This is a genomic window from Actinocorallia aurantiaca (assembly GCF_039533685.1).
In the GTDB taxonomy this organism is placed as follows: domain Bacteria; phylum Actinomycetota; class Actinomycetes; order Streptosporangiales; family Streptosporangiaceae; genus Actinocorallia; species Actinocorallia aurantiaca.
This window is the reverse complement of the sequence record NZ_BAAATZ010000006.1, coordinates 77,348-125,296: the sequence shown is the minus strand read 5'-3', so window position 1 is coordinate 125,296 and position 47,949 is coordinate 77,348. Positions and strand designations below refer to the sequence as shown.

Sequence of the window (47,949 nt, the reverse complement as noted above, 5' to 3'; positions counted from 1 at the left end):
GGTCAGCCGCTGGGGAACAGGCGCGAGAGCATCGCCTCCTGCTCGGCCTGGTGCGTCTTCGCCGAGCCCACCGCCGGGGAGGAGGAGGCGGGGCGGGAGACCAGGTTCAGCTTCCGGCCGTCCAGGTAGTTCCACAGGACCAGGGCGAAGAAGGGCCAGGCGCCCATGTTCTTCGGCTCGTCCTGCACGTACGTGATCTCCACGTCCTGCGGGTACTTGGCCAGCTCGGCCTTGATCTCGTCGATCGGGGACGGGTAGAGCCGCTCGATCCGGATCACCGCGGTGTCGTCGGCGCCCGCCTTCTTACGGGCGGCGACGACGTCGTAGTAGATCTTGCCGGTGGTGAACAGCACCCGCCGGACCTTCGCCGGGTCCGCCGCGGTGTCGGGGATGACCGGCTGGAACGCCCCGCTGGTGAACTCCTCCACGGACGAGGTCGCGGCCTTGGAGCGCAGCAGCGACTTGGGCGTGAAGACGACCAGCGGCTTGTGCCGCCCCGAGAGGGACTGCCAGCGCAGCAGGTGGAAGTAGTTCGCCGGCGTGGTCGGGTAGACGACCGTCATGTTGTCCTGGGCGCACATCTGCAGGTACCGCTCGATGCGGGCGGAGCTGTGGTCGGGACCCTGGCCCTCGTACCCGTGCGGCAGCAGCAGCGTGACCGAGGAGCGCTGACCCCACTTCTGCTCACCGGAGGAGATGAACTCGTCCACGATCGACTGGGCGCCGTTGGCGAAGTCGCCGAACTGCGCCTCCCACAGCACCAGGGCGTCGGGGCGCTGCAGCGAGTAGCCGTACTCGAAGCCCATCGCCGCGAACTCGCTGAGCAGCGAGTCATGGACGTAGAACTTCGTGGTGCCCTGGAAGAACCTGCTGAGCGGGGTGTGGGTCTCACCGGTCTTGCGGTCGACCAGCACGGCGTGGCGCTGGCCGAAGGTGCCGCGCTGGACGTCCTGGCCCACCAGGCGGACCGGGTGGCCGTCCATCAGCAGGGAGCCGAAGGCGAGCAGCTCGCCGGTGGCCCAGTCGATGGCGTCGTCGTCGATCATCTTGACCCGCCGGTCGAGGACCGGCTGCAGCCGCGGGTGCACCGTGAAGCCCTCGGGCAGGTCCACCTGGGTGTTGATGATCTCCTTGACGGACTCCAGCGGGATCGCCGAGCCCGCCGCGCCGTGGTCGATCGGGATGCGGTCCTCGTCCGGCGGGCGGATCACCGCGCCCGGAGCCGCGGGCTGCCCCGCGGCCTCCCGCACCTCGGTGAAGGCCCGCTCCAGCTGCTGCTGGTAGTCCTGCAGCGCCTGCTCGGCCTCCTCGACGGTGATGTCGCCGCGGCCGATGAGGGCCTCGGTGTAGAGCTTGCGCACCGAGCGCTTGGCGTCGATCAGGTCGTACATCAGCGGCTGGGTGAACGAGGGGTTGTCCGCCTCGTTGTGGCCCCGGCGCCGGTAGCAGACCATGTCGATGACGACGTCCTTCTTGAACGCCTGCCGGTACTCGAACGCCAGCCGCGCGACCCGGGCGCAGGCCTCGGGGTCGTCGCCGTTGACGTGGAAGATCGGCGCCTGGATCATCCGGGCCACGTCCGTGGAGTACACCGACGAGCGGGAGTACTCCGGCGCGGTGGTGAAGCCGACCTGGTTGTTCACCACGATGTGGATGCTGCCGCCGGTGCGGTAGCCGCGCAGCTGGGACAGGTTGAGGGTCTCGGCGACCACGCCCTGCCCGGCGAACGCCGCGTCGCCGTGGATGAGGATCGGCAGGACCGAGAAGCCCGCCTCACCGGTGTCGATGACGTCCTGCTTGGCGCGGACGACGCCCTCCAGCACCGGGTTGACCGCCTCCAGGTGGGAGGGGTTGGCCACCAGCGAGGTGCGGATGGTGTGCCCGTCCCAGGACTGGAACTCGCCCCCGGCGCCCAGGTGGTACTTCACGTCGCCGGAGCCCTGCGCGGAGCGCGGGTCCAGGTTGCCCTCGAACTCGCCGAAGATCTGCGAGTAGGACTTGCCGACGATGTTGGCCAGGACGTTCAGCCGGCCGCGGTGGGCCATGCCGATGACGGCCTCCTCCAGCCGCTCCTTGGCCGCGGCGGAGATCACCGCGTCCAGCAGCGGGACCAGGGACTCGCCGCCCTCCAGCGAGAAGCGCTTCTGGCCGACGAACTTGGTCTGCAGGAAGGTCTCGAACGCCTCGGCGGAGTTGAGCCGCCGCAGGATGTGCAGCTGCTCCTCGCGGCTCGGCTGCTCCAGGGGCACCTCGACGCGCTCCTGGATCCAGTCGCGCTCCTCGGGGTCCTGGATGTGCATGTACTCGATGCCGATGGTGCGGCAGTAGGAGCTGCGCAGCACGCCCAGGACGTCGCGCAGCTTCATGGTCGGCTTGCCGCCGAAGCCGCCGGTGGCGAACTCGCGCTCCAGGTCCCACAGCGTCAGCCCGTGCTGGAGGATGTCCAGGTCGGGGTGGCGGCGCTGGCGGTACTCCAGCGGGTCGGTGTCGGCCATGAGGTGGCCGCGGACCCGGTAGGCGTGGATCAGCTCGTGGACCCGGGCGACCTTCGCGATGTCGTTCTCGTGGCTCGCGGAGATGTCCTGGACCCAGCGGACCGGCTCGTAGGGAATCCGCAGCGACTCGAAGATGTCGTCGTAGAAGCGGTCCTCGCCCAGCAGGAGCTGGTGGATCCGGCGCAGGAAGTCGCCCGACTGCGCACCCTGGATGATGCGGTGGTCGTAGGTCGACGTGATCGTCATGGTCTTGCTGATCGCGGCCCGCGCGAGGTTCTCCTCGGAGGAGCCGGCGAACTCCGCCGGGTACTCCATCGCGCCGATGCCGATGATCGTGCCCTGCCCCGGCATGAGGCGCGGCACCGAGTGCACGGTGCCGATGGTGCCGGGGTTGGTCAGGCTGATCGTGGTGCCCTGGTAGTCCTCAAGGGTGAGCTTGTTGGCCCGCGCCTTGCGGACGATCTCCTCGTAGGCCGCCCAGAACTGGCGGAAGTCCAGGCTGTCGGCCGCCTTGATGGACGGCACGACCAGCTGGCGCTGCCCGTCGGACTTCTTGAGGTCGATCGCCAGGCCGAAGTTCACGTGCTCCGGCTTCACCATGGTGGGCTTGCCGTCCACCTCGGTGTAGTAGGCGTTCATCTCGGGCAGCGACCGGAGCGCCCGGACGACCGCGTAACCGATCAAATGGGTGAAGGAGATCTTGCCGCCGCGACCGCGCTTCAGGTGATTGTTGATCACGATGCGGTTGTCGATCAGCAGCTTGGCGGGGACGGCCCGCACGCTCGTGGCGGTGGGGACGGCCAGGCTGCTCTCCATGTTGGTGACGGTCCGCGCCGCCACGCCCCGCAGTTTCACCTCCTCGGCGCCCGTCGCCACCGGGGTGGGCGGCTGCGCGGCCTTCGGCGCCGCCGCCGGAGCGGGGGCCTTGACGGCGGGCTTGGGCGCCGCCGGGGCCTTGGCCGCGGCCGCGGGTGCGGCGGGGGCCTGAGGTGCCGGAGCCGCCGTGGAGGCGTCTCCGTTCAGGGGGATAGGGGGCTTGGCGCCCGGCTGATAGTCCGCGAAAAAGCTCCACCAGGCCTTGTCGACCTTCTCAGGGTCTTCCAAGTACTTCTGGTAGAGCTCATCGACCAACCACTCGTTTGCGCCGAAATCACTTAGATCGGCAGGGGTGTGCGACTCGCTCGACACGGCGGAGATCGCCCTCTTCCGCAGCTCGCAGGTGGGTTCTAAACGTTCATAAGGCTACTCGCCTCGGAGGGCATCTGCGGCGTCGTCACCGCCGCGCGGGGGTTCCCCGCGCGCAACGAGGCGATCTCTGAAGGATAAAAAAGGTTTTCGAGTGCTCGTGACGGGAGTTCTCACGGGGGGAGGGGGGCGGACGGCGGACACCTTCGATCTTCGGGTTCCTCGGGAATCCGCCGCGCTCTTCCGGCAGGTCAGGGCCTTGTGAACCGGCCCGGGACCAGGGGGAGGTCCAGCAGCGTCCGGATGCCGGGCGGCGCCGCGCACACCGCGGCGACCGAGTTCAGGGCGTGCCCGGCGGCGGCCGTGACGCCGTTGGTGAGCCAGTCCTCGTCCAGGGCGAGGGCCATGGAGGGAGAACCCTGGATGCGCAGCGCGTACCCCGGCTCGTACCAGGCGTCGATCCTGCGGGCGTCGGCCTTGTGCGCGATCTCGATGGTGATCGTCGGCACTCCGCCCACCCGTCCTGTGAGGGTCCAGCGGTCGGCCGCGACGGTGCCCCGGGCGATGGTCCCGGACGCGATGTCGAAGTCCTCCGGGGCGTGCAGGTGCTCGTGGTCGAGGTCGATGTCGTCGAGGTCGACGCGGAGGCCCGCGGCGAGCAGGTGCATGCTCTCGGTGTAGAGCTCGCGCATCATGCCCCTGGCCCAGGGGAGCATCTCCAGGTACTCCTCCTCCGCCATGCCGAAGCCCGCCAGGCCGCGGACGAAGCGCCTGGAGGGGTGGCCGGCGAAGTCGAAGCAGTCCCGGACGTAGAGGTGGTCGATCCGGCGGGCCAGCCCGGACAGGACGAGGGGGAGCTTCTCTCCGGTGAAACCGGGGCTGACGCCCGTCCCGTGCACGGACGTGCCCCCGGCGGCGCAGGCGTCTTCCAGCGCCTCCACGAACTCCGGGCCTCGGGCGTGGGGGTAGACGAACCCGGTCAGGGAGACGACGTTCTTGCCCGAGGCGAGCAGCCGGCAGACGGTGGCGAGATCGTCGCCGCCGTACCGGGAGCCGGGCAGCGGCGCGTAGACGACGCAGTCGGCGTCCAACCCGAGGATCTCCTCGGGGTCCCGGGTGGCGAGGACCCCGACGGGGTCGCGCCCGATGATCGTCCCCGCGTCCAGGCGCTGTTTGGCGGGATCGTAGACCCGCACTCCCGCGAGTTCGAACTCGGGGCGGTCGAGCAGGCCGCGCAGGACACCGCGGCCTACGGCTCCGGTGCCCCACTGGACGACCCGCAGCGGCGGTGTGTCCAAGGTCCTCTCCAGGGGTGGAAGATCTTCAGGACCTTATCTGAGATTTTCACGATCGTCTCGCCATCCGAGACGGAAAGGACCTTGGACCCCAATCGGGCGTCTTTCCATCGGGGCCGCATTAGAGCAGGATTCGGTTTGCTGCTACCAATGGGTATTCCCGGGTGGTCAGCTGGACGGCGAGTCCACCAAGAGGTTGATCGGCCCAACGGCTCGAGATCAGGAGCGCACTCATGAGTGAACTGCGGTACGACGGCAAGGTCGCCATCATCACGGGCGCCGGGCAAGGCCTGGGCCGCCAGCATGCGCTGGAGCTGGCGGCGCGCGGCGCCAAGATCGTCGTGAACGACCTCGGCGGCGACCTCCACGGCGACGGCTCCTCCACGGGCCCCGCCCAGGACGTCGTGAACGAGATCGTCAAGAACGGCGGCGAGGCGGTCGCCAACGGCGGCAACGTCGCCACCGAGGAGGGTGCGGCCTCCATCGTCCAGGCCGCGATCGACGCCTTCGGCCGGGTCGACATCCTCATCAACAACGCGGGCATCCTGCGCGACAAGTCCTTCAAGAACATGACCGTCGCCGAGTGGGACGCGGTCATCGCCGTCCACCTGCGCGGCGCGTTCCTGGTCACCAAGGCCGCCTGGCCGCACCTGGTCGAGTCCGGCGCGGGCCGGGTCGTCAACACCTCCTCCCCGGCCGGCCTGTTCGGCAACTTCGGCCAGGCCAACTACTCCACCGCCAAGATGGGCCTGGTCGGCTTTACCAAGACCCTGGCCGCCGAGGGCGCCAAGAAGGGCGTCAAGGCCAACGCGATCGCCCCGGTGGCCTACACCCGGATGACCGCCGACCTGTTCCCGCCGGAGTTCGCCGACAAGCTGGGCGTCGACCTGGTCACCCCGCTGGTCGCCTACCTGGCGCACGAGAGCGTGCCGGAGAGCGGCCAGACCTTCACCGTCGGCGGCGGCCGGATCGCGAAGATCTTCGTGGGCGAGGGCCCCGGCTTCACCAAGAAGGACGGCCTCTCCGTCGAGGACATCCGCGACAGCTGGCAGGAGATCGCCGCGCAGGACCCGCTGGTCGTGCACGCCGACATCAACGCGCAGACCATGGCCACCTTCCAGGCCCTGCAGTAGCGGTGGTCGAGTTCGTCAAACGGGACGGGGTGGCCGTGATCACCCTGTCCCGGCCCGAACGCCTCAACGCGATCTCCTACGAGGACACCGTGGACCTGCTGGCGATCCTCGGCGGGCTCAAGGAGGACCTCGAGACCAAGGTCGTCATCCTGACCGGGGCGGGCCGGGCGTTCTGCGCGGGAATGGACATCCAGCAGGACGACGCGGGCCAGGCGGGCGCGGCCGCCGAAGGGGCGGTCCAGCGGATCTACCGCAACATGGTCCGGGCCGGGGAGCTGGTGCTGGGCCTGCGGGAGATCCCGCAGCCGGTCGTCGCGGCCCTGCACGGGCCGGTGGTCGGCATGGCCTTCTCGCTGGCGCTCGCGTGCGACCTGCGGGTGGCGTCGCCGACGACGAAGTTCATCTCGCCGTTCCTGAAGCTGGGCTTCTCGGCCGGCGACCTGGGCCTGTCCTGGATGCTGCCCCGGCTGATCGGCACGGCCAGGGCCGGGGAGATCTTCTACCGGGCCCAGACGGTCGGCGCCGAGCGCGCGCTGGAGCTCGGCCTGGTCACCGAGATCGCCGAGGACGACCTGGCCGGCGCCGAGGCGCTGGCGGCGGAGCTGATGACGCGCTCGCCGTTCGGGCTGCGGCACACCAAGGAGCTGCTCAACCTGGCGATGGACGCGCCGGGGCTGCGCGCCCACCTGGCCGTGGAGAACCGCACCCAGACCATGGCCTTCCTCACCGAGGACCTCAAGGAGGGCATGGCGGCGACCATGGAGAAACGGGAGCCGAAGTTCCACAACCGCTGATCCGCCGCCGGGCGACCCGGCAACGCCGAAGGGGCGCCACCGAGGAGGTGGCGCCCCTTTCGCGGAGTCGGTTCATTCGGTGACGGACAGGGCGGCCTTGGGGCAGGAGCGCACGGCGTGCCGGACCTTGTCCTGCTGGTCGGCGGGGACGTCGGGCAGCAGGACGTGGAGGTTGTCCTCGTCGTCCAGGTCGAAGACGTCGGGGGCGAGCCCCACGCAGACGCCGTTGGCCTCGCAGACCAGGTAGTCGACGATCACCTTCATGTGGGTTCCTCTCGGATCAGGGTTTGACCACCTCAAGGCCGTCACGGCCAGTTAGCCGAATCATATTCGGTTCGCTCGGGGCCGTGGCGGCTCGGCCCCCGGGCCGTCGCGGCCCTCCTCCGGCACCCAAAGTAGAACACGTTCTAGCGGCCTGCAAGGGAGGCCCCCCGCGGGCTCCTCCGCGCCGGGCGCATAGGGGGACGTAGGGGGCGTTCACGGCTTCCCGGTACAGTTCCCGGCGGAGGTTGATCGAGATGACCGGAACGCTGCCCGCCATGCCCCCCGAACTGGTCCGCGCCGCCGAGTCGGCCAAGGGCTTCATGCCCCCCGCCGAAGGCCGTGCCCTGTACGAGACGGCGCTGGTCTACGGCCGGGTCGGCCCGCTGCTGGAGGTGGGCACCTACTGCGGCAAGTCCGCCGTCTACTTCGGCGCCGCCGCCCGCGAGGCCGGCACCGTCCTGGTCACCGTGGACCACCACCACGGCTCGGAGGAGAACCAGGCGGGCTGGGAGCACCACGACCCGACCCTGGTCGACCCGACGACGGGCCGCATGGACACCCTGCCGACCTTCCGCAGGAACATCGAGCGCGCGGGCCTGGAGGACGTCGTCATCGCCGTCATCGGCACCTCCGAGACCGTCGCGAGGCTCTGGAACACCGAACTCGGCCTCCTGTTCATCGACGGCGGCCACAGCGAGCACTTCGCCGGCACCGACTACGAGAACTGGTCCTCCAAGATCAAGGTCGGCGGCGCCCTCGCCATCCACGACGTCTTCCCCGACCCCGCCGACGGCGGCCAGGCCCCCTTCCACGTCTACGAACGCGCCCTCGCCTCCGGCGCCTTCGAGGAACGCCGCGTGGAAGGCTCCCTCCGCATCCTCGAGAGGGTTTCGGACATCGACCCCCTCACCTCCTGACCTTCCGCACCCAGATCCTGTGAGAGATCCCCGCCGGACTTTCCGGCGGGGATCTTTCGGCTTTTGGCCTGCGTTTTCTTCGGTCGGCTCCCGAGGGGCATCCAAAAAGGATCTTGCTCAGGGTATGATGATTCGAATTTTGTGGCTTATTTACTTTATGTCCTTATTTGGGTGGTTTTGATGAGGAGCGATGGTGGGTGAACCTGGAGGCGCTGGTACTTCGGCTGTTCCTGAATGCTCTTCCGCCTCGTCAGCTGATCCGGATCGTGGCTGAAACAGGTAGTCAGGGTCGGCGGAACCGTTCACTTCCGGGATGGCTGACCGCTTACTGTGTGCTGACTGCATCCCTGTTGCCCCACTTGCCCTATAGGCAAGTAGCCGGATTGCTCTGGGAAGAGTTCAGGGAGCGTCCGATTCGGGGGGCAGAGTGGAATCCAGGACCTGTACCGACGGCCTCTGCCATCGTTCGCGCCCGGTTGCGACTGGGAACGGACCCGTTGGCGTCCCTCCTTCAGGAGCTGTCCCACGCTCGATCGAACGGCGAGTTGACTTTGCTGACATCTGGAGAGGGGGATGGGCCGGTCCGAACGGAAAATTCGGTTGAGGAGAAGGTCTTCCTCATAGGTCATGTCGTTGGTCCGGAGGCCGGGACGAGCGTTGATTCGTACGGTTCGGGTCTGCTCTGCTTTCGCTCACGTAATCCGTTGCTGGTTGAGCAGGAAATTTATGCCTACCGGTGTATACGGGTCTTGGTGTCATCGGGTCACAGTGCGTTGTGAGATGGTTTTCCTCTAAGTCAACCAGTGATTTTTTGGCCGTTTGTCAAAGAGTGATTCCAGGTGATTCTCTTCCTAGGTCACAGTGAGGACCATCGGAAAGAGGTTGTGGTTTGCGGAGTCTCCTCAAGGCGGTGACGAAGCTGGTCGGCTGTACTGTCGCCGGGTTCGTCGGTGTCACTATGCTTGCGTCGGCTGCGCATGCTGACGGCATCGCGTCATACCGAAACCAGGGAAGTTCTTACTACAACAGTGCGGGAACGCTGGTATATCGCTACACGTCCCCGGCCGGTGAAAGCGTTTCCAACGGAAGTCGTTTGGCACTGAGGAAGGGCGTGCACGCTTCACACTTCTTCTTCATTTTCACAAGTACGGGAACGCCGTCGGAGTACCGGTTCCAGAACTACGTCACGGACTGGGCTACCTCCAACGCGGACAAGGCGATGCTCGATGTCTCCGGTAGCGGCACCGCCGACGGGACTTGGGCTGACCACTGGCAGTACAACGGTGGAGCGAACCAGCGCTGGAAATACATCGATGCCGGCAGCGGTTGGTACACCCTCCGGCCACAGCACACCAGTAACCGGTGTCTCGACCGTGAGAATGCAAATGAGGGGGCTCAGCTCTACATCTGGACCTGCAATTCGACCAATCCTCAGAAATGGCAGCACTACTACTGGTAGAGAGCACAGTGCAGATCGAGGTGCGACCGCGTCGGTGCGGTCGCACCTCGATCTGTGGTTTCGGTCCAAGAACTGAGTGTGGAGGTCTGGTGAACAAGAGATTTGCTGCGGTCCTGGTGGCCTGCGTGTCCCTCGGGCTGAGTGGCTGCGGTGGAGGCTCCGACGTTTCGGGCTCAGTAGAGGACGACGGGTCGGAACCCGCAGTGGAGGCCGCTCCGGTCGTTCGGAGCGAGGCTGAGGTGCTCCTGCCGCTCGACGCCTATATGACGCCTGACGTCGAGATGCCGGTGCTCTATCGGGCTCTCAACAAGTTGGAGCGGCAGTGTCTTGCCGGACTTGGCATCACTGACCCCGGAGCGGTGACGAAGATCAGCCCGCCGTCGGGTCATCACGACCTCATCTATCTCGATGAGGCGGTCGTCAAAAGATACGGTTATCGGCAGCCCTACGATTTCGTGCCCTACGAGGACGCCGCCTACCGAAAGGCGAAGAAACCGGCGGCCGAGGGAGAACTGGAGGCTCTCGACGGAAGTGTCGCGAGCGTCAACGGAAAATCTGTGCCCAAGGGAGGCTGCCGGTCCTGGGCCAGTGATCAGATCATCTCTCCACCGCTGGAATTCGATGCCACGGACCTGGCCGTGTCGGTTTCCGAACGGGTGAACGTGGACAGCCGGGTGAAGAAGGCTACCGGCTCCTGGATCGCCTGCATGAACGGAGCCGGATACAGCTACAAGAACCCCATGGATCCAGCGAACTTCGAGCGGTGGGGGCAGTCTGGACCAGGGGACAAGCGGGACTATCCACTGACCAAGAAGGAGATCGAGACGGGGCTTCACGATGTCGCGTGCCGAAAGGAGAGCGGGCTCTACACGGTCTGGCTTCAGGTGCGCATCGCCTACGAGAAGCGTTTGGTGGCGGCGAACGAGGAGCGTCTGGTCGAATCGAAGCGCGTGCTCGACGGCTGGATGCAGAAGGCCAAAGCAGTCGCGGGCTGATCGATGGCGAACGATGACACGAGAGTGATGGCGGCGCAGCGGAGGCGGCGCCGCCTGCTCACCGGTGTGGTGGCGGTGGCCCTTCTCAGCAGCGGAGTCGGGTTCGCCGCGGCCCGTTGGATCAAATCTCCGGCGCAGCAGGCAGCCGACGCGGGAGAACCGCCGACGACCCTGCTCACGGCCAAGGTCGAGCGGCGGGTACTGACCACGACCATCGTGCTGCGAGGACAGGTCGCGCCCAGTCGGACGCTCGATGTCTCGTTGGGCGCTCTCTCGGAGGGAGCCGCGGTGATCACCCGACTGCCGGTCAAGATCGGCCGATCGGTGAAACGTGGGACGGTGGTGGCGGAGGTCTCCGGACGTCCGATCATCGTGCTGCCAGGGAAGATCGTGGCCTACCGGGATCTGAGGTTCGGTGCGCGGGGGCCCGATGTGGTGCAGCTTCAGGCGGCGTTGAGGTCCATCGGCTACTCGGTCGCCGACCCGCGGGGCGAATTGGGCCCCGGTACCTCGACGGCGATCGGGAGGCTCTATGTCGACCGGGGATATACCGCGGTCTTCACTGAGGAAACCCGGAAGTGCGCGAAGCCCAAAACCGTCTGCAAGCCGAAAACCGTCAAACGCCCCTACCTGCCTGTAGGGGAGGTCTCCTATACGTCAGCCTTCCCGGTGCGGGTGAGCGCGATCAGAGGGAAGTTCGGGCAGCGTGCCGAAGGCGTCATCCTGCAGTTGGCCACGAGTGACCTGCGCGTCCGCAGCTCACTGAGCCCGGCCGACCGGGACCTGGTCCGGGTGGGAAGACCCGTCGAGATCTTCTCGGAATCCGCAGGACGCGGGGTGAAGGGAAAGATCTCGGCGATAGGTGAGCTTCCGTCCGCGGCCGCCTCTCTGGATGAACAGGCGGGAGAGACAGGTCCCAGCGGCCATCCGATCACCGTGTCCGGGAACATCCCGCAGAGCCTCGCGGGACAGGACGTCCGGCTCACCATCATCGCCGGACGCACGGACAGCCCGGTCCTCGTGGTCCCCGCATCCGCCCTGTACGGCACGACCGCGGGCACCAGTCAGGTGATCAAGGTCGGAGAAGGCGGCGGACGGGAGCGGATCGACGTGACGATCGGCGCGTCCAGCGGTGGCTTCATGGAGGTCAGGCCGAGCGGCGACGTACTCCGCGAGGGTGATTCGGTCGTGATCGGGAAATGACGCCCGTCATCGAGTTCGCCGGAGTGGCCAGGACCTACCCCGGTCCGCCCGCGGTGCACGCCTTCAAATCCTGTGACCTGGTGGTGAACCGGGGCGAGTACGTGACGGTGATCGGCCCGTCCGGGTCCGGCAAGTCGACGTTCCTCAACCTCGTCGGCCTGCTCGACCGGCCCTCGGACGGGGTCTTCCGTCTCGACGGAATCGACACCGGCTCTCTGACCGAGCGCAGGCGCACCGCGCTGCGCGGGCATCGGATCGGATTCGTCTTCCAGTCGTTCCACCTGCTCCAGCACCGCTCCGCGGTGGAGAACGCGGCGTTGGCCCTTCTCTATACGGGAACGTCACGCCGTCGGCGTCGTGCTCTGGCGGTGGAGACGCTGCAGCGGGTCGGCTTGGGGCATCGGCTGCACAGTCCCGCCGGTCTGCTCTCCGGCGGCGAGCGCCAGCGCGTCGCCATCGCCCGAGCGCTGCTGGGCGAACCGAGCCTGCTTCTGTGCGACGAGCCGACCGGGAACCTCGACAGCACGACGGCGGAGAACATCCTCGGACTGCTCGATGAGCTCCACCAAGACGGGATGACCCTCCTGGTGGTCACGCATGACGCACAGGTGGCGGCGAGAGCCGAGCGGACCCTCGTCATCAAGGACGGCGTCCTGAACGAGCAGAGGCCGAACGGGGTACTTCGGTGAGTTTCCGGAAGGTCCCGGAGCCCGAGCACCTGCCGTCCATTCGGCTGCGTTTCGTCGACCTCTTCGGGGAGGCGCTCAGCGCGATCCTCGCCAGGCCCGGACGGGCGGGGCTGACCGTTCTGGGGACCGTACTGGGCATCGCGGCCTTCGTGGCGGTCCTCGGCCTCACCGCGACGGCCAGTGGCCAGATCGACAAACATTTCTCGGCCTTGACAGCGACAGAGATCACCATTGAGGACGCCCCTGTCGATCCCGCGGTCGCGGGACAGGGCTTTCCGGAGGACGCGGAGGCGAAGGCCAAGAGCATCATCGGAGTACGAGAGGCCGGTCTGTACTTTTCGACCGATGTGGGGAGAGTGAGCGGGCAGCCGTACCACCTAGCGAGGGACGTGCGGCTCGACGCGGCAGTCTTGGGTGCTTCGCCCGGCTACCTTCATGCCGCGCATGCCCGGGTGAGCACAGGCCGCCTGTTCGACTCCCTGCTCCGGTCACGGGGTGAACGGGTGGCGGTCATCGGCCGCGGGCTGGCCGCCGAGCTGGGGATCGGCAGGCTGGACGCCCAGCAGGCGATCTTCCTGGACGGTACGCCGTTCACGGTGATCGGTGTCGTCGCCGAGGTCGACCGGGATCCGGCGATCCTCAAATCGGTGATCGTGCCCGATGTCACCGCACGGAAGGAGTGGGGCACGTCCGTCACCAACACCCAAGGCGTGCGGATGCTGGTCGACACCGACCTGGGGGCCGCGCAGGCGGTCGGGCGGCAGCTCCCGGTCGCGCTCCGTCCGGACCAGCCCGAGCGGTTCAGGGTCAAGGTCCCACCGGATCCGAGGTTCCTGAAAGGCGAGGTCTCCGGCGAGCTCAACGGTCTGTTCCTGGCGCTGGCCGGGCTGTGCCTGATCGTCGGCGCGGCCGGCATCGCGAACACGATTTTCGTCTCCGTCCTGGAGCGGATCGGGGAGATCGGCCTGAGGCGCGCGCTCGGCGCCGGCCGCCGTCAGATCGCGGCGCAGTTCCTGGCGGAGTCGGCGGCGCTCGGATTCCTGGGTGGACTGATCGGCATGAGCGTCGGCGTCTGCACCGTGGTGGGCGTCGCCTACTTCCAGCAGTGGACCCCCGTTCTCGAACCGCTGACGGTCCTGCCCAGCCCGCTGGCCGGCGCGCTGGTGGGCCTGATTGCGGGCTTGGTCCCCTCCTGGCGAGCGGGGCTCATCGAACCCGTCGAGGCCCTGCGGCGCTGAGTACCGCGTAGAAGCCCCGGAGAGCGTTCTCCGAGGCTTCTACGGCGTCTTCGGACCAGCCACGGGCCGCGATCCCGCGTCAGGTGCGGGCGGGGACGTGGGCGCAGCCGCAGGCGGTGGGGTCGGACGGGGCCGAGGGGCCCAGGGGGCGGTCCGCTATCTCCTTGAAGATGCGGGAGGCGGGGGTGGTGCCGGCAAGGGCGTCGGCGGCCAGGATGACGGCGGCGGCCGTGTAGGTGGAGCGGTCCCCGGGGAAGTGGCGCTGGTCGCGGAACTGCCAGCCGGTCCAGTAGGAGCCGTCCTCGTGACGCAGGAACTGGATCTCGCGGAACACGGTCAGGGCCCGGGGGTCGCCGACGGCGTCCAGGGCCATGACGAGCTCGCAGGTCTCGGCGCCGGTCACCCACGGCTGGTCCGAGACGCAGCGGCAGCCCATCCCGGGCACCACGAAGGTGTCCCACTGCGCGTCCAGGAGGGCGGCGGCCTGACCGCCTCGGACCGCTCCACCCAGGATCGGGTAGTACCAGTCCATGGACCAGCGGGACTTGTCGGCGAACGCCTCCGGGTGGTGGGCGATCACGTGGCCGAGCTGGTCGGCGGACAGCTCCCAGTCCGGCTGGGGGTCGCCGAAGCGCTCGGCCAGCGCCACCGCGCAGCGCAGGCCCTGGTAGATCGAGGAGCAGCCGGTGAGGAGCGACTCCTCGCCGACCGTGCCGTCCTCGTACCTGATCCACTTGATGTCGCCGCGGTCGGTCTGCAGGCCCAGCACGTAGTCGATCGCCCGGCGGACGGTCGGCCACATGCCCCGCACGTACTCCTCGTCGCCGGTGATGAGGAGCTCGTGCCACATGCCGACCGCGATGTAGGCGGCGTGGTTGGACTCGCCGCCGGTCTCGGTGACCTTCTCGGACTCCCACTTGGCGGGCCAGGAGCCGTCGGGGCGCTGCTGGTCGCGCAGCCACGCGTAGGCCCGGCGCGCGGGCTCGGTGAGCCCGGCGACGGTCAGGGCCATGGCGGCCTCGATGTGGTTCCAGGCGTCGACGTGCCCCGCCGGGTAGCCGTCGAACTCGGCGTACCAGGGGATGGCCCCGGAGGGGTACTGCTGGCGGGCGATGGACAGGGCCGTCGCCCGGACCTGCTCGGGCGTGAGGATCGGATCAGCCTGCATAGGAGGGTTTGGTGAGGTAGACGACGACGCTCTTTCCGACGAACGGGTTGAGCAGCTGCTCGGCCAGCCGGGTGGCCAGGGGCCGCTTCATGATGTCCCACACCAGGATCTGGTGGTAGGCCTTCACCAGCGGGTGGTCGTTCTCCTCGAGCCCCACGGCGCACTTGATCCACCAGTAGGCGGAGTGCAGGCCGTGCGCGTGGTGGTGGCCGTCGATCCGGAAGCCGATCGCCTTGAGCTTGGCCTCCAGCTCGGCGCGCGTGTAGATGCGCACGTGGCCGCCGGGCGCGGTGTGGTAGGCCTCGGAGAGCAGCCAGCAGATGCGCTCGGGCAGCCAGGAGGGGACGGTCACCGCGACCTGCCCGCCGGGCTTGAGCACCCGGAACAGCTCCTTCATGGCCTGCATGTCGTTCGGGATGTGCTCCATCACCTCGGCGGCGATGACCTTGTCGAAGGTGTCGTCCTCGAACGGCAGGTCCAGCGCGTCGCCGACGACGGTCTCGGCCGAGGAGCCCTCGGGGGCCTCGCCCTCCAGCTCCATCGCGCCGAACATCGACTGGACGGTCTTGAGCTCCTCGGCGTCCATGTCGAACGCGGTGACCCGGGCGCCGCGCCGGTACAGCTCGAAGGCGTGCCGTCCGCCGCCGCAGCCCATGTCGAGCACGCGTTCCCCCACGGAGATGGGGAACCGCTGCTGGAAGTCAACGGTAAGCAGAGGGGGGCTCCTTCCACGGGCGGCCTGTGCGGGGCCGCGGTTTCACGGGTCTGGGGGGGTCGTCCCCCGGTCTCGGCCGGGTTCGGCCGACCGCGGTGAGACGAGGATCGGCCGGATGCTTCTCGGGGGTCCGGGGTCGCTTCCCGGTTTCGGCCGGGGTCGCCCCCCGGCCAGAGGGTCAGCGCGCGGTCCTGATCGCCGACCGGTAGTGCTCGACGGTCGCGATGGCGACCGCCTTCCAGGTGTAGCGCTCCTGGACGCGCCGGTAGCCGGCCTCGCCGAGGCGGGCCCGCTCCTCGGGGGAGTCGTGCAGCCGCTTGATCGTGGCCGCGAGGTCCTCGGCGTCACCGGGCTTGACCAGCGCCGCGGCGTCGCCGACCACCTCGGGCAGGGCTCCGGCGGCGCTCGCCACCAGGGGGGTGCCCGAGGCCATGTGCTCGACGGCGGGGAGGGAGAACCCCTCGTAGCGGGACGGCACGACCGCGATCTCGGCGGAGGCCAGCAGCTCGCCCAGCTCCTCGTCGGAGATGCCGGAGACGAACTTCACCTTGTCGCCGAGCGCGAGCTCCTTGATCAGCTTGACGATCGGCCCGTCCTTGCGCGGCTTGCTGACGACGATCAGGTGCACGTCCCGCTCGGTGGCGATCTTGGCGACGGCGTGCAGCAGCACGTCCACGCCCTTGAGCGGGGAGTCGGCGCTGGCCATCGCCACGATCCGGCCGGGCACGCGCTCGCCGCGCGGGTGGAAGATCTCGGTCTCGACGCCCAGCGGCAGGATGTGGATCCGCGACGCGTCGGTCTTGAAGTCCTTGACGATGTCCCGCTTGGAGGAGCTGGAGACGGTCAGGATGCGGCCGATCCGGGCGGAGACGAACGCCTGCATCCGGACGAAGCCGTACCACCGGCGCTTGCCGAGGTTCTGCTTGATGCCCTTGGCCGCGTCGATCTCGATCTGGCGGTCCTGGCTGATGGGGTGGTGGATGCTGGTGACCAGCGGCATCAGCTTCGGGATGCCGAGGTTGCCCAGGCCGAGCACCTGGTTGTCGTGGACGACGTCGAAGTCGCCGCGGCGCTTCTTGAGTTCCCGCAGGACCCGCAGGCTGAAGGTCAGCGGTTCGGGGAACCCGCCGGTGCGCATGTGCAGCCACTCCAGGACGTCGATCCAGTCGCGGAACTCGCTCGGGGAGGGGTTCCGGAAGGGGTCGTCGTCGTTGTAGAGGTCGAGGCTGGGCACCTTGGTCAGCCGGATCTCGTCACGGTCCAGCACCGGGTAGGGCTGTCCGGAGAAGATCTCCACGTCGTGCCCGAGGTCGACCAGTTCCCGGCTCAGGTGCCGCAGGTAGACGCCCTGGCCGCCGCAGTGGGGTTTGCTCCGGTAGGAAAGCAGTGCGATCCGCAGTTGCTGCTCGGCCTCAGCGCTCACGCCCACCTCTTAGAAATTCGCACCTGATCGGTACAAGTTGTACTGGATGTCTGACTGTAGCCTGCTCATGTTACCCATCGGTTCCATGGGTCCCGGTTACGTTTCTTTGACAGAAGATGCCGTTCATGGCGATGGCGGGCCATCAGTGACGGCCCGCCATGAACCACTCGGAAAGGGACGTGCTACCGGCGCGGGGTCGGCGTGAACCGGACCGGGATCTCCTTGTAGCCGTTCACGAAGTTCGACCGCAGCCGCCGGACCTCGCCGTCGAGGCGGATGTCGGGCATCCGGTCGACCAGCGCGCCGAACAGGATCGTCAGGTTCAGCCGGGCCAGGTGGGTGCCCAGGCAGAAGTGCGGGCCGCCGCCGCCGAACCCGATGTGGCCGCTCTGGTCCCGGGCGACGTCGAAGGTGAACGGGTCCGCGAAGACGTCCTCGTCCCGGTTGCCCGAGGGGTAGAACATGACGACCTTGTCGCCCGCCTTGATCGTCTTGCCGCGCAGCTCGACGTCCTGGAGGGCGGTGCGGCGGAACAGGTTGAGCGGGCTGGTCCAGCGGACGATCTCCTCGGCCGCGGTCGGCATCAGCTCGGGGTTCGCCTTGAGCCGCTCCCACTGGTCGGGGTGCTCGAAGAAGGCCAGGATGCCGCCGGCCGTCGCGGTCCGCGTGGTCTCGTTGCCGGCGATGATCAGCATCAGGATGAACAGGTTGAACTCGTCGTCCGTCAGCAGGTTGCCCTCGTCGTCGGGCTGCAGCAGCTTGGTCGCGATGTCCCCGCGCGGGTTGGCGCGCCGGTCCTCGGCGATCTGCTGGGCGTACATGTAGATCTCGGCCGCGGCGGTCTGCGCCACGGTCAGCCCGTCGCCCTGCAGTTCGGGGTCGTCGAAGCCGACCAGTTGGTTGGACTTCTCGAACAGGAAGTCCGCGTCCTCGATCGGGGCGCCGATGAGTTCGCAGATCGTCTGCAGCGGCAGCGGCGCGGCCAGGTCGCGGACGAACTCCGCCTGCCCCTTCTCGCACACCTGGTCGATCAGCGAGTGGGTGATGTCCTCGATGTGCCCGCGCAGCTGGGCGATCATCCGGGGGGTGAAGCCGCGGTTGACGTAGGACCGCTGCCGGGTGTGCTGAGGCGGGTCCATGAAGAGCATCATCTGCTGCTGGAGCGCCAGGTCCTCGTCGGAGTACTCCGAGAACATCGAGGTGCGGGCCGCGGCGGAGAACAGCTCCGGGTGGCGGGAGACGAAGATGATGTCCTCGTGCTTGGTGATCGCCCAGAAACCGGGTACCCCTTCGTTGGGGTCGTAGTGCCAGTGCACGGGGTCGTTCTTGCGCAGCCAGGTGAACTGCTCGTGCGGAGTCCCGCTCCGCTCGTACTGGTCGAGGGAGATGATGTCGATCTTGGGAATGTCAGGGGCGGACATACCGGTCTCCTCGTGCTGCTGGCTTCGGGTGAGGGGTGGCACAGCCCTGGCGATCTAGCGCTTGCTTGGTGTCGTGCCTCCCTTTCAGTCAATAGTGAGACTCCAGTCTCGTCAAGAGTCTCATTCGCGGAAGTGATGTGTGTCGCACTTCACTCTCCCGGCGCATGACCATGCGCCCTCCGGGGAAGCCCATTGCCGAGCAAGCGATTGCTACACCCTGGTAGCAAGCACTTGCTACGATTCTCGGGCCCCTCGCGCCGAAAGAGAGAGCCCATGCGGATCCTGGTCACCGGAGCGTCCGGATTCATCGGCTCCCACACCGTCGCCGCGCTGGTGGAGAGCGGCCACCGGCCCAGACTGCTGGTGCGGAACACCGAGGCCGCGAGCGCGGTGCTCGCCGGAGTGAAGGTGGACTCCGGGCAGGTGGACTTCGCCCCGGGGGACATGCGCGACGCCGAGGCCGTCGGCGCGGCCCTGGACGGTTGCGACGCGGTCGTGCACGCCGCCGCCGTCATCGGCGTCACCGGCAAGCCCGGAGAGCAGATCCTCTCCGGCAACGTGGAGGGCACCCGCAACGTCGTCGGCGGGGCGGTGGAGCGGGGGATCTCCCGGATCGTCTACCTGTCGAGCATGACGGTGTTCATGCCGACGGACCAGCCGGTGATCACCGGCGACTCCCCGCTGTCACGGCAGCGCACCGAGTACGGGCGCTCGAAGCTCGAGGCCGAGCGGTACGTGCGGGGCTTGCAGAACGAGGGCGCGCCCATCACGACCTTCTACCCGGGCGGGGTCTGCGGCCCGGCCCAGTCCACCCTGAAGGAGCTCAACGAGGGCATCGCGGCCGGGCTGGGACAGGTGTGGGTGATGCCCAAGGGCGCCGGCGTCTCCGTCCTGGACGTCCGGGATCTGGCCGAGGCGATCCTGCGGACGGTGCGCGCGCCCGGCGCCCCGCGCCGCTGGATGCTGGGCGGCCACCACCTCGGCTGGTCCGAACTGGCCGACCTGTGCGACGCGCTCACCGGGGTGCCGTGCAAGCGCATGGTCGTGCCCGGCGGGCTGCTGCTGGCCGCGGGGAGCCTGCTGGACCTGGCGAAGAGGGTGCGCCGCTTCGACTTCCCGCTCACCCGCGACGCCGCCGAGATGATGGTGTCCCTGCCCCGGACGGACGACCGCGAGCCGCTGGCCGAACTGGACCTGAAGCCGCGCCCGCCGGAGGAGACCCTCGCCGACATCCTGCGGTGGATGGCGGCCGAGGGGCATCTCGATCCGGCCAGGGCCGGAGCCCTCTACAGCGTGTAGCTCAGCGGGTAGCCGCCGGTGCGGCGGGCCAGGCCGCGGTTCTCCAGGGTGCGCAGGTGGGCGGCGGTCTCGCCGATGGCCAGGTGGTGGCTGATCGGCGCCATCTTGTCCCACGCGTAGCTCCACACGCAGCGGGTCGCGATCGTCCAGAGCGTCTGGGGCTCGGTGCCCAGCAGGCCGCGGACCTCGGCCAGCCGCTCCTCGTGGTGCTCGATGATCTCCTTGGACCGGCGGGAGACGCCGTTGAAGGTGTACTGGTGGGCCGGCATCGCGTCCTCGACGCCCATCTCGGCGGTGCGCCGCAGGGACTCCATGTAGCCGCCCAGCGGGTCCACGTCGGGCCGGTCGTAGGGGTAGAGGCCGACGTGCGGAGTGATCTCCGGCAGGACGTGGTCGCCGGTGAACAGCAGGTCCCGCTCCTCCAGGTGCAGACAGATGTGGCCGGGGGAGTGGCCGGGGGTCCAGATCGTGCGCAGCGCGCGGCCCGGCAGGTCGATGAGGTCGCCGTCCTCCAGCAGCCGGTCGGGCGCGGCGGGCGGGTCGGGGCGGCCGTCGTTCTCGCGGATCGCGGCCTGCTGCTCGGGGGAGGCGCCCGCCCGGGCGAGCCAGTCGCCGAGGTTCTCCCCGGAAGGGGACTCCATGTCCTCGCGCATCCGCTGGATGAGTTCGGCGTCGGCGCGGTGCATGGCGACCCAGGCGCCCGAACGCTCCCGGATCCGTCCCGCAAGGCCGGCGTGGTCGGGGTGCATGTGGGTGACGACGACCCCGTAGACGTCCTCCACGCCCATGCCGATACCGCCGAGCCCCTCCTTCAGCGCCTTCCAGGACGCGGGGTGCTCCCACCCGGCGTCGATGAGCACAGGGCCCCGTTCGCTCTCCAGGACGTAGACCAGGGTCCGGCCCAGGGGGTTGCCCGGAATCGGTACGGGAACGCTCCACAGGCCGCCGCCGTGGTCGGTGGCGGTGGTGCTGCCGGCGCTGCTGGGACTTTCGGCCACGCGGTACTCCTTGAACTGGTGGAACGGGCCGGGGGCGGAGCGCCCCCGGCGGCGGTGTCACGTCAGACGCGTTCCAGGATGGTGGCCGTGGAGAGGGCTCCACCGCAGCACATGGTGACGAGGGCGGTCCCGGCGTCGCGCCGCTCGAGCTCGTGCAGGGCGGTGGTGATGAGCCGCGCTCCGGTAGCGCCGACCGGGTGGCCGAGGGCGATGGCCCCGCCGTTGACGTTGACCCGGTCCATGTCGGGCTGGTGCACCGAGGCCCAGGACAGGACGACGGAGGCGAAGGCCTCGTTGATCTCGACGAGGTCGATGTCGCCGATGCTCATCCCGGTGTTGTCGAGCACCTTCCGGGTCGACTGGACGGGGCCGTCCAGGTGGTAGTACGGCTCTCCGCCGACCAGCGCCTGGGTCTTGATGACGGCGCGGGGCCTGAGGCCGAGCTGCCGGGCCTTCTCCTCGGACATGAGCAGCACGGCCGAGGCGCCGTCGGAGATCTGGGAGCTGCTGCCGGCGGTGTGCCGGTTGAGCACCGGCTTGAGCTTGGACAGCCCTTCCAGGGTCGTCTCGCGCAGGCCCTGGTCGCGGGTGACGGTGAGGGTCTCGCCGGTCGGGTTCCCCTCCTTGTCGATCTGCGGGACGTCCTCGACGGGGACGATCTCGCGGTCGAAGCGGCCGTCGGCCCAGGCCTCGGCGGCGAGCCTCTGGGAGCGCAGGCCGAAGGCGTCGAGGTCCTCGCGGGTCAGCCCGCGCCGGTCGGCGATGCGCTCGGCGGCCTCGAACTGGTTGGGCATGTCCAGCGACCAGTCCTCGGGGCGGGGGTTGGCGGGCAGGACGTTGCTGCCCAGCGGGGCACGGCTCATCACCTCGACGCCGCAGCCGATGGCGACGTCCACGACCCCGGCCTCGATCATCGCGGCGGCCAGGCCCACGCTCTGCTGGGCCGAGCCGCACTGGGCGTCGATGGTGGTGACGCCGGTCTGCCAGGGCAGGCCCGCGTACAGCCAGGCGTAGCGGCCGATGTGGCCGCCCTGCTCCCCGGCCTGGGTGACGCAGCCGGCGAAGACCTGCCCGACCTCGGCGGCGTCGATCCCGGCCCTGTCGACGAGGGCCTTGAGGGTGTGGCCGAGCAGGGCCTGCGCCTTCATCCCGGCGAGCCATCCTCCGCGCTTGCCCTGCGCGGTGCGCACCGCTTCCACGATCACCGGCCGACCCATGGCGACTCCTCGATGGGGGGTTCTAGAACAACATTCAAGAATGTAACGCTTTCTCGTCCGCAGGGGCATGGCCGGGTCTCATTCTGCGGAACGGGGCTCCGTCACCCCGGCCGCACGATGAGCGACCGGTAGGCCGGGACGAGCACCCGCCGCGCCGGTTCCCGGGAGACGATCCGCCACGGCCGCCCGGCCTCCGACAGGGTCTCCAGCATGCGCATCACCTGGGTGCGGGCCACCGCCGCGCCCAGGCACAGGTGGCGTCCCGCGCCGAACCACAGCTGCCGGGTGTCGGGGATGTAGTCGCGGGTGATGTCGAAGGGGCCCGCTCCGTTGTTGGCCCGGTAGGTGAGGACCATCACCCTTTCGCCGCGCCGCAGCCGCTTGCCCGAGACGGTCACGTCGCCGGCGACGTGGCGGCCGATCACCGGTGCGGGGGTGGACACCCGCAGCCCCTCCCGGACGGCGTTGGGCATCAGCGAGGGGTCCTCCAGCAGGAGCCGGTGCTGGCCGCTGTCGTGCAGCAGGGCGACGGTGCGGGAGGTGCCGGACGCGCCCGTCTCGGTGCCGGCGATCGCCAGCAGGGTGGCCAGGCCCCGGCTGAGGTCGAGGCTGAAGCCCATCTCCCGGCAGCGTCCCAGGACGGTGTCGTGGCCGGCGGTGGCGTAGGCGTCGGGGACGGCCGCCGTCAGCCGCCCGGCCAGCGCCTCGGCCTCCTCGATCTTGTGCCGGGGCAGTTCGGTGGAGGAGGTGGTGCCCAGCGCGAGGGAGGCCAGGCGCTCCCCGACGGAGAACAGCTCCGCGTACGCGTCGTCCCGGGATCCGAGTTTCAGGCCGAGCAGGTCGGCGACGAGCCGTCCGGCCAGCACCCGGGTCTCGGCCGCCAGGTCCACGTCCTCTCCGGCGGACAGGCGTTCGGTGAGCCTCCGGTAGTGCGCGCCCTGGGCGCGTTCGACGAGTTCGGCGGCGGCCTGCTCGGTGAACAGGTCGCGGGCGGCGGTCCTGACCTTCGTGTGGGTGGCGCCGTCGAACAGGTCCGCCATCTCCGGGCCGAACAGCTGGCCCCACATGTGCCCGACGCCGCCCTCTCCGCTCATGCTGAAGTTCCCGTGGTCGTTGAGGACCCGGCGGGCCAGCACCGGGTCGGTGACGAGCCAGCCGACGCGGGGGACGCGGCCGATCGGGGGAGCGAGGAGGGAGGCGCGCAGCAGGGCGTAGAGCCAGGGGTTGCCCCGGCGCAGAAGGCGCGCCTCATGGCGGTTCATTCGGTGGACTCCCGGAGGTGTGGCAATCATCAGCTGACATCTGTGATGATGGCGCGACAATTCATGGCGAATATGAGTACTTTCCCCTAAACCGGACTGAGTATCGGTGCTCATCCGGATCACGGGGCGACGAGACAGGCTGGGCGCATGAGAGCAAGGATCGCGGGGGTCGCCGCCTATCTCCCGGAGCGGACCGTCACGAGTGCCGAGGTCGAGGCGCGGATCGGCCCCTACCGGCCCCACCCCACGATCGTCGAGCGCATGACCGGAATCCGGAGCCGGCACGTGCTGCGCGACGACCAGCAGGCGTCCGATCTCGCGGTGGAAGCGGCGGCGAAACTGCTCGCGGAGGCGGGCGAGGAACCCGATCTCCTGATCTTCGGTTCGGCCTCACAAGATCTTATAGAGCCGGCCACCGCGCACATAGTCGCGGCGAAACTCGGACTCACGTGCCCCGTCTTCGACGTGAAGAACGCCTGCAATTCCTTCCTCAACGGCATGCAGATCGCCGACGCGCTCATTCGCACCGGGCAGTACCGGCGGGTGCTGGTCTGCAGCGGGGAGACGCCCTCCCGGGCGACCCGCTGGGAGGTCCGCGACCGCACGCAGTTCGTCGACGCCTTCGCCGGCTACACGCTGTCGGACGGCGGCGCGGCGATGCTGCTGGAGGCCGCGCCGGCGGGGCTGTTCGAGTTCCGCTTCGACGCCGTCTCGTCCGCCTGGCGGATCGGGACGCTGCCCGCCGGCGGCTCGATGCACCCCCGCGACCCCGAGTACTCCTACTTCTCCGGCGACGGCCGCAAGCTCAAGGACGCCTTCCTCGGCAAGGGGCCCGAGCTGTGGCTGGACGCCCTGGACCGGCACGGGCTCACCTGGGAGGACTTCGCGGTCGTCCTCGTCCACCAGGTCACGCTGCCCTACCTGGAGATCATGCGGACGGTCCTCGGCATCCCCGCCGACCGGCTCGTCGTGACCCTGCCCGAACACGGCAACGTCGCCTCGGCGTCGATGCCGCTCCAACTGGCCACCGCCGTCGCCGAGGGGCGGCTCGCCCCCGGAGACAAGATCGCCTTCGTGGGGCTGGCGGGCGGGGTCAGCCTCGGCGTCGCCTTCGCCGAGTGGTCCTGAGAGCGGAGAGTCCTTGAACCTCTGGGTGGTCATCCCCGCCTACAACGAGGAGAAGTCGATCGGTGCGACGCTGAAGCGGCTCGCGCAGCAGACCGACCGCGACTTCACCCTCCTGGTGGTGGACAACGACAGCACCGACGGGACGGCCGAGGTCGTGCGCTCCTTCCCGGACGTGCGCCTCATCTCCGAACCGCAGAAGGGCACCGGCGCCGCCTCGGACACCGGTTTCCGGCACGCCGTCCTCAACGGGGCCACGCACATCGCCCGCACCGACGCCGACTGCCTGCCCGACGACGGCTGGACGGAGGCCGTCCGGGCGGGATTCGCGGACGGGCTGCGCATGGTCAGCGGCCCGCTGCGCCCCCGCACCGACGAGTTCCCGCTGAAGTTCTGGGAACGCCGTCTCCTCCCGGCGGTCGTCCGGACCGCCGCGACGTTCGGGCGGTTCCGGCCCGGCAACCGCGACGCGGCCTACCTGGGCCCGTACGTGATGATGCCCGGCTGCAACATGGCCATCACCGCCGAGCTGTACGAGAAGGCCGACGGGTTCCCGCGCACCCGGATCGAGGACGTCCACGAGGACCGCGCCCTGGTCAACCGGGTGCGGAAGCTGACCCCGGAGTACGGGCTGCGCAAGGACATGATCGTCTACGGGTCGGTGCGGAGGCTGCGCGCCTACGGCCTGGCCGGCACGCTCGGCTGGTACGCCGACCACCGCTACACCCCCGAAGTGGTCGACATCCGGTGAGGGACTGGGAACGCCGCCTCTACCTGACCGCGCACCCCTTCGCCTACCCGCTGCTGCGCGGCCTGGCCCGGATCGGGCCGGTCGTGCGGGTGCCCGGCGTCGGGGTCGTCGTCAACGACGCCGCGCACGCCCGGTCGGTGCTGCTGGACGGCGAGGCCTTCCGCAAGGACGGTCCGGGCTCGCCCGGCGACCTGTGGACCCCGATCCTCGGCCCGTCCGTGCTGCTCAACATGGAGGGCGAGGCGCACCGGGCGCTGCGCCGCAAGCTCACCGAGCTGTTCACTCCCGCCTCCACCACCGCGCTGTGCGCCCGGGTCCTGGACGCCCCGCTCAAGGACCTGGCCGGACGGCTGGAGCGAGGCGAGGCCGTCGACCTCGTCGACGCCATGCGGGTCATGGCGGGCGCGGTGATCTGCGAGGTCATCGGCCTGCCCGACATCGACGAGGCCGCCTGCCGGGAGATGTTCGAGCGCGGCGAGCGGATCGTGGCCATGGTCAAGCTGCGCACCCGCACCCTGAACCCCGCGCAGGTCGCCCGCGCCCGCGAGGTCCTCGACCCGATCGGGGACATCGCGGCCCGAGCCTTCCGGCGCGGCGACGAGACGACGGTCATGGGCCGGATGCGGGCGCTGGGCCTGTCGGAGGAGGAGGCCGGGGGAGCGGCCGGGGCGTTCTTCCTCACCGGCACCGAGACCGTCGCCACGCTCGTCCCCCGGCTGGTCGCGTTGCTGCACGACACCGGGGAACTGGAGCGGGTCGCCGCCGACCCGTCCCTGCTGGACCCGGCGATCGACGAGGCCATGCGCGTCACCACGCCCACGCCCGTCATGCTGCGCAGCGTCCACGCCGAGACGCGGATCGGCGCGGTGACGGTGCGGCCGGGGGACCGGGTGCTGATCGCCACCCACAACTGCTGCCGCGCGCTCGGCCCGTTCGCGCTGGACGGCGCCCCCGGCAAGGCCGAACTGCGGCGGCTGTGGTTCGGCGCGGGCCCCCACTTCTGCATCGGCTACCCGCTGGCCCTGGCGGAGATCCGGGCCGTGGCCGAGACGGTGCTGCGCCACGCCCCTGTACGGGTCGTCTCCCGCCGGGCCGCGCGGGGCGTGCTGATCCCCACCTACGCCGAACTCACCATCCAGAAGGCGGCATGAGCCTCGTCACGAATCTGCTCGACCAGGCGGAACGCACGCCGGGGGAGATCGCCCTCATCGCGGGGGACGGCGCCGCGCTGACCTACGGGGAACTGCGCCGCCAGGTGCTCGCGGTGCGCGACGGGTTCCTCTCGGCGGGGCTGGAGCCGGGGGACGGCGTGCTGTTCTCCGTCCGGCCCTCCCCGCAGTCGCTCGTCCTGGCGCTCGGCGTGGTCGCGGCGCGGGGCGTCGTGGTCTTCGCCGACCCGGGAGCCGGACCGGAGATGTTCGAGGCGCGGCTGCGTCTGGCCGCTCCGCGCTGGTCCGCAGCAGAGTCACTGCTGTACGCCGCGAGCAGGGTCGGTCCCGTGCGTTCCTTCGCACGACGCAAGGGGCTGCTGCTGCCGAACCTCTCCGAGTTGCCGTTGCAGCACGTCTACACGGGGCGGTGGCTACCCGGCGTACCGCGCGGCGCGCACGCCCTGAAGGACTGGCTCCGCGCCTCGCCGGACCGGAGTGCGACTGCGGAAACCGGCGCGGCTCGGGCGACCGGAGCGAGGGGAGGATCGTCCGAACCGGCTCTCGGGGATCCGGGGGTCGCTCCCCAGGAGGGTCCGGACGCGCCCGCCGTCGTCATCTTCACCTCTGGGACGACCTCCGCGCCCCGCGCCGTCGTCCACACCCAGGCCTCGCTGGCGGCCGGGCTGGAGCTGTTCCGTTCGCGGGTTCCCCTGGGTCCCGGGGATGTGGTGCACACCGACCAGCTGATGCTCGGCCTCCCCACGTTGATCGCGGGGGCGTGCTGGTCGATGCCGCGGCTGTTCTGCCCGCCGGAGGAGTTCCTGGAGCAACTGGAGGAACGGAAGGCCACCCACACTTTCTGCGTCCCGGTGCATCTCGCGGAGATCCTGGACGCCGCGGAAGACGGCCTGCCCCCTGGCCTGCGCCATGTCCTGCTGGGCGCCGCCCCCGCCCCGGCCGGGATCCTGCGCCGCGCCGTGGCCGCCGCCCCCGGAGCCGAGGTGCTTTCGGTCTACGCGATGACCGAGATCGTCCCGGTGGCCGTCGCCTCCGCGCAGGAGAAACTCGGCCATGAGGGCGGCGGGGATCTCCTGGGGGAGCCGCTGCCGGGCGTCTCGGCGCGGATCGCCGAGGACGGCGAGCTGTTCCTGGGCGGCCCCAACCTCTGCAAGGGCTACCTGGGCGAACCCGACCACACCGAACTGGCCACCGGTGATCTGGCCCGAGTGGAGGACGGACGCCTGGTGCTGCTCGGCCGCAAGAAGGACATGTTGATCCGGGGCAAATTCAACCTCTACCCCGGTCTGTACGAGCCGGCCATCACCGCTCTGGACGGGGTGCGCGAGGCCGCCATCGTGGGGATCCCCCACCCCGAGACGGGGGACGAGGAGGTCGTCCTCGCCGTGGTGGGGACCGTCCCGGAGGCCGAGCTGCACCGCAGGCTGCGCGGGATCCTCGACGCCGAGGCGCTGCCCGACCGCGTCGCGTACCTGCCGGAACTCCCCCTCTCCGGCCGGGGCCGGAAACTCGACCGGGCTGAACTGCGCAGGCTCCTCGCTTAGTGCGACAATCCCGGGTGACCCTTGCGAAGAGGGAATTCCGGGTGGATTTTCAGGTGAGAGAAGTGAGGCCGGAGTGCGGGTGGCGGTGACGGGGGCTTCGGGCTTCGTCGGAGGCGCGGTCTGCCGGGAGCTGGCCGCGCGGGGGGCGCGGGTGTACGCCTACGGGCGGCGCGAGACCGTCGCACCCGAGCACATCGGAAAAGCGCCCTACCGGTCCTGGGACCTCAGAAGCGGGCCGCTGACGGACGCGCCGCGCGTGGACGTGGTGGTGCACTGCGCGGGGAGCGTCACCGACTGGGGGCCGATCGGGGAGTTCTTCGCCGTCAACCTGGACGGAACCAAGAGCGTGCTGGCGACGTTCCCCGGCACCCGCTTCGTCCATGTCAGCACCGCGAGCGTCTACGACCCCGAGAAGCCGACGGTCATGGCCACCGAGGACCAGGCCCCTGTGCGGCGGTACGTCAACGCCTACGGCGCGTCCAAGGCCGCGGCGGAACGGGCCGTCCTGAACTCGGGCGTGGAGAGCGTCATCCTGCGCCCGCACGCCGTCTACGGGCCGGGCGACACCACGCTGCTGCCGCGCGTGCTGTCCTCGCTCCGGGGGCCGGCGCTGATCGCCGTCGGGACCGGGCGCCAGCTCGTCAGCCTGACCGGCGTCGGGAACCTCGTCCAGGCCTGCCTGCTGGCCTGCGAGACGGACGTGACGGGCGTCTACAACGTCACCGACGCCGAGCCGCTGGAACTCGACGCCGCCCTGGCGATGATCCTTGCCGAGCGCGGCATCACGGCCCGCCGGGTGTACCTGCCGCTCAAGCCCGTCCTGCCGGTGGCCGCCGCCGTCGAGGGCGCCTTCCTGCTGGCGGGAAGCAGGAAGCCGCCGAGGCTGACCCGGTACGCGCTGGGCCACCTGGCGGTGGAGCGCACCCTGGACCTCTCGGCGGCCCGCAGGTTCCTGGGCTACAGGCCGCTTCCGACGTCGTTCGCCGGCGCCTCCTCCTGGTAGTCCCCCTCGGGAGGGTCTTCCAGCAGATCGTCGAACTCGCCGTCCTTGACACCCAGGACGAAGGCGTCCCACTCGCCCTGGGTGAAGTACAGGACGGGCCCGTCGGGCTCCTTGGCGTCCTTCATCACGATGGCCTGCTCGCCGGGCAGGAAGATCTTGTTGTCCTGGCGGATCTCGTCGGGTACTTCCTCGGCCGGGATGAACTCGATGATCACGCCGTCGTCGCCGTCACCGTAGATCTCGGTGCGGCGTGCCGGCGGCTCTTCAATGGAGTGTTCGCGCACGCCGCCAGCGTAACCGTCAGAAGTCGGCGAGTAGGCGGTTCGCCGCCATTTCCAGCCGGCCCTGGATCTCCTCGGGGGTGGCGCGGCCGCGCAGGAGGTCGATCATCTCCATGACCCAGACGCTGTTGAGCGAGCGGACCAGGGCGCGCTGCTCCTCGGTGGCGGTGTCCGCCACGCCCATCACCCGCAGGATGATCCCCGTCATCCTGCCGTGGAAGTCGATGTTCACGTCGGACAGCATCAGCGCGCGGGTCAGCGCGTCGGCCAGCTCCGGCTCGCGGGCCAGCCCCCGGGTCGCGCGCATGAGCAGCTCGGCGGCGCGGGCGGCGCCGCCGGAGACGCCGGGCGGGCGGCGCTCCATGCTTTTTTCCATCAGGTCGAGCTCTTCGCCGACCACGGCGACGACCAGGTCCATCTTGGACGGGAAGTAGCGGTAGAGGGTGCCCAGGGCGACCCCCGCCCGCTCGGCCACGGTGCGCATCTGCATGGCCTCCACCCCGCCCCGCGAGGCGAGGGCCGCCGCGGCCTGCACGATGCGCTTGCGGCGCTGGTGCTGGCTGCGGGAGCGGGTCGGCGAATCGGTCTGCTCTGCGGTCATCGTGGTCCCTGGTCAGCCCTGGCCGGGCCAGGGGATCGATGGGAAAAGCCTAGCGCTTTCACAAGAACCTGTTATCTCGACGAGGGCCGCCGGGGCGTGAGTTCTACCTCATCGAGCACCGTATATATCCCTCCCTGGACAGTAAATAGAATCTGTTCTAGTTTTCCTTTCGGGCAGCGCACCGCCCGCGTCGGCACCGGAAGGACGTCCATGAACTTCACCCTCGACGAGGACCAGCAGCAGCTCCAGAACCTGGCGGCGGGACTGCTGGCCAAGGAGGCGGGCCAGGAGCGGCTGGAGGCCGCCGAGAAGTCTGGTGCGGCCTACGACCCGGCGCTGTGGCGGGCCTTCGCGCAGGCGGGTCTGCTCGGCGTCACCCTGCCGGAGGCCGCGGGCGGCGCGGGCCTCGGCGCGATCGAGTACACGGTGCTGCTGCGCGAACTGGGCAGGGCGGTCGCCCCGATCCCCGTGTACGGGACGCTGACCGCCGCCGCCGTCATCGCCGCGCACGGGGACGAGGCGCAGATCGCCGCGCTCGCCCCGGTCGCCGAGGGGGAGCTGGTGCTGACCGTCGCGCCCCGGACCCTGGGCGAGATCACCGCGGACGGCGGCGGGCTGACCGGGGTGGCGACGTTCGTCCCGTTCGCCGGGCAGGCGGAGAGCATCCTCGTCCCGGCCGGTGAGGACGCCTACCTGGTGCGGATCGCGGACGCGAAGGTCTCCCCGCAGCCGTCGGCGTCCGCCGAACCGCTCTTCCGCGTCGAGTTCGCCGGGACCCCCGCGGTGAAGGTGGGCTCCGGAGCCGCCGTCACGTTGAGGCGTCACGTCGCGATGGGCGCGGTCGCCATCGCCTCCGGAGCCGCCGAAGGCGCACTGAAACTGACCACCGAGTACATCAAGACACGCGAGCAGTTCGAGCGCAAACTCGCCCAGTTCCAGGCCGTCACGATGCAGATCAGCGACGTCTACATCGCCGAACTCGCCCTCGAGGTGAGCGTCCTGGCGGCCGCGTGGAGGCTGGCCAACGGCCGCGCGGACACCGACGAGGTCCTGGCGATCGCCGCCTACAGCGCCACCGGCCCGATGGTGAAGGCGCTGTACACCTGCCAGCACCTGCACGGCGGCATCGGCCTGGACGTCACCTACCCGCTGCACCGCCACTTCGCCTGGATCAAGCAGTGCAGCCACCTCCTGGGCGGCCCCGAGACCCAGCTGAACGCGCTCGGCGCGCTCGTCCGCGACCCCGCCCCGAGGGACGAGAGCACCCCCGTCACCGAGGGGCTGATGATCGACCTCACCGACGAGCAGAAGGCGCTGCGCGACGAGCTGCACGAGTACTTCACCACCTGCCTGACGCCCGAGGAACGCGAACGCATCGACGCCGACCCGTTCGGCGAGGCCTACATCGAGCACACCAGGAAGCTCGGACGCGACGGCATGCTCGGCGTGGCGTTCCCCGAGGAGTACGGCGGCCGCGGCTACGGGCCGATGGAGCAGCAGATCTTCGCCAACGAGATCGCCCGCGCCCAGGTGACCTACCCGCTCATCACCCTCAACTCCGTCGCGCCGACCATCGTCCACCACGGCACCGAGGAGCAGAAGGCGTTCTTCCTGCCGAAGATCCTCGCCGGCGAGTGCCACTTCGCGATCGGCTACTCCGAGCCGGGAGCCGGCACGGACCTGGCGGCGCTGCGCACCAGCGCGGTGCTGGACGGCGACCACTACGTCGTCAACGGCCAGAAGATCTTCACCTCCGGCGCCCACACGTCCGACTACGTCTGGCTCGCCGCCCGCACGTCCGACGAGGGGTCCAAGCACAAGGGCATCACGATGCTCATCGTGGACTGCGAGGACCCCGGCTACTCCTGGACGCCGATCGTCACGATGGACGGAAGGCACCACACCAACGCCACGTACTTCGAGGACGTCCGCGTCCCGGTGGAGAACGTCATCGGCCAGGTCGGCAAGGGCTGGGACCTCATCGTCGACCAACTCAACCACGAGCGCGTCACGCTCGGCCCGGCCGGGAACATCGGCGGCCGCTTCGAGAAGTTCGCCCGCTGGGCCCGCGAGACCGGCACGATCGAGAAGCCCGACGTGGCCCGCGCGCTCGGCGAGGTGTACGCCTACTACCGGGTCAACGAGCTCCTCAACTGGCAGGTCGCCGCCAACGCCTCCCTCGGCTGGCTGGCCGCCGCCGACGCCTCGGCCACCAAGGTCTACGGCTCGGAGCGCATGCAGGACGTCGGCCGCCTCGTCGCCGAGGTCCTGGCCCGGCACGGCGACCCCGGCGACCCCGAGACCGCCGCCCAGATGGAGCAGATCGACCACCTCGTGAAGGGCGCGCTCGTCCTCACCTTCGGCGGTGGCGTCAACGAGGTCCAGCGCGAGATCATCGGAATGCTCGGCCTCGGCCTGCCTCGCGCTCCCAGATAGCGGGACTCCCCGCCGGAAACCGGGGCACTCGGGTTAGGAAGGACGTCGTGCACGAGAAACTGGTACGGACGGCCGAACGGCTCGCCTCCCTGGGCGAGCGGCCCGCGCCCGAGCCCCCGGACGAGGTCAACGCCGCCATGATCCGCAACTGGACGCAGGCGCTCGGCGACACCCGCGACTGGGGCGACGAGGCCCCGCCCGCCATGGCGCAGGTGTGGTCCATGCAGGGCCTGGGCGCCGCCAAGAACGGGACGGCGGCCGCGGAGGTCCTGCGGATGCTCGACGACGGCGGCTACACGGGTGTGCTCGGCACCGACTGCGAGCACTCCTACGACCGTCCCGCACGCCTCGGGGAGCGCCTGCGCGCGACGATGCGCTTCGGTGATGTGACCGGTCCCAAGAAGACCGCGATGGGCGAGGGCTATTTCGTCACCTGGTACGAGAGCTGGTACTCCGGTGAAGAGCGCATCGCCGAGATGCTCTTCCGCGTCCTGAAGTTCCGCCCCGCGCAGCCTTCACCCGAACCCTCGCCGGACTTTCTCCGCCCGGCTCCGGCGTCCGTGCCCGTCCCCCGCAGCGACTGGCCGCCGCTGGCCCTGCCCCTGACCCCCACGTTCGTCATCTCCACGGCCATCGCGACCCGCGACTTCACCCCCGTCCACCACGACGTCGCGTTGGCCCGCGCCCAGGGCTCCCAGGACATCTTCCTCAACATCCTCACCACGATGGGCCTGGTCCAGCGCTACGTCCTGGAGAACGAACCCGACGCGGCCCTCGCCTCCGTCAAGGTCCGCCTGGGCGCCCCCGCCTACGCCGGCGACACACTCACCTTCACCGCCACCCGCGACGGCGACACCGTCGAAGTACTTGGAACGGTCAGCCTCGGCGCACACGTGAAGGCGGCGGTAACGCTGCGGTGACCCTCACCTGCACCTGGATCTGACTAACGGCTCTACTCGAACGGGCGTGGTTTGGAGACGAATTCGGTCCATAGGTCGACTGCTTGGCGCAGATCGAGAACGGCCACTTCCTCATGGGCCAGCCCGACCGTGTAGATCAGCCGTTCCGCGAGCCAATCCGGTACAGGCTCGCGGAACGGTCGATCCTCGGTCTCGGAGTAGTCGGCGCGCGAGCCGATCTGTTCGATCACCTCGGCCAATCTGACCAGTCCGGCGGCCTCGGGACGATCCTGGCCCGCCGCCTTGACCCGTGTGAGCGCCGCGGCGTACACCTGCGAGTCCGCCCGTGCTCCCACGGCCCAGACCTCACAGATTTCCACGGACGCGTCATCCTTGATCCGATAGACGATACGCCAGGTGTTCCTGCCCACCACCAGCTTGCGGAAGCCGCTCAGTTCTCCTCCCAGGGGGTACCCGGCAGCCGGGTTCTCTCGGAGGATCCTGACCTTCTTCAACACTTTGGGGACGATGTCGGGTCCAAGACGCCGCAGGTCTTCCAGGGCGTCATCGGTGAAGACGACCTCGGCCATCCCGCTATTCGTCCTCGGGAATCGCGGTCAGTGACTCCTCAGTGTGCCCGAACGCGGCAATGACGTCGTCGAGCGACGTGCGGCGGCCGCTGTCGGTCGCCGCCCTGGCAAGGACCAATGCCAAATCCCGGATATCGGCTTCGGCCTGCTCGAGTTCGGCGAGCCGACGCATGCTCACCACCGCGGCGACGGGGTGGTGGCGGCGGGTCACCACCAGATCCGCGCCCTGTTCGGCATCAGCCACCAAGCCCGCGACACCACGACGTGTCGCTTCGGTGACCGTGACTTCCCTGGCGTCCTTCAGAATGGCCATGGGAAAACTATACAGCTACCTGTACAGATTCTGTTCGGCCGTCCCGCGGGTCAGCCGTACCACTTGACGACCCACTCGCGGTCGAGCTCCTTCTGGTCGGGGAGGGGCTCGGTGTGCTCCAGGACGGGCTGGGAGGCGGTGGTGTCCTCCAGTCGGACCGGCTCGGGGAGGGACTTCCAGCGGTCGGGGTTGCTCATACATCCATCTTGCCCCGAAAAAATGGGATGAGCGGTTCTGAGGATCGGCGGTTATTATTGGAGTGTGCATTCCAATAATGAGCGGGTGGCGGTCTACGCGTTGCGGGACCGCGGGCGTGAGCTGGTGGTGGAGGCATGGGAGGCGGACGGGAAGCAGCACGCCCGTCTGCTGGTGGACGGGGAGGCCGCGGAGGAGAAGGCGGTCGGGGTGCTGGAGGACGCCAAGTTCGACCTGGGGGAGGCGGACGAGGACGGCAAGGCCGTCAAGCAGCAGGTGAAGGTGGGATTCCTGTGGAGCGGCCGGGTGCGGGCGTGCGATCTGGTGGACACCCGCGAGGGAACTGAGGACAAGCGGAAACGCTCCCTCAAGACGCCGTTCGTGCCACCGGAGGGGACGCGGGCCCGCAAGCAGTACGAGCTGCGGGAGAAGCACCCGAACCTCTACGCGATGCGGCACGTCGCGCTCGAGGGCCTCGCGATCGTGGTCGGCTTCCTGGGGATCAGCGCCCTGCTGTCGGCGCTCTTCGGGAAGCTGCTGCCGAGCATCGACTGGTCCTGGCTGCCGGACCTGCCGGACTGGAACCCGCCGGACGTCAACCCGCCGGACTGGCTGCGGTACCTGAACCCGGGCCACTGGATCCGCCGGATCTGGCCCGACGACTGGACGCTGCCGGACATCGACCTGTTGTCGTGGCTGCCCGACTGGGACTTCGGCTGGCTCAAGTTCGTCACCCCGCTGCTGATCGCCCTGGGCGTCGGGCTGCGGGAGGTCGAACGCCGCCGCAAGCGCCAGGAGCGGGAGCGGCGCTTCGAACGGGACGGCGCGGCGTCGGGAGAGGGCACTCGGCGGGAGGACCCGCGGGAGGACTCGCGGGAGGATGCCCCCGAGGACGTCCCGGAGCGTGTTCCGGAGGAGGCTTCGGCCCGGAGCCGGGAGGAACGGGGCAGGCGGGACGGGGGTTAGAGTTGGGGTGATGCGAACGGTTGACCCGGCCAGGCACGCGGCACGCCGCCGGCACATCCTCGACGCCGCCGCGGGCGTCTTCGCGGCGAAGGGCTTCGAGTCCGCGACCGTGTCCGAGATCTGCAAGGCCGCCTCGGTGGGCTCCGGAACCCTCTTCCACTACTTCCCCGACAAGGCCGCGATCTTCCGGGCCCTCTTCCAGGAGGACCACGAACTCCTCCTCGCGGAGCTCGAGAACCTCGACACCACCGATCCGGCCGCCGCGTTCTGGACGATCGTCGACCTGCTGGCGAAGGACGTCACGGAGCCCGCGGCCGGAGGCCTGATCATCGCGGTGCTCGGCAGACTCCACCTGGACCAGGAGCTCGCCGAGACCCTGGTGGCGTCCGAGCAGGCGGCCCTCGGCCGCCTCGCCGAACTCATCACCCGCCTCCAGCGGCAGGGCGCCGCCGATCCGAGCCTGCCCGCCGCCCACGCGGCCCAGTGGGTCAGCTCCATCATCGACGGCCTCTACCTGCGCTGCGGCGACGAGGACTTCGACCCGCAACTGGAACTGCGCACCCTGCGCACCGTCCTCACCCGCTTCCTGTTCCGCTGAAGAGCGCCCCGAAGGCGGGTAGTTTGACCGGAATGATGGACAGGCGGCGGGCGCTTCAGGACGTGGCGCTGTTCGCGCTGCTCGCCGCGCCCATCGTCTTCACGATGGCACCCTCGCTGACGGAGGAAGACCGGATGCAGGCGGCCGGGCTCGTCGGGCTGGGGGCGGCGGTCGGGATCTCGCGGCGGTTCCCGGCGGCGGCGCTGCTGATCGGGCTGTCGCTGACGGTGGTGCACGGGAACTTCGTGTTCGGGGCGCCGGTCTTCGCCTATCTGGCGGGGCGGCGGATGGAGCGGGTCTGGCCCGTGGTGTGGGCGCTCGCCGCGGTGTTCGTCGGCGGGATTCTGCTGAACGCCGTCCGGGGCACCGAGGTGGCCGTCTGGCTTCCGCTGACGGTCTGGCTGGTGCTTCTGGGCGTGCTGCCGTGGCTGGTGGGACGGTCCTGGCGGCAGTACATCGAACTGGTCGCCGCCGGATGGCAGCGGGCCGAGCAGCTGGAGCGCGAGCAGCGGATCATCGGGGAGCGGGAACGGCTGAGGGAGCGCTCACGGATCGCCGAGGACATGCACGACGTGCTCGGCCACGAGCTGAGCCTTCTCGCGCTGCGCGCCGCGGCGCTGGAGGTGGCGCCGGACCTGCCGGAGCGCCACCGGGCGTCGGCCCGTGAACTGCGGGAGGGCACGGCCTCGGCCACCGAACGGCTCCAGGAGATCATCGGGGTGTTGCGGGAGGCGCCGGAGGCCGCGCGGACCCGGCCCGCGGGAGAGACGGTCGCCGACCTGGCCGAGCGGGCCAGGGACTCCGGAATGGCCGTGGAACTGGAGGAGACGGGCGGACCCGTGCCGCTGCCGGTCGACCTGGCGGCGCATCGGATCGTCCAGGAGGCGCTCACCAACGCGATGAAGCACGCGCCGGGCGCGGCGGTCCGCGTCCGGGTGGCGGGGGAAGCCGACGAGACCGTCGTCGAGGTCGTCAACGAGCGCCCGCCGGCCGGGCCGCTGCCGGGTGCGGCAGGGGGACGTCTTGGGCTGACCCAGTTGCGGGCGCGGGTGGAGCTGATCGGCGGCGCTTTCGAAGCGGCCCCCACGGAAGACGGCGGATTCGCGGTGCGGGCGCGGCTGCCGCACGACGCGGCGGCCGCCACGGAACGGCCGGAACTCTCGGAGTCCGCTGCCCACCTCGCGTCGAGGCGGCGCCGGGTACGGCAGGGACTGGCGACGGCGGTGGTCGTCCCGGCCGGGCTCGTCGCGCTCCTCATCGCGATCATGGCCGGATACCAGGCATACGTGACCTACGGTTCCGTGCTGCCGCCGGACGCCTACCGGAGCGCGCAGATCGGACAGACACTGGACGAACTCGCCCCGCTTCTGCCGCGCCGGGAGAAGGCCGTCAAGGCGGACGAGAAGCGTCCCGGCTGCCGGCACTACCTGGTGGAAGCCCGGACGCTGGGCGGCGGCGACGTCTACCGGCTCTGCTTCACCGACGGACGGCTCACCTCGAAAGAGATCCTGCATGGAGGAAACGGTTGATCCGGGTACTGCTCGCCGACGACGAACCGCTGATCCGGGCCGGTGTCCGCGCCGTCCTGTCCGTGGATCCGGAGCTCGAGGTCGTCGCGGAGGCGTCCGACGGGCACGAGGCGATCACACGGACTCTGGAGCACCGCCCTGACGTGGTACTCCTCGACATCCGCATGCCCCGGATGGACGGCCTGGAGACCGTCGCCGAGCTGCGCCGCGTCGCGCCCGGCACCGCCGTGGTGATGCTGACGACGTTCTCCGAGGACGCCTACATCGCCCGCGCCCTCGCCGACGGCGCGGACGGCTTCCTGCTGAAGACCGGCGACCCGAAGGAACTCCTGGCAGGGATCCACGCCGTCGCCGAGGGCGGCGTCTGCCTGGCGCCGAGCGTCGCGCGCCGGGTCGTGGGGGAGCTGGCGGGGGAACGCCTGTCCCGGGGGGCCGCCGCCCGCGAACGGGTGGAGAAGCTGACCCCCCGGGAACGCGAGGTGCTGGCGCTGCTCGGCGAAGGCCTGTCGAACGCCGAGATCGCGCGGCGCCTCCACCTGGTCGAGGGCACCGTGAAGATGCACGTCAGCTCGATCCTCGTCCGCCTGGAGGCGTCCAACCGCGTCCGCGCCGCGATCACCGCCCACGAGGCGGGCCTGGTCTAGGCCGCCCGTCGCGGGGCGTCGGGTGATGCTCTAAGGGTGGGCGATCTCCCAGAACTGGCTGTCCGAGGCGGTGCAGGGAACAAGGAAGGTGTTCGTGCCGGATTGTTCCAGGCACTGTTTGCTGTAGAAGGAGCTCATGAACAAGAAAGCATCCTTCTCGGAGGATGAATAAGGCAGCCAGACGTCCCTGGACCCGATGGACGAGCACTGGTACAAGCCGATGAAGGTTTTGTGTTCCGGGCCCGCTCCGGTCACGCATCTCTGGTCGACGGCGTTGACGATCCGCACGGTGCCGCAGAAGAGCGTGGTGCACTGCTCGACGATCCATCTCTGGTTGGGGCTGTCGCTGCAGGGCAGGGCGTACACGCTCGTGACAGTGCTCTTCTCGGAGCGGGTGAGGCAGTCTCCGGTGGCGTGATTCTTCAACATGATGCTGTAGGAGGAGGCGAAGGCCGGTGTGCCGACGGAGGAGAAGGCCGTCAGAGCACCGGCGAGCATGGCGAAGAGAAGTACCACGCGGAGGGCGGACGAGCGTCGGACTCTTTTCCCTGTGGTCATTGTTTCTTCCCCTTTCTTCGGATGGGGAAAGGCTAATGAAGGGTGGAAGAGGTCTGTCAGGGTGCCGAGTCCCGTGTCAGCGGAAAATCGCCCCGGTTCTCGGGACAATTTCCCCGGTTTCCGGGATCGTGTCCCCGGAAACCGGGACGCGGGCAGCGGGACGCCGCCCGGCGAACGTGCTCCGTCGCGGGCTTCTAGGCGTCGCGGGTCCCGAGGGACCGAAGCCCCGCCAGGACGGCGGCCGTCGTCCAGGCCAGGACGATGAGCAGTGCGACGAGCACCGGGTACTCGCCGGTGTCGCCGCTCATGAAGTGGTCGCCCGCGATACTCGGGAAGGCGTCGGCGGCCGGGCTGCCGGCCGCGCTGAGCAGGACGGGCAGCAGCATGAGCAGGACGAACATCGCGGTGAGGGTCGTCGCGGTGCTGCGCAGGACGAGGGCCAGCCCGACGGTGAGGACGCCACCCGCCGCCGAGTAGACGCCCATCGCGAACGCGTCGTACGCCAGGCCGTCAAGGGTGCCCCAGTCACCCAGCAGCGGCTTGGCGGCGAGCGCGCCGAGCAGGCACATCGCGGTCCCCGCGACGAACATGACGGGCGCGATCACCAGTGCCTTCGCCGCCAGGACCCGCCCCCGGACGGGCACGGCCTGCAGCGTCCAGCCGATGCTGCGGCTGGCGTACTCGCCGGTGACCATGAGGATCGCCGCGGTGAACAGCACGAACTGCAGCATCTCGAACGACTCGATCGCGATCGCCCCCGCCGTGGTCACGCCGAAGTCGTCCGTGGTGATCTCGTTGGTGTTGTTGTTCTCGTGGGCGATGCCCAGCTGGGCGCTCACCATCATCATGAGGACGGCCGAGGCGGCGAGGGTCCCCCAGGTGGAGCGGACCGACCACAGCTTCGTCCACTCGGCGGCGACCGCCGCGCGCAGTTCGAGCATCATCGGGTCGCTCCGTATTCGACGGCGTGCTCGGTCAGTTCCATGTACTTCTGCTCCAGGGACACCTCGTTCTCCCGCAGCGCGTGCAGCCGGATCCCCAGCTCGTACGCCAGGTCCCCGACCTGCTGGGGCGTCGCACCGGGTACGAGCAGTTCGTTCAGGGAGACGGCCCTCGCCGCGGGCAGCCGCGCCTCGAGCGCCGCCAGCCCCGCCGCGTCCGGGCAGACCACGGAGACGGAGCTCCCGCCGGAGATCAGCTCCCGCATCGGGACGTCGGTGATGAGCCGCCCCCGCCCGATCACGACGAGCTGGTCGGCGGTCAGCTGCATCTCGCTCATCAGATGGCTGGAGAGGAAGATCGTCCGCCCTTCGGCGGCCAGCGACCGCATGAGCTGCCGCACCCACCGCACCCCGTCCGGGTCGAGCCCGTTGACGGGCTCGTCGAAGAGCAGGACGGGCGGATCCCCCAGCAGCGCGGCGGCGATCCCGAACCGCTGGCTCATCCCCAGCGACAGCCCCCCGGCCCGCCGCTTCGCGACCTTGCCCATACCGACGGTCTCGAGCACCTCGTCCACCCGCCGCGCCGGGATCCGGTTGCTCCGCGCCAACGCCAGCAGATGGGCTTTCACGCTCCTGCCGGGATGCACGGCCTTGGCGTCCAGCAGCGCCCCGACCTCCCGCAACGGCCACCGCAGGTCGGCATACCGCCGCCCGCCGACGAGCGCCTGCCCCTTCGTCGGAAGATCGAGACCGACGACCATGCGCATGGTGGTGCTCTTCCCGGCCCCGTTCGGCCCGAGGAACCCGGTGACCTTCCCGGGTTGAACCTCCAGGTCCAGCCCGTCGACGGCGGTCAGCTCGCCGTAGCGTTTGGTCAGATTCCGCAAAGTGATCATTGTGCCTCCGTTTCTCCGGGAAACCTAAGGATCAGGAGGTGCCCGGCACCTGTACCGGAAGGCAGCGACGATCCCCGACTTTCGTCAGGGACGGGCCCTGGTACGGCGGACGGCGCCGTCCGGGAAGCGATGCGACGACGGGAGCCTGGAACGCGGACGGCCCTCGTCACGGCCGAGGCGGATGAGGCGGATGAGGCGGTTGGCGAGCGACTTCGTCCAGGTCTGGTAGGCGGATGCGCAGACCTCCCGGACCGTCAGGATGTCCGTCCCGTGACCTTCGTTCGCGGAAGGCGGGGCTGTATAGAGTCCAGATCATGACATCTGCTGACGAAGGCTGGCCGTCACCCGATGAGTGGCGCGACGGCGGACGAAGGATCCGGCTGACCCGCCTCGGGCACGAGGTCTTCGTCCGGATCGACGGACCCGATGAAGCTCCGCCGGTCACGCTCCTGCACGGTTTCCCGAGCAGCAGCCACGACTGGGCGCCCGTGCTGGGGGCTCTGACAGGGACCCACCGCGTGCTCAGCATCGACTTCCTCGGCTTCGGCGACAGCGACAAGCCCGCCGGACATCCCTACCGGCTCGTCGAGCAGGCCGATCTCGTCCAGGAGGTGTGGGCCGCCCTCGCGTTCCCGGCGGGAGGCGCCCTGGTCGTCCACGACTACGCGGTCAGCGTCGCGCAGGAGCTGCTCGCCCGCGGCGTTCCCTCCGACCGGATCGCCTGGCTCAACGGCGGCGTCTACCCCGACCTGCACCGCCCCACTCCCGGCCAGGCCGCCCTCGCCGGCCCGGACGGAGCCGAACTCGCCGCGCTGGCGACCCCCGCCATGGTCGCCGACACCCTGCGCTCGATCCTGCACCGCCCCGTCCCCGACGAGATCGTCGCCGACCTCGCCGACGCGGCTGCCCGCCACGACGGCCTGCGCAATCTTCATCTTCTCCTGGACTACATCCGCGAGCGCCAAGAGCACTACGACCGCTGGGTGACCGCCTTCGAACAGGCCCGCATCCCCTACGCCTTCATTTGGGGCCGCCGGGATCCCGTCAGCGGCGACCACATGCTCGACCGCATCCGCTCACGCTTCCCGAACGCGGAGATCACCGCCCTGGACGACGTCGGCCACTACCCCCAGATCGAGGCCCCGCGAGAAACCGCCGCCGCCCTGACGTCCTTCCTCGCTCCGGACGGGAAGGCTCGGTAACTCGCCCAGGCCGTCATATCGGTCGGCTCCGGACCACTGGGATCGGCTTTCCCGCCCCCTGCTCGAACCACGGCGAGCGACGGCGTGCAGCGGACGAGGCTCGCTCGTCCGGGTCAGAAGAGATGAGCGCAGCGCCGCCGCCCTGGCGTCCTTCCTCGCTCCGGACGGGAAGGTTCGGTAACTCGCCCAGGCCGTCATATCGGTCGGCTCCGGACCACCGGGACCGGCTTTCCCGCCCCTGCTCGAACCACGAAATCGGTGGACGGGCGGACGAGGCTCGCTCGTCTGGATCAGAGGAGATGAGCGCACTGCCGCCCCCGACTTTCGTCAGGGGGCGGCTCCTCGGAAGGGCGGCCACGGTCGGTCAGGTTTTGAGCCGGGCCCAGACCACTTTGCCGCCCGAGGCCAGCGGGGTGACCCCGCAGGCGGCGGACAGCGCCGTGACGATGCTCAGTCCCCAGCCGCCGTTGTCGTCGAAGTTCTCCTCGTCGAGATCCAGGTCGTCGAGGTCCGGTTCGACGAGCGGAGCCGGAGCTCGGGGAAGCCCGGGACAGGGGTCGGCGACCCCGATCGTCACGCCGTCCTCGTCTCGCCGGCAGTGAACGGTGATGCTCCGTCCGGCGGGTGTGACCGAGACGGCGTTGGCGACGAGCTCCGCCAGGACCAGATGGGCGTCGTACCGGGCGTCTTCGTCCAGCCGCCACGTGATCAGCCGCTGTTCGACCAGGCTCCAGGCGAGCCCGACGCAGGCCGGGGAAGCCGACATCGGCATCCGCAGCTCGTCTCCAGGCCCCGGTGGGCTCGTTCGCAGTATCTTCGTCATGTCCCTCCTGAGGGGTGAAGCCGCGCGGCCGGGCCAGGCTGGGAATCCGAATCCCGGTCGCGCGGCGGCTCTCAGTGATCACTTTGCAATACGCCGAGTGTGATGTTCTTTGGCGTCATCGGTCACTTAGAGCTGTCCATCCGTGACAACCTGCTGTCAGCATGATGTGTCCAGCTGCCATTGGCAAGTCTCCAATGGCAAGCTGCCAAAATCTGAGGAGTGGGATGTCTGTCAGGCCAAGTCCGACTGTTCGTAGTAAGCGCTTGGCGCGCGAGCTGCGCCGTCTGCGCGAAGAGCGCAATCTGACCATCGAGCAGGTGGCCACTTTGGCGGGCAACGAGTGGAACCCCAGCACGCTCGGCAGATGGGAGAACGGAGACCGCCGCATCCGCCCAGCCGACCTACGGGGGCTCTTGGACGTCTACGAGGTCGCGGACGGAGCTCGGGAAACGCTGATGACCCTGGCCAGGGAGGCTCGGCAGAGGGGTTGGTGGCAGGTGTACGGCGACGTCCTGCCCTCTGAGTACAGCTCGTATATCGGCCTGGAGACCGAGGCCCGATCGATGCGGACTTACCAGCAGCAGCTCATCCCCGGCATCGTCCAGACCGAGGACTACGCCCGAGCTGTCATACGGGCCACGAGACCGGATGACAACGATGCCGCGATCGACCGCCGGGTCGCCGTGCGCATGGATCGTCAAGCCGTGCTCGAAGGGAAGCGTCCGATGAGCCTGTGGGCGGTGCTGGACGAAGCGGCCGTCCGTCGTATGGTCGGCGGTCCTCAGGTGATGAGGGCCCAGCTCGATCGACTCGCGGAGATCGCTGAACGCCCTGGGATCCAACTCCAGGTGCTCCCCTTCAGCGTGGGAGCGCACGCCGCTATGGCTTCGTCATTCGTCATTCTCGGTTTTGAATCTCCGGATCCGGACGTGGTGTACATCGATACGGGCACAAGTGCGCTGTTTATCGAGGCGACGACAGACGTAGCCGCCTATAGACTGACGTTCGACCACTTGAGAGCGTCGGCGTTGGCTCCGGGTGAATCGCAACGGCTGTTCCGCGCGGCGGCTCAGGAGTTTGCGTAGGCCCTGTGACGAAGGAGATACGGGATGGCCGAGACCGAGCACCCCGTTGACTTCTCCCGGGCCGTATGGCGTAAGAGCAGCCGTAGCAGCGGAAACGGCGAATGCGTCGAGGTCGCATTTCATCGAACAGCGATCGCCATTCGTGACAGCAAGTCGCCTGGTGAGCCGTTCCTGAGGGTGGACGAGGCGCAGTGGGCGCGGTTTCTCGCCGAGGTGAAGGCCGGCGCCCTGGATCTGGGCTGATTCCCGTGCAGCTCCGCCTGACGCTCGACGGTTCCGTTCGGGAGCCCGCAGACGATCGGCTCACGCCGGCCACCGAACCTGGCCGTCGACGTCCGGCAGGTCACCGAGCGCGAGCCGTGCGCCTTGGGCCCCTCACGAGACCCGGGCACGTAGCGTCACGAAGTCCTTCGGGCCGCGCCCGCGAAGGCTTCTCCAGGAGGGCTTTCCCCGGATGGGCGGGCAGGGTCAGGCGTCGGCGTGCTTGAGGAGCTTCACCACGTGGTCGACCATGTCGGTGACGGCGATCTTGACCGTCTCGCCGGTTTCGCGAGTGGTGAGTTCGGCGGTGCCCTCGGCGAGGCCGCGTTTGCCGACGGTGACGCGCAACGGGATGCCGACGAGCTCCGCGTCACGGAACTTCACTCCGGCGCGTTCGAGCCGGTCGTCGATGATGGTCTCCACACCCGCCGCGGTGAGCCGGGCGTAGAGGTCCTCGCCCGCCTTGGCGGTGTCGGCGTCGTCGGACTGGGCGACGACGACCGCGACGTGGAACGGCGCCACCGACAGCGGCCAGATGATGCCCCTGTCGTCGTGGTGGCACTCGATGATCGCGGCCATGGCGCGCTCGACACCGATGCCGTAGCAGCCCATGATCACTCGGGCGCGTTCGCCGTTCGCGTCGAGGACCTCGATCCCCAGCGCGTCGGCGTACTTGTAGCCGAGTTTGAAGATGTGGCCGACTTCGACGGTCCTCTGCACCTCCAGCGGCTGCCCGCACCGGACGCAGGGCTCTCCCGCGACGGCCTCGCGCAGATCCGCCCAGGCGGTGGGGGCGATGTCACGATCGACGTCCACGCCGCGGAGATGGACCCCGTCGGTGTTCGCGCCGGTGAACATGTCACGACGGCCCCGCAGAGCATGATCGGCGATGACGGGCAGGCCGGTGACACCGACCGCGCCGAGGCTTCCGGGCAACGCGCCGAGTGCCTGCCGAATCTCCTCGGGCAGGGCCGGCCGCAGTGTCCTGGCTCCGGTGGCGTCGGCGAGCTTCTGCTCGTTCAACGGGTGGTCGCCCCGCAGCAGTACCAGGGTGAGGACGTCGTCCAGGACGTGGACGAGTGTCTTGACCTGCCGCTCACCCGGGGCGTCGAAGCCGTCGGCCAGGTCCTCGATGGTGCGCACCCCCGGCGTGTCGAACCGCTCGGGGCCGTCCAGGCCGGGCCCGTCCGCCACCTCGGCCAGCTGAGAGGTGGCCTTCTCGATGTTGGCGGCATAACCGCAAGAGGGGCAGTGAACGACGAGGTCCTCGCCGACGTCGGCCGGGCACATGAACTCCGTGGAGGCCGAGCCTCCCATGCTGCCGCTGGACGCCTCGACCGGGATCGCGGGGATGCCCAGCCGTTCGAAGACGCGCACATACGCGTCGTGGTTGAGGTCGAACGCCGCGTCCAGGCCCTCGGCGGCGAGGTCGAAGCTGTAGGAGTCCTTCATGGTGAACTCGCGGGTCCGCATCAGCCCGGCCTTGGGGCGAGGCTCGTCCCGGAACTTCGTCTGGAACTGGTACCACATCTGCGGCAGCTGCTTGTAGGAGTTCAGCTCGGTCGCGAGCGTCCCGAAGACCTCCTCGTGGGTCATGCCCAGGGCGATGTCGGAGCCCTTGCGGTCCTTCAGGCGGAACATCTCCTCGCCCATGACCTCCCACCGGCCCGTACGCTCCCAGAGCTCACGGGGATGCATTGCGGGCAGCAGGAACTCCTGGGCGCCGATCCTCGTCATCTCCTGGCGGATGACCTCGATCACCTTCGCCCGTACCCGCACCGCCAGCGGCAGCAGCGAGTAGTGACCGGCCATGAGCCGGCGGACATAGCCCGCACGCAGCAGAAGCCGGTGGCTCGGCGCGTCCGCGTCCGCCGGATCCGTCCGCAGGGTCGGGATATGCATCTGAGACCAGCGCATGATCGAAATCTCATCCTCAGTGGCGGGCATTTCAAAGACCGGCCGGCTTCCGGTCGGTGATGGAGAACCACCCTAGTCCCGCAGGTACTGCTCCCGCCGAGCTCTTGTCAGGCCCTGGGGATAGCGTGCCGCCATGGCTGAGGCGATTCCCACCGGGTTCGATGAGTTCGAGGTGGAGCCGGGTGTGGCAAGGCGCGGTGACGTCCTGACGGTCAGCGGGCGGGTCACGGCCGGAGGCTCGGCTGTCGGAGCCGGGATGGTGCGGGTCGAGTTCGACGTCGGCGGAGGCCCGGAATACCGGATCGTTGATGCGATCGACGGCGACGGGCGGTTCAGGGTCGGGGTCCTCACCGTCGAGACGGGGGAATGGAGCGCAAGCTACAAGCAGACGGACGGGCGGTACGCCGCGTGCAGGTCGGAGGCCGTGCGGGTCGAGGTGTGGGCGCAGGGCAGGCCGCTTCCCGGCGGGAAGTCGATCAAACTGGTCCGCACCGATTTCACCGACGCCGACGGGTGGGCGTCGCTCATGAGGGCCATCGAGCGCGAATGGTACGGCTCGGTCGCAGACGTCGAGGTCGTCGATGATCCCGAGTTCTCCGGGCTGACCGCCGAGGAGCTGATGGGCCGCCTGCCCGGCGGGTCTCTGCCGAGGATGCTGGTCGTCGCGGACACCCGGGCCCTGGCCACCGGAGGCCACGAGCTCCTCGGTCTCGACCTGCGCGACGAGCCGGGCCGCCCGATGCGCTTCACGGCCGACGTCCTCGTCGAGGTCCAGGTCAACCTGGACCTCGCCAACATGGATTTCTCCGACTTCGCCGACTCGGCAGGACCCGACGGCATCCACCGGGGCTTCGACTGACCCGGTCGCGCCCGACGGCACGCCCCGGCGTGTGCGCCGTTGTGCATGAGGGCGGGCCGAATCCTTGGGCGATCAAGCGAACTCATGCTCCAGGTCGTCGCGAGCGACTACTCAACACGAGCTCTGGTGACTATAATTCTGGTCATGACGACGATTCCATTGGCTGATGCCAAGGCAAGATTGTCCGCGGTGCTCGACGATGTCCGGGACACCCACGAGCGAGTGGTGATCACGCGCAACGGTCGTCCGGAGGCGGTGATCATGTCGGTGTCCGATCTGGAGGCACTGGAGGAGACGCTGGATCTGCTGTCGACTCCTGGGGTGCTTCAGGAGATCGATGCGGCGGAAGCCGAGATCGCCCGTGGCGAGGCGATCGATGCTCAGGAACTGCGGCGGCTGATGGCCGAGCGGGAGCGGGCTGAGCGGTCTGCCGGGTGAGCGAGGACGCCTACACCCTGTCTCTGGCGCCTTCGGCCCGCCGTGCGCTGGTCGAGGGCCCGCCCAAGGGCCTGCCGTTCGAGGTGGCCGCTGCCGTCACCGAGTTTCTCACCGGCCCGCTGCTGGAGAACCCGCACCGAGTGGGTAAACCTCTCGCCCGTGAGTTGGACGGGTACCACTCCGCGCGCCGGGGCCCTTACCGCGTGGTCTACCGGATCGATGAGAAGGCCGGTGTGGTCCACGTCGTTCGCCTCGACCACCGCGCCGACGTCTACCGTCCTCGATGACCGATCCGGTTCTGTTGTTCGATGTGCCGACGCAGGGGGCTGAGGGGCGCGCTGCCGAGGGCCCCGGCGTAGGAGGAGCCTGACGGGAAATCGGCTGGAAGGGCAGGCTTCGTCCGTGCTTGCATGGCCTCCATGGTGTCCACTGATCGATTGCTCGCCTTCGCGGCCATGTCGTTCCTGCTGATCATGATCCCCGGTCCCAGTGTGCTGTTCGTGGTCGGGAGGGCGCTGGCGCAGGGGCGCCGGGCCGCGCTGACCACGGTGGTGGGGAACACGCTCGGCGCGTACGTGCTCGTCGTGGCCGCGGCGCTCGGCGTCGGGCAGGTCGTGGAACGTTCGGTCCTCGCCTTCACGGTGCTGAAGTGGGCGGGGGCCGCCTACCTCGTGTACCTGGGCGTCAAGGCGTGGCGGGAACGCGGCTCGTCGCAAGCCGTATTCGCGGACGGCACGGGGGCGCGCGGTGGTCTGCGCACCTTCTGGGAGGGGTTCGCGGTCGGCGTGAGCAACCCCAAGACCATCGTGTTCTTCGCCGCCGTGCTGCCTCAGTTCGTGGATCGTGCGCAGGGGCATGTGGTGGTGCAGATGCTGGTGCTCGGACTGGTCTTCAACGCGATCGCGGTCGTCTCCGACAGCGTGTGGGGTCTGGCCGCGGCGAGCGCGCGGGACTGGTTCGCCCGCTCTCCGCGGCGGCTCTCCCTGGTCGGCGGGGTCGGCGGGCTCACGATGATCGGTCTCGGTGTCACCGTGGCCGCGACCGGGCGCAAGGACTGACCCCGCACCGGGCCCGCCCGTCCTTTGCCTCAAGGCGGGCTGGCAGAGGACGGGCGGGTGGCCGTCGAAGGCGACGGCGTCAGGCGCCGGCGGCCGC

48 protein-coding genes and 1 pseudogene are annotated in these 47,949 nt (G+C 69.3%); 29 read left to right on the top strand and 20 right to left on the bottom strand.

Annotation, left to right across the window (positions count from 1 at the left end; genetic code table 11):
• Window positions 1–2: 2 nt before the first annotated feature.
• The gene (locus tag ABD327_RS07415) at window positions 3–3,683 is read right to left on the bottom strand and encodes a multifunctional oxoglutarate decarboxylase/oxoglutarate dehydrogenase thiamine pyrophosphate-binding subunit/dihydrolipoyllysine-residue succinyltransferase subunit (RefSeq protein ID WP_344449457.1); all 3,681 of its coding nucleotides are present in this window, start codon (window positions 3,681–3,683) and stop codon (window positions 3–5) included.
• Window positions 3,684–3,931: 248 nt separating this feature from the next.
• Window positions 3,932–4,978 (bottom strand): NAD(P)H-dependent amine dehydrogenase family protein, encoded by a 1,047-nt coding sequence (locus ABD327_RS07410; protein WP_344449455.1) that lies wholly within the window; start codon window positions 4,976–4,978, stop codon window positions 3,932–3,934.
• Between the two features lie 230 nt (window positions 4,979–5,208).
• Here ABD327_RS07410 and ABD327_RS07405 point away from each other — a divergent pair, with 230 nt between their 5' ends.
• Together ABD327_RS07405 and ABD327_RS07400 are read left to right on the top strand one after the other, a co-directional pair.
• Complete coding sequence (locus ABD327_RS07405) at window positions 5,209–6,108, top strand: SDR family oxidoreductase (RefSeq protein WP_344449454.1); 900 nt, start codon at window positions 5,209–5,211, stop codon at window positions 6,106–6,108.
• Between the two features lie 2 nt (window positions 6,109–6,110).
• Window positions 6,111–6,902, top strand: a complete 792-nt coding sequence (locus ABD327_RS07400; protein ID WP_344449453.1) for an enoyl-CoA hydratase/isomerase family protein — start codon at window positions 6,111–6,113, stop codon at window positions 6,900–6,902.
• 72 nt (window positions 6,903–6,974) lie between these two features.
• Here ABD327_RS07400 and ABD327_RS07395 read toward each other — a convergent pair whose 3' ends face one another.
• Window positions 6,975–7,166, bottom strand: coding sequence for a ferredoxin (locus tag ABD327_RS07395; RefSeq protein ID WP_344449452.1), 192 nt, complete (start codon window positions 7,164–7,166; stop codon window positions 6,975–6,977).
• A 254-nt stretch (window positions 7,167–7,420) separates the two neighbouring features.
• On the opposite strand from ABD327_RS07395, the gene ABD327_RS07390 reads away from it, so the two are divergent.
• The 7 genes from ABD327_RS07390 (at window position 7,421) to ABD327_RS07365 (ending at window position 13,667) form a co-directional block, all read left to right on the top strand.
• Window positions 7,421–8,083 carry a class I SAM-dependent methyltransferase gene (locus tag ABD327_RS07390; RefSeq protein WP_344449451.1) on the top strand — a complete coding sequence of 221 codons (663 nt, stop codon included), beginning with the start codon at window positions 7,421–7,423 and terminating at the stop codon, window positions 8,081–8,083.
• Between the two features lie 197 nt (window positions 8,084–8,280).
• Window positions 8,281–8,862, top strand: a complete 582-nt coding sequence (locus ABD327_RS37440) for a transposase domain-containing protein (protein ID WP_425547078.1) — start codon at window positions 8,281–8,283, stop codon at window positions 8,860–8,862.
• Between the two features lie 131 nt (window positions 8,863–8,993).
• A complete protein-coding gene (locus ABD327_RS07385; RefSeq protein ID WP_344449450.1) occupies window positions 8,994–9,542 on the top strand; it encodes an RICIN domain-containing protein in 549 nt (182 codons plus the stop codon).
• Window positions 9,543–9,631: 89 nt separating this feature from the next.
• Complete coding sequence (locus ABD327_RS07380) at window positions 9,632–10,537, top strand: hypothetical protein (protein ID WP_344449449.1); 906 nt, start codon at window positions 9,632–9,634, stop codon at window positions 10,535–10,537.
• Window positions 10,538–10,603: 66 nt separating this feature from the next.
• A complete protein-coding gene (locus ABD327_RS07375; protein ID WP_344449448.1) occupies window positions 10,604–11,740 on the top strand; it encodes an efflux RND transporter periplasmic adaptor subunit in 1,137 nt (378 codons plus the stop codon).
• Window positions 11,737–12,429 (top strand): ABC transporter ATP-binding protein, encoded by a 693-nt coding sequence (locus ABD327_RS07370; RefSeq protein WP_344449447.1) that lies wholly within the window; start codon window positions 11,737–11,739, stop codon window positions 12,427–12,429. The genes ABD327_RS07375 and ABD327_RS07370 overlap by 4 nt, the downstream gene beginning before the upstream one ends.
• Window positions 12,426–13,667 carry an ABC transporter permease gene (locus ABD327_RS07365; protein ID WP_344449446.1) on the top strand — a complete coding sequence of 414 codons (1,242 nt, stop codon included), beginning with the start codon at window positions 12,426–12,428 and terminating at the stop codon, window positions 13,665–13,667. The genes ABD327_RS07370 and ABD327_RS07365 overlap by 4 nt, the downstream gene beginning before the upstream one ends.
• Window positions 13,668–13,746: 79 nt before the next feature.
• Here ABD327_RS07365 and ABD327_RS07360 read toward each other — a convergent pair whose 3' ends face one another.
• The 4 genes from ABD327_RS07360 to ABD327_RS07345 all read right to left on the bottom strand — a co-directional run bounded on the left by ABD327_RS07360 (window position 13,747) and on the right by ABD327_RS07345 (window position 18,394).
• A complete protein-coding gene (locus ABD327_RS07360; RefSeq protein ID WP_344449445.1) occupies window positions 13,747–14,835 on the bottom strand; it encodes a prenyltransferase/squalene oxidase repeat-containing protein in 1,089 nt (362 codons plus the stop codon).
• A complete protein-coding gene (locus tag ABD327_RS07355) occupies window positions 14,825–15,550 on the bottom strand; it encodes a class I SAM-dependent methyltransferase (protein ID WP_344450098.1) in 726 nt (241 codons plus the stop codon). The genes ABD327_RS07360 and ABD327_RS07355 overlap by 11 nt, the downstream gene beginning before the upstream one ends.
• A 178-nt stretch (window positions 15,551–15,728) precedes the next feature.
• Window positions 15,729–16,973 (bottom strand): glycosyltransferase family 4 protein, encoded by a 1,245-nt coding sequence (locus tag ABD327_RS07350; protein WP_344449444.1) that lies wholly within the window; start codon window positions 16,971–16,973, stop codon window positions 15,729–15,731.
• Between the two features lie 182 nt (window positions 16,974–17,155).
• A complete protein-coding gene (locus ABD327_RS07345; RefSeq protein ID WP_344449443.1) occupies window positions 17,156–18,394 on the bottom strand; it encodes a cytochrome P450 in 1,239 nt (412 codons plus the stop codon).
• A 273-nt stretch (window positions 18,395–18,667) separates the two neighbouring features.
• On the opposite strand from ABD327_RS07345, the gene ABD327_RS07340 reads away from it, so the two are divergent.
• The gene (locus ABD327_RS07340; protein WP_344449442.1) at window positions 18,668–19,693 is read left to right on the top strand and encodes an NAD-dependent epimerase/dehydratase family protein; all 1,026 of its coding nucleotides are present in this window, start codon (window positions 18,668–18,670) and stop codon (window positions 19,691–19,693) included.
• On the opposite strand, the gene ABD327_RS07335 is transcribed toward ABD327_RS07340, so the two are convergent.
• The 3 genes from ABD327_RS07335 to ABD327_RS07325 all read right to left on the bottom strand — a co-directional run bounded on the left by ABD327_RS07335 (window position 19,681) and on the right by ABD327_RS07325 (window position 23,170).
• On the bottom strand, window positions 19,681–20,691 hold the full coding sequence (locus ABD327_RS07335) for an MBL fold metallo-hydrolase (protein WP_344449441.1): 1,011 nt from the start codon (window positions 20,689–20,691) through the stop codon (window positions 19,681–19,683). The genes ABD327_RS07340 and ABD327_RS07335 overlap by 13 nt on opposite strands.
• Window positions 20,692–20,753: 62 nt before the next feature.
• Complete coding sequence (locus ABD327_RS07330; protein ID WP_344449440.1) at window positions 20,754–21,908, bottom strand: steroid 3-ketoacyl-CoA thiolase; 1,155 nt, start codon at window positions 21,906–21,908, stop codon at window positions 20,754–20,756.
• A gap of 101 nt (window positions 21,909–22,009) precedes the next feature.
• Window positions 22,010–23,170, bottom strand: a complete 1,161-nt coding sequence (locus tag ABD327_RS07325) for a cytochrome P450 (RefSeq protein ID WP_344449439.1) — start codon at window positions 23,168–23,170, stop codon at window positions 22,010–22,012.
• 147 nt (window positions 23,171–23,317) lie between these two features.
• Here ABD327_RS07325 and ABD327_RS07320 point away from each other — a divergent pair, with 147 nt between their 5' ends.
• The 5 genes from ABD327_RS07320 (at window position 23,318) to ABD327_RS07300 (ending at window position 28,762) form a co-directional block, all read left to right on the top strand.
• On the top strand, window positions 23,318–24,298 hold the full coding sequence (locus ABD327_RS07320; RefSeq protein WP_344449437.1) for a 3-oxoacyl-ACP synthase III family protein: 981 nt from the start codon (window positions 23,318–23,320) through the stop codon (window positions 24,296–24,298).
• 13 nt (window positions 24,299–24,311) lie between these two features.
• Complete coding sequence (locus ABD327_RS07315; protein WP_344449436.1) at window positions 24,312–25,046, top strand: glycosyltransferase family 2 protein; 735 nt, start codon at window positions 24,312–24,314, stop codon at window positions 25,044–25,046.
• Window positions 25,043–26,197, top strand: coding sequence for a cytochrome P450 (locus ABD327_RS07310; protein WP_344449435.1), 1,155 nt, complete (start codon window positions 25,043–25,045; stop codon window positions 26,195–26,197). Before ABD327_RS07315 ends, ABD327_RS07310 begins: the two co-directional genes overlap by 4 nt.
• On the top strand, window positions 26,194–27,759 hold the full coding sequence (locus ABD327_RS07305) for a class I adenylate-forming enzyme family protein (protein WP_344449434.1): 1,566 nt from the start codon (window positions 26,194–26,196) through the stop codon (window positions 27,757–27,759). The genes ABD327_RS07310 and ABD327_RS07305 overlap by 4 nt, the downstream gene beginning before the upstream one ends.
• Window positions 27,760–27,838: 79 nt before the next feature.
• Window positions 27,839–28,762, top strand: coding sequence for an NAD-dependent epimerase/dehydratase family protein (locus ABD327_RS07300; RefSeq protein WP_344449433.1), 924 nt, complete (start codon window positions 27,839–27,841; stop codon window positions 28,760–28,762).
• On the opposite strand, the gene ABD327_RS07295 is transcribed toward ABD327_RS07300, so the two are convergent.
• Both ABD327_RS07295 and ABD327_RS07290 read right to left on the bottom strand, forming a co-directional pair.
• Complete coding sequence (locus ABD327_RS07295) at window positions 28,717–29,046, bottom strand: DUF397 domain-containing protein (protein WP_344449432.1); 330 nt, start codon at window positions 29,044–29,046, stop codon at window positions 28,717–28,719. The two genes, ABD327_RS07300 and ABD327_RS07295, sit on opposite strands and share 46 nt — an antisense overlap.
• 16 nt (window positions 29,047–29,062) lie before the next feature.
• A complete protein-coding gene (locus ABD327_RS07290; protein ID WP_344449431.1) occupies window positions 29,063–29,644 on the bottom strand; it encodes a TetR family transcriptional regulator in 582 nt (193 codons plus the stop codon).
• A 210-nt stretch (window positions 29,645–29,854) separates the two neighbouring features.
• On the opposite strand from ABD327_RS07290, the pseudogene ABD327_RS07285 reads away from it, so the two are divergent.
• From ABD327_RS07285 to ABD327_RS07275, 3 genes and pseudogenes are all read left to right on the top strand, one after another.
• A pseudogene (locus ABD327_RS07285) lies at window positions 29,855–30,859 on the top strand (acyl-CoA dehydrogenase family protein); the annotation flags it as partial.
• Window positions 30,860–30,925: 66 nt separating this feature from the next.
• A complete protein-coding gene (locus ABD327_RS07280) occupies window positions 30,926–32,080 on the top strand; it encodes an acyl-CoA dehydrogenase family protein (protein ID WP_344450097.1) in 1,155 nt (384 codons plus the stop codon).
• A gap of 47 nt (window positions 32,081–32,127) precedes the next feature.
• Entirely contained in the window at window positions 32,128–33,000 is an 873-nt protein-coding gene (locus ABD327_RS07275; protein WP_344449430.1) for a MaoC/PaaZ C-terminal domain-containing protein, read from the top strand.
• A gap of 32 nt (window positions 33,001–33,032) precedes the next feature.
• On the opposite strand, the gene ABD327_RS07270 is transcribed toward ABD327_RS07275, so the two are convergent.
• Genes ABD327_RS07270 through ABD327_RS07260 form a run of 3 tightly spaced genes read right to left on the bottom strand, consistent with a single transcriptional unit; the run spans window position 33,033 to window position 34,079 of the window.
• Window positions 33,033–33,569 (bottom strand): type II toxin-antitoxin system RelE family toxin, encoded by a 537-nt coding sequence (locus ABD327_RS07270; protein ID WP_344449429.1) that lies wholly within the window; start codon window positions 33,567–33,569, stop codon window positions 33,033–33,035.
• A 4-nt stretch (window positions 33,570–33,573) separates the two neighbouring features.
• The gene (locus ABD327_RS07265) at window positions 33,574–33,882 is read right to left on the bottom strand and encodes a prevent-host-death family protein (protein WP_344449428.1); all 309 of its coding nucleotides are present in this window, start codon (window positions 33,880–33,882) and stop codon (window positions 33,574–33,576) included.
• Window positions 33,883–33,932: 50 nt separating this feature from the next.
• Entirely contained in the window at window positions 33,933–34,079 is a 147-nt protein-coding gene (locus ABD327_RS07260; protein ID WP_344449427.1) for a hypothetical protein, read from the bottom strand.
• Window positions 34,080–34,143: 64 nt separating this feature from the next.
• Between ABD327_RS07260 and ABD327_RS07255 the strand changes: the two genes are divergently transcribed.
• The 4 genes from ABD327_RS07255 to ABD327_RS07240 are packed head-to-tail and all read left to right on the top strand — an operon-like array spanning window position 34,144 to window position 37,814.
• Window positions 34,144–35,043 (top strand): hypothetical protein, encoded by a 900-nt coding sequence (locus ABD327_RS07255; RefSeq protein WP_344449426.1) that lies wholly within the window; start codon window positions 34,144–34,146, stop codon window positions 35,041–35,043.
• Between the two features lie 10 nt (window positions 35,044–35,053).
• Complete coding sequence (locus ABD327_RS07250) at window positions 35,054–35,641, top strand: TetR/AcrR family transcriptional regulator (protein WP_344449425.1); 588 nt, start codon at window positions 35,054–35,056, stop codon at window positions 35,639–35,641.
• Between the two features lie 32 nt (window positions 35,642–35,673).
• Entirely contained in the window at window positions 35,674–37,170 is a 1,497-nt protein-coding gene (locus tag ABD327_RS07245) for a sensor histidine kinase (RefSeq protein ID WP_344449424.1), read from the top strand.
• A complete protein-coding gene (locus ABD327_RS07240; protein ID WP_344449423.1) occupies window positions 37,167–37,814 on the top strand; it encodes a response regulator in 648 nt (215 codons plus the stop codon). Before ABD327_RS07245 ends, ABD327_RS07240 begins: the two co-directional genes overlap by 4 nt.
• Window positions 37,815–37,844: 30 nt before the next feature.
• On the opposite strand, the gene ABD327_RS07235 is transcribed toward ABD327_RS07240, so the two are convergent.
• The 3 genes from ABD327_RS07235 to ABD327_RS07225 all read right to left on the bottom strand — a co-directional run bounded on the left by ABD327_RS07235 (window position 37,845) and on the right by ABD327_RS07225 (window position 40,209).
• Window positions 37,845–38,372 (bottom strand): RICIN domain-containing protein, encoded by a 528-nt coding sequence (locus ABD327_RS07235; RefSeq protein WP_344449422.1) that lies wholly within the window; start codon window positions 38,370–38,372, stop codon window positions 37,845–37,847.
• A 194-nt stretch (window positions 38,373–38,566) separates the two neighbouring features.
• Window positions 38,567–39,316 (bottom strand): hypothetical protein, encoded by a 750-nt coding sequence (locus tag ABD327_RS07230; RefSeq protein ID WP_344449421.1) that lies wholly within the window; start codon window positions 39,314–39,316, stop codon window positions 38,567–38,569.
• Window positions 39,313–40,209 carry an ABC transporter ATP-binding protein gene (locus tag ABD327_RS07225; protein WP_344449420.1) on the bottom strand — a complete coding sequence of 299 codons (897 nt, stop codon included), beginning with the start codon at window positions 40,207–40,209 and terminating at the stop codon, window positions 39,313–39,315. Before ABD327_RS07225 ends, ABD327_RS07230 begins: the two co-directional genes overlap by 4 nt.
• Before the next feature lie 314 nt (window positions 40,210–40,523).
• On the opposite strand from ABD327_RS07225, the gene ABD327_RS07220 reads away from it, so the two are divergent.
• Entirely contained in the window at window positions 40,524–41,411 is an 888-nt protein-coding gene (locus tag ABD327_RS07220) for an alpha/beta fold hydrolase (RefSeq protein WP_344449419.1), read from the top strand.
• Window positions 41,412–41,775: 364 nt separating this feature from the next.
• Here ABD327_RS07220 and ABD327_RS07215 read toward each other — a convergent pair whose 3' ends face one another.
• Window positions 41,776–42,234 carry an ATP-binding protein gene (locus tag ABD327_RS07215; protein ID WP_344449418.1) on the bottom strand — a complete coding sequence of 153 codons (459 nt, stop codon included), beginning with the start codon at window positions 42,232–42,234 and terminating at the stop codon, window positions 41,776–41,778.
• 263 nt (window positions 42,235–42,497) lie between these two features.
• Here ABD327_RS07215 and ABD327_RS07210 point away from each other — a divergent pair, with 263 nt between their 5' ends.
• Together ABD327_RS07210 and ABD327_RS07205 are read left to right on the top strand one after the other, a co-directional pair.
• Complete coding sequence (locus ABD327_RS07210) at window positions 42,498–43,319, top strand: helix-turn-helix domain-containing protein (protein WP_344449417.1); 822 nt, start codon at window positions 42,498–42,500, stop codon at window positions 43,317–43,319.
• Window positions 43,320–43,343: 24 nt separating this feature from the next.
• Window positions 43,344–43,562, top strand: a complete 219-nt coding sequence (locus tag ABD327_RS07205; RefSeq protein WP_344449416.1) for a DUF397 domain-containing protein — start codon at window positions 43,344–43,346, stop codon at window positions 43,560–43,562.
• A gap of 225 nt (window positions 43,563–43,787) precedes the next feature.
• On the opposite strand, the gene ABD327_RS07200 is transcribed toward ABD327_RS07205, so the two are convergent.
• Window positions 43,788–45,497, bottom strand: a complete 1,710-nt coding sequence (locus tag ABD327_RS07200; protein WP_344449415.1) for a proline--tRNA ligase — start codon at window positions 45,495–45,497, stop codon at window positions 43,788–43,790.
• A 133-nt stretch (window positions 45,498–45,630) separates the two neighbouring features.
• Here ABD327_RS07200 and ABD327_RS07195 point away from each other — a divergent pair, with 133 nt between their 5' ends.
• The 4 genes from ABD327_RS07195 (at window position 45,631) to ABD327_RS07180 (ending at window position 47,852) form a co-directional block, all read left to right on the top strand.
• Entirely contained in the window at window positions 45,631–46,356 is a 726-nt protein-coding gene (locus tag ABD327_RS07195) for a DUF6924 domain-containing protein (protein ID WP_344449414.1), read from the top strand.
• Between the two features lie 144 nt (window positions 46,357–46,500).
• Entirely contained in the window at window positions 46,501–46,794 is a 294-nt protein-coding gene (locus ABD327_RS07190; protein ID WP_344449413.1) for a type II toxin-antitoxin system Phd/YefM family antitoxin, read from the top strand.
• The gene (locus ABD327_RS07185; RefSeq protein WP_344449412.1) at window positions 46,791–47,081 is read left to right on the top strand and encodes a type II toxin-antitoxin system RelE family toxin; all 291 of its coding nucleotides are present in this window, start codon (window positions 46,791–46,793) and stop codon (window positions 47,079–47,081) included. Before ABD327_RS07190 ends, ABD327_RS07185 begins: the two co-directional genes overlap by 4 nt.
• A 132-nt stretch (window positions 47,082–47,213) precedes the next feature.
• Window positions 47,214–47,852 (top strand): LysE family translocator, encoded by a 639-nt coding sequence (locus ABD327_RS07180; protein WP_344449411.1) that lies wholly within the window; start codon window positions 47,214–47,216, stop codon window positions 47,850–47,852.
• Window positions 47,853–47,949: the final 97 nt, after the last annotated feature.

Excerpts from the sequence above, each read along its gene's own strand:
- ABD327_RS07195 (WP_344449414.1), top strand. The coding sequence starts at position 45,631 with ATGGCTGAGGCGATTCCCACCGGGTTCGATGAGTTCGAGGTGGAGCCG.
- ABD327_RS07320 (WP_344449437.1), top strand. The coding sequence starts at position 23,318 with ATGAGAGCAAGGATCGCGGGGGTCGCCGCCTATCTCCCGGAGCGGACC.
- ABD327_RS07190 (WP_344449413.1), top strand. The coding sequence starts at position 46,501 with ATGACGACGATTCCATTGGCTGATGCCAAGGCAAGATTGTCCGCGGTG.
- ABD327_RS07270 (WP_344449429.1), bottom strand. The coding sequence starts at position 33,569 with ATGGCCGAGGTCGTCTTCACCGATGACGCCCTGGAAGACCTGCGGCGT.
- ABD327_RS07290 (WP_344449431.1), bottom strand. The coding sequence starts at position 29,644 with ATGACCGCAGAGCAGACCGATTCGCCGACCCGCTCCCGCAGCCAGCAC.
- ABD327_RS07205 (WP_344449416.1), top strand. The coding sequence starts at position 43,344 with ATGGCCGAGACCGAGCACCCCGTTGACTTCTCCCGGGCCGTATGGCGT.
- ABD327_RS07250 (WP_344449425.1), top strand. The coding sequence starts at position 35,054 with ATGCGAACGGTTGACCCGGCCAGGCACGCGGCACGCCGCCGGCACATC.
- ABD327_RS07245 (WP_344449424.1), top strand. The coding sequence starts at position 35,674 with ATGATGGACAGGCGGCGGGCGCTTCAGGACGTGGCGCTGTTCGCGCTG.
- ABD327_RS07305 (WP_344449434.1), top strand. The coding sequence starts at position 26,194 with ATGAGCCTCGTCACGAATCTGCTCGACCAGGCGGAACGCACGCCGGGG.
- ABD327_RS07220 (WP_344449419.1), top strand. The coding sequence starts at position 40,524 with ATGACATCTGCTGACGAAGGCTGGCCGTCACCCGATGAGTGGCGCGAC.
- ABD327_RS07225 (WP_344449420.1), bottom strand. The coding sequence starts at position 40,209 with ATGATCACTTTGCGGAATCTGACCAAACGCTACGGCGAGCTGACCGCC.
- ABD327_RS07235 (WP_344449422.1), bottom strand. The coding sequence starts at position 38,372 with ATGACCACAGGGAAAAGAGTCCGACGCTCGTCCGCCCTCCGCGTGGTA.
- ABD327_RS07230 (WP_344449421.1), bottom strand. The coding sequence starts at position 39,316 with ATGATGCTCGAACTGCGCGCGGCGGTCGCCGCCGAGTGGACGAAGCTG.
- ABD327_RS07325 (WP_344449439.1), bottom strand. The coding sequence starts at position 23,170 with ATGAACCGCCATGAGGCGCGCCTTCTGCGCCGGGGCAACCCCTGGCTC.
- ABD327_RS07200 (WP_344449415.1), bottom strand. The coding sequence starts at position 45,497 with ATGCGCTGGTCTCAGATGCATATCCCGACCCTGCGGACGGATCCGGCG.
- ABD327_RS07215 (WP_344449418.1), bottom strand. The coding sequence starts at position 42,234 with ATGACGAAGATACTGCGAACGAGCCCACCGGGGCCTGGAGACGAGCTG.
- ABD327_RS07395 (WP_344449452.1), bottom strand. The coding sequence starts at position 7,166 with ATGAAGGTGATCGTCGACTACCTGGTCTGCGAGGCCAACGGCGTCTGC.
- ABD327_RS07180 (WP_344449411.1), top strand. The coding sequence starts at position 47,214 with ATGGTGTCCACTGATCGATTGCTCGCCTTCGCGGCCATGTCGTTCCTG.
- ABD327_RS07370 (WP_344449447.1), top strand. The coding sequence starts at position 11,737 with ATGACGCCCGTCATCGAGTTCGCCGGAGTGGCCAGGACCTACCCCGGT.
- ABD327_RS07390 (WP_344449451.1), top strand. The coding sequence starts at position 7,421 with ATGACCGGAACGCTGCCCGCCATGCCCCCCGAACTGGTCCGCGCCGCC.
- ABD327_RS07330 (WP_344449440.1), bottom strand. The coding sequence starts at position 21,908 with ATGGGTCGGCCGGTGATCGTGGAAGCGGTGCGCACCGCGCAGGGCAAG.
- ABD327_RS07345 (WP_344449443.1), bottom strand. The coding sequence starts at position 18,394 with ATGTCCGCCCCTGACATTCCCAAGATCGACATCATCTCCCTCGACCAG.
- ABD327_RS07340 (WP_344449442.1), top strand. The coding sequence starts at position 18,668 with ATGCGGATCCTGGTCACCGGAGCGTCCGGATTCATCGGCTCCCACACC.
- ABD327_RS07360 (WP_344449445.1), bottom strand. The coding sequence starts at position 14,835 with ATGCAGGCTGATCCGATCCTCACGCCCGAGCAGGTCCGGGCGACGGCC.
- ABD327_RS07260 (WP_344449427.1), bottom strand. The coding sequence starts at position 34,079 with ATGAGCAACCCCGACCGCTGGAAGTCCCTCCCCGAGCCGGTCCGACTG.
- ABD327_RS07265 (WP_344449428.1), bottom strand. The coding sequence starts at position 33,882 with ATGGCCATTCTGAAGGACGCCAGGGAAGTCACGGTCACCGAAGCGACA.
- ABD327_RS07405 (WP_344449454.1), top strand. The coding sequence starts at position 5,209 with ATGAGTGAACTGCGGTACGACGGCAAGGTCGCCATCATCACGGGCGCC.